General features: G+C 40.2%; 53 protein-coding genes (1 of these 53 only partly in view). 42 read left to right on the forward strand and 11 right to left on the reverse strand.

Annotated features, from left to right (window positions below):
- Nucleotides 1-262 precede the first annotated feature (262 nt).
- Together H4J54_RS13995 and H4J54_RS14000 are read left to right on the forward strand one after the other, a co-directional pair.
- A complete protein-coding gene (locus H4J54_RS13995) occupies nt 263-1480 on the forward strand; it encodes an efflux RND transporter periplasmic adaptor subunit (protein WP_182191605.1) in 1218 nt (405 codons plus the stop codon).
- Nucleotides 1481-1482: 2 nt separating this feature from the next.
- Nucleotides 1483-4686, forward strand: coding sequence for an efflux RND transporter permease subunit (locus tag H4J54_RS14000; protein ID WP_182191606.1), 3204 nt, complete (start codon nt 1483-1485; stop codon nt 4684-4686).
- Between the two features lie 141 nt (nt 4687-4827).
- Here H4J54_RS14000 and H4J54_RS14005 read toward each other — a convergent pair whose 3' ends face one another.
- Entirely contained in the window at nt 4828-5667 is an 840-nt protein-coding gene (locus H4J54_RS14005; RefSeq protein WP_182191607.1) for an isopenicillin N synthase family oxygenase, read from the reverse strand.
- Nucleotides 5668-5839: 172 nt separating this feature from the next.
- On the opposite strand from H4J54_RS14005, the gene H4J54_RS14010 reads away from it, so the two are divergent.
- The 8 genes from H4J54_RS14010 (at nt 5840) to H4J54_RS14040 (ending at nt 14997) form a co-directional block, all read left to right on the forward strand.
- Complete coding sequence (locus H4J54_RS14010; RefSeq protein ID WP_182191608.1) at nt 5840-6127, forward strand: hypothetical protein; 288 nt, start codon at nt 5840-5842, stop codon at nt 6125-6127.
- Between the two features lie 119 nt (nt 6128-6246).
- The gene (locus H4J54_RS14015) at nt 6247-8817 is read left to right on the forward strand and encodes an EAL domain-containing protein (protein WP_259367074.1); all 2571 of its coding nucleotides are present in this window, start codon (nt 6247-6249) and stop codon (nt 8815-8817) included.
- A gap of 227 nt (nt 8818-9044) precedes the next feature.
- Complete coding sequence (locus H4J54_RS14020; RefSeq protein ID WP_182191609.1) at nt 9045-9524, forward strand: winged helix-turn-helix transcriptional regulator; 480 nt, start codon at nt 9045-9047, stop codon at nt 9522-9524.
- 264 nt (nt 9525-9788) lie between these two features.
- Entirely contained in the window at nt 9789-11483 is a 1695-nt protein-coding gene (locus tag H4J54_RS14025) for a M28 family metallopeptidase (protein WP_182191610.1), read from the forward strand.
- A 151-nt stretch (nt 11484-11634) separates the two neighbouring features.
- Complete coding sequence (locus tag H4J54_RS19530; protein ID WP_259367075.1) at nt 11635-11736, forward strand: HDOD domain-containing protein; 102 nt, start codon at nt 11635-11637, stop codon at nt 11734-11736.
- A gap of 153 nt (nt 11737-11889) precedes the next feature.
- Nucleotides 11890-12129, forward strand: coding sequence for an HDOD domain-containing protein (locus H4J54_RS19535; RefSeq protein ID WP_310650129.1), 240 nt, complete (start codon nt 11890-11892; stop codon nt 12127-12129).
- A 438-nt stretch (nt 12130-12567) separates the two neighbouring features.
- The gene (locus tag H4J54_RS14035; protein WP_182191611.1) at nt 12568-13992 is read left to right on the forward strand and encodes a sodium-dependent transporter; all 1425 of its coding nucleotides are present in this window, start codon (nt 12568-12570) and stop codon (nt 13990-13992) included.
- Between the two features lie 111 nt (nt 13993-14103).
- Entirely contained in the window at nt 14104-14997 is an 894-nt protein-coding gene (locus H4J54_RS14040) for a class I SAM-dependent methyltransferase (protein WP_182191612.1), read from the forward strand.
- 103 nt (nt 14998-15100) lie between these two features.
- Here the strand turns inward: H4J54_RS14040 and H4J54_RS14045 are convergent, their stop codons facing one another.
- Nucleotides 15101-15715, reverse strand: coding sequence for a LysE family translocator (locus H4J54_RS14045; RefSeq protein ID WP_182191613.1), 615 nt, complete (start codon nt 15713-15715; stop codon nt 15101-15103).
- Between the two features lie 40 nt (nt 15716-15755).
- A complete protein-coding gene (locus H4J54_RS14050; RefSeq protein ID WP_182191614.1) occupies nt 15756-16634 on the reverse strand; it encodes a DNA ligase in 879 nt (292 codons plus the stop codon).
- Between the two features lie 219 nt (nt 16635-16853).
- Between H4J54_RS14050 and H4J54_RS14055 the strand changes: the two genes are divergently transcribed.
- Together H4J54_RS14055 and H4J54_RS14060 are read left to right on the forward strand one after the other, a co-directional pair.
- Entirely contained in the window at nt 16854-17393 is a 540-nt protein-coding gene (locus tag H4J54_RS14055; protein ID WP_182191615.1) for a hypothetical protein, read from the forward strand.
- A gap of 181 nt (nt 17394-17574) precedes the next feature.
- Entirely contained in the window at nt 17575-17829 is a 255-nt protein-coding gene (locus H4J54_RS14060) for a PGPGW domain-containing protein (protein WP_182191616.1), read from the forward strand.
- A 106-nt stretch (nt 17830-17935) separates the two neighbouring features.
- On the opposite strand, the gene H4J54_RS14065 is transcribed toward H4J54_RS14060, so the two are convergent.
- Together H4J54_RS14065 and H4J54_RS14070 are read right to left on the reverse strand one after the other, a co-directional pair.
- Complete coding sequence (locus H4J54_RS14065; protein WP_182191617.1) at nt 17936-18652, reverse strand: DUF3581 family protein; 717 nt, start codon at nt 18650-18652, stop codon at nt 17936-17938.
- Nucleotides 18653-18768: 116 nt separating this feature from the next.
- Entirely contained in the window at nt 18769-19035 is a 267-nt protein-coding gene (locus tag H4J54_RS14070) for a GIY-YIG nuclease family protein (RefSeq protein WP_182191618.1), read from the reverse strand.
- Nucleotides 19036-19207: 172 nt separating this feature from the next.
- Here H4J54_RS14070 and H4J54_RS14075 point away from each other — a divergent pair, with 172 nt between their 5' ends.
- The 5 genes from H4J54_RS14075 to H4J54_RS14095 all read left to right on the forward strand — a co-directional run bounded on the left by H4J54_RS14075 (nt 19208) and on the right by H4J54_RS14095 (nt 24203).
- Nucleotides 19208-20008 (forward strand): DUF2797 domain-containing protein, encoded by an 801-nt coding sequence (locus tag H4J54_RS14075; protein ID WP_404851911.1) that lies wholly within the window; start codon nt 19208-19210, stop codon nt 20006-20008.
- A 113-nt stretch (nt 20009-20121) separates the two neighbouring features.
- On the forward strand, nt 20122-20970 hold the full coding sequence (locus H4J54_RS14080) for an HDOD domain-containing protein (RefSeq protein WP_182191620.1): 849 nt from the start codon (nt 20122-20124) through the stop codon (nt 20968-20970).
- Nucleotides 20971-21457: 487 nt separating this feature from the next.
- Nucleotides 21458-21796 carry a P-II family nitrogen regulator gene (locus H4J54_RS14085; protein WP_182191621.1) on the forward strand — a complete coding sequence of 113 codons (339 nt, stop codon included), beginning with the start codon at nt 21458-21460 and terminating at the stop codon, nt 21794-21796.
- A gap of 10 nt (nt 21797-21806) precedes the next feature.
- A complete protein-coding gene (locus H4J54_RS14090; RefSeq protein ID WP_182183949.1) occupies nt 21807-23072 on the forward strand; it encodes an ammonium transporter in 1266 nt (421 codons plus the stop codon).
- A 207-nt stretch (nt 23073-23279) separates the two neighbouring features.
- The gene (locus tag H4J54_RS14095; RefSeq protein ID WP_182191622.1) at nt 23280-24203 is read left to right on the forward strand and encodes a Dyp-type peroxidase; all 924 of its coding nucleotides are present in this window, start codon (nt 23280-23282) and stop codon (nt 24201-24203) included.
- Nucleotides 24204-24320: 117 nt separating this feature from the next.
- Here H4J54_RS14095 and argR read toward each other — a convergent pair whose 3' ends face one another.
- On the reverse strand, nt 24321-24794 hold the full coding sequence (gene argR / locus H4J54_RS14100; RefSeq protein ID WP_182191623.1) for a transcriptional regulator ArgR: 474 nt from the start codon (nt 24792-24794) through the stop codon (nt 24321-24323).
- 587 nt (nt 24795-25381) lie between these two features.
- On the opposite strand from argR, the gene mdh reads away from it, so the two are divergent.
- From mdh to lpxC, 21 genes are all read left to right on the forward strand, one after another.
- Entirely contained in the window at nt 25382-26317 is a 936-nt protein-coding gene (gene mdh / locus H4J54_RS14105; protein ID WP_182136607.1) for a malate dehydrogenase, read from the forward strand.
- Between the two features lie 338 nt (nt 26318-26655).
- Nucleotides 26656-27135 (forward strand): YcxB family protein, encoded by a 480-nt coding sequence (locus tag H4J54_RS14110; RefSeq protein WP_182191624.1) that lies wholly within the window; start codon nt 26656-26658, stop codon nt 27133-27135.
- A gap of 205 nt (nt 27136-27340) precedes the next feature.
- Nucleotides 27341-28342, forward strand: coding sequence for an extracellular solute-binding protein (locus H4J54_RS14115; protein WP_310650139.1), 1002 nt, complete (start codon nt 27341-27343; stop codon nt 28340-28342).
- A gap of 24 nt (nt 28343-28366) precedes the next feature.
- Nucleotides 28367-29995, forward strand: coding sequence for an iron ABC transporter permease (locus H4J54_RS14120; protein ID WP_310650130.1), 1629 nt, complete (start codon nt 28367-28369; stop codon nt 29993-29995).
- On the forward strand, nt 29992-31092 hold the full coding sequence (locus H4J54_RS14125; protein WP_182191626.1) for an ABC transporter ATP-binding protein: 1101 nt from the start codon (nt 29992-29994) through the stop codon (nt 31090-31092). Before H4J54_RS14120 ends, H4J54_RS14125 begins: the two co-directional genes overlap by 4 nt.
- Nucleotides 31093-31397: 305 nt before the next feature.
- On the forward strand, nt 31398-31856 hold the full coding sequence (mraZ, locus tag H4J54_RS14130; protein WP_182191627.1) for a division/cell wall cluster transcriptional repressor MraZ: 459 nt from the start codon (nt 31398-31400) through the stop codon (nt 31854-31856).
- Nucleotides 31857-31907: 51 nt separating this feature from the next.
- Complete coding sequence (gene rsmH, locus H4J54_RS14135) at nt 31908-32849, forward strand: 16S rRNA (cytosine(1402)-N(4))-methyltransferase RsmH (RefSeq protein ID WP_182191628.1); 942 nt, start codon at nt 31908-31910, stop codon at nt 32847-32849.
- Between the two features lie 15 nt (nt 32850-32864).
- Entirely contained in the window at nt 32865-33179 is a 315-nt protein-coding gene (gene ftsL, locus H4J54_RS14140) for a cell division protein FtsL (protein WP_182191629.1), read from the forward strand.
- A gap of 15 nt (nt 33180-33194) precedes the next feature.
- A complete protein-coding gene (locus tag H4J54_RS14145; RefSeq protein WP_182191630.1) occupies nt 33195-34958 on the forward strand; it encodes a penicillin-binding transpeptidase domain-containing protein in 1764 nt (587 codons plus the stop codon).
- Nucleotides 34951-36564 carry a UDP-N-acetylmuramoyl-L-alanyl-D-glutamate--2,6-diaminopimelate ligase gene (locus H4J54_RS14150; RefSeq protein WP_182191631.1) on the forward strand — a complete coding sequence of 538 codons (1614 nt, stop codon included), beginning with the start codon at nt 34951-34953 and terminating at the stop codon, nt 36562-36564. Before H4J54_RS14145 ends, H4J54_RS14150 begins: the two co-directional genes overlap by 8 nt.
- Entirely contained in the window at nt 36561-37961 is a 1401-nt protein-coding gene (murF, locus tag H4J54_RS14155) for a UDP-N-acetylmuramoyl-tripeptide--D-alanyl-D-alanine ligase (RefSeq protein WP_182136599.1), read from the forward strand. The genes H4J54_RS14150 and murF overlap by 4 nt, the downstream gene beginning before the upstream one ends.
- Nucleotides 37961-39043 (forward strand): phospho-N-acetylmuramoyl-pentapeptide-transferase, encoded by a 1083-nt coding sequence (gene mraY / locus H4J54_RS14160; RefSeq protein WP_182191632.1) that lies wholly within the window; start codon nt 37961-37963, stop codon nt 39041-39043. The genes murF and mraY overlap by 1 nt, the downstream gene beginning before the upstream one ends.
- A 10-nt stretch (nt 39044-39053) precedes the next feature.
- Complete coding sequence (murD, locus tag H4J54_RS14165; protein ID WP_310650132.1) at nt 39054-40448, forward strand: UDP-N-acetylmuramoyl-L-alanine--D-glutamate ligase; 1395 nt, start codon at nt 39054-39056, stop codon at nt 40446-40448.
- Nucleotides 40448-41710 (forward strand): cell division protein FtsW, encoded by a 1263-nt coding sequence (ftsW, locus tag H4J54_RS14170; protein WP_182191633.1) that lies wholly within the window; start codon nt 40448-40450, stop codon nt 41708-41710. Before murD ends, ftsW begins: the two co-directional genes overlap by 1 nt.
- Nucleotides 41703-42809, forward strand: coding sequence for an undecaprenyldiphospho-muramoylpentapeptide beta-N-acetylglucosaminyltransferase (murG, locus tag H4J54_RS14175; RefSeq protein WP_182191634.1), 1107 nt, complete (start codon nt 41703-41705; stop codon nt 42807-42809). Before ftsW ends, murG begins: the two co-directional genes overlap by 8 nt.
- A gap of 74 nt (nt 42810-42883) precedes the next feature.
- Nucleotides 42884-44290, forward strand: a complete 1407-nt coding sequence (gene murC / locus H4J54_RS14180; RefSeq protein WP_259367087.1) for a UDP-N-acetylmuramate--L-alanine ligase — start codon at nt 42884-42886, stop codon at nt 44288-44290.
- Nucleotides 44290-45225, forward strand: a complete 936-nt coding sequence (locus tag H4J54_RS14185; protein ID WP_259367088.1) for a D-alanine--D-alanine ligase — start codon at nt 44290-44292, stop codon at nt 45223-45225. Before murC ends, H4J54_RS14185 begins: the two co-directional genes overlap by 1 nt.
- 15 nt (nt 45226-45240) lie before the next feature.
- The gene (locus H4J54_RS14190; RefSeq protein ID WP_259367076.1) at nt 45241-46008 is read left to right on the forward strand and encodes a cell division protein FtsQ/DivIB; all 768 of its coding nucleotides are present in this window, start codon (nt 45241-45243) and stop codon (nt 46006-46008) included.
- Between the two features lie 5 nt (nt 46009-46013).
- Nucleotides 46014-47249, forward strand: coding sequence for a cell division protein FtsA (gene ftsA / locus H4J54_RS14195; protein ID WP_182191637.1), 1236 nt, complete (start codon nt 46014-46016; stop codon nt 47247-47249).
- Nucleotides 47250-47361: 112 nt separating this feature from the next.
- Nucleotides 47362-48525: a cell division protein FtsZ gene (ftsZ, locus tag H4J54_RS14200; RefSeq protein ID WP_182191721.1), complete on the forward strand. Its 1164-nt coding sequence runs from the start codon at nt 47362-47364 to the stop codon at nt 48523-48525.
- A gap of 136 nt (nt 48526-48661) precedes the next feature.
- Entirely contained in the window at nt 48662-49579 is a 918-nt protein-coding gene (gene lpxC / locus H4J54_RS14205) for a UDP-3-O-acyl-N-acetylglucosamine deacetylase (protein WP_182136592.1), read from the forward strand.
- A gap of 376 nt (nt 49580-49955) precedes the next feature.
- Here the strand turns inward: lpxC and H4J54_RS14210 are convergent, their stop codons facing one another.
- Nucleotides 49956-50417 carry a DUF721 domain-containing protein gene (locus H4J54_RS14210; protein ID WP_182191638.1) on the reverse strand — a complete coding sequence of 154 codons (462 nt, stop codon included), beginning with the start codon at nt 50415-50417 and terminating at the stop codon, nt 49956-49958.
- Between the two features lie 76 nt (nt 50418-50493).
- Between H4J54_RS14210 and H4J54_RS14215 the strand changes: the two genes are divergently transcribed.
- The 4 genes from H4J54_RS14215 (at nt 50494) to H4J54_RS14230 (ending at nt 55331) form a co-directional block, all read left to right on the forward strand.
- On the forward strand, nt 50494-51342 hold the full coding sequence (locus H4J54_RS14215) for a M23 family metallopeptidase (RefSeq protein WP_259367077.1): 849 nt from the start codon (nt 50494-50496) through the stop codon (nt 51340-51342).
- 139 nt (nt 51343-51481) lie between these two features.
- A complete protein-coding gene (gene secA / locus H4J54_RS14220) occupies nt 51482-54160 on the forward strand; it encodes a preprotein translocase subunit SecA (RefSeq protein WP_182191640.1) in 2679 nt (892 codons plus the stop codon).
- 494 nt (nt 54161-54654) lie between these two features.
- Complete coding sequence (gene mutT / locus H4J54_RS14225) at nt 54655-55050, forward strand: 8-oxo-dGTP diphosphatase MutT (protein WP_182191641.1); 396 nt, start codon at nt 54655-54657, stop codon at nt 55048-55050.
- Between the two features lie 131 nt (nt 55051-55181).
- Nucleotides 55182-55331 (forward strand): hypothetical protein, encoded by a 150-nt coding sequence (locus tag H4J54_RS14230; protein WP_182191642.1) that lies wholly within the window; start codon nt 55182-55184, stop codon nt 55329-55331.
- Between the two features lie 212 nt (nt 55332-55543).
- Here the strand turns inward: H4J54_RS14230 and yacG are convergent, their stop codons facing one another.
- The 4 genes from yacG to H4J54_RS14250 all read right to left on the reverse strand — a co-directional run.
- A complete protein-coding gene (gene yacG, locus H4J54_RS14235; RefSeq protein ID WP_182191643.1) occupies nt 55544-55780 on the reverse strand; it encodes a DNA gyrase inhibitor YacG in 237 nt (78 codons plus the stop codon).
- A gap of 155 nt (nt 55781-55935) precedes the next feature.
- Nucleotides 55936-56685 carry a cell division protein ZapD gene (gene zapD, locus H4J54_RS14240; RefSeq protein WP_182191644.1) on the reverse strand — a complete coding sequence of 250 codons (750 nt, stop codon included), beginning with the start codon at nt 56683-56685 and terminating at the stop codon, nt 55936-55938.
- A 100-nt stretch (nt 56686-56785) separates the two neighbouring features.
- Nucleotides 56786-57415 (reverse strand): dephospho-CoA kinase, encoded by a 630-nt coding sequence (gene coaE, locus H4J54_RS14245; RefSeq protein ID WP_182191645.1) that lies wholly within the window; start codon nt 57413-57415, stop codon nt 56786-56788.
- A gap of 93 nt (nt 57416-57508) precedes the next feature.
- A protein-coding gene (locus H4J54_RS14250; protein ID WP_404851909.1) for a prepilin peptidase crosses the window boundary here: on the reverse strand, nt 57509-57671 show its 3' portion. The gene runs 719 nt beyond the window's last position; 163 of the gene's 882 nt are visible here — the last part of the coding sequence; the start codon falls outside the window, past its right edge — the gene reads right to left on this strand; the stop codon is at nt 57509-57511.

The following is a 57671-nucleotide window of genomic DNA, read 5'->3' on the forward strand; positions in this document are numbered from 1 at the left end:
AGTTTAATTAATAGTGAAAAAAACCAACATGTTATTAAAATTACTATTAATTTAAGGCTTTATTTGTTTTTTTATAATAAGAATATATTTTAACTATCTGTTATTTATAGTTATTTTATTATAATTTGGACTAATTTCAAAAGTGGCGCGAAAGTTGTAACAAGCATTTACAACTTTGTTAGTTTTGTAGCCAGTAATTTCTGTATCCTATTGGCAACTAAATTAAAAATTACAACTATGTAGACTTTACGAGGACGAAATCGTGACACGGAAAAAACAAATAATTATACCTATTGTCATTTTAATCGCTGGTTTTTTGATTTTCTTTTTATTTTCAAGTATGAAAAAACCACCAGAAGAAAAAGCCATTGTTGATAATACCCCTATCGTTGCTGTTGAAGCGATTTCACTTGCACCCATGACCTTACTCGTAGATTCCTACGGTGTGGTTAAACCAAAATATGAAACTGAATTAGTCGCTCAAGTTAGCGGGGAAGTTGTTGAATTATCAGAAAAATTTGTTCGTGGTGGTTTTGTTCAGCAAGGTCAGCTATTGGCCCGTATAGATCCGAGTGATTATCAAGCGGCACTCATTGAAGCCCAAGCAACCATGGCATCAGCACAGGCATCCTTAGAACAGGAACGTGCACAAGGGCAAGTTGCTAAGCAAGAATGGCAACGTATTACCGATGCAGCGCCTACGGCGTTGAGTTTACGTAAACCACAATTAGCCCAAGAAGTAGCACGAGTAAAATCCGCACAAGCGTTTATTCTGCGCGCTAAACGTAATTTAGAACGTACCGAAATTAGAGCACCGTATGATGCGATGATCGACAGCCGTAATGTCGGTTTAGGTTCGTTTGTTGGCACCGGTAGTATGATAGGTAAATTACTCGGTACTGCCATTGCTGAGGTACGTTTACCCGTTGCCGATAATCAATTAGAGTTTTTAATTGCACAAGGTAAAGACGCCAGTGTTAATTTAACCGGCATATTTGCTGGCCGCGAGACCTTATGGGCAGCGAAAATTGTCCGTAGTGAAGGTGTTATTGATAGCAAAAGTCGCATGAGTTATTTAGTGGCTGAAATTTTTGACCCTTATGCTTTAGGGGATAACAATCAAAAAACGCCGTTACGCTTTGGTGCTTATGTTAAGGCAAACATTGTCGGTGAAGCCATAGCACAAGCGGCCAGTGTGCCGCGTTATTTAGTTGAAAATAGTCGCGTTGCGCTGTTGGACAGTGAATCTAAATTACATTACTCAACCGTAAAAATTGTTCGCCAAGATGGTCAAAATGTTATTATTTCTGATGGTTTAGCTGATGGAGATCAATTAATTGTCTCAGCGCTTGACTATCCAGTTGACGGGATGAAACTGGCGTTAATTACTGACCAAGCTGACAAGCTTAATGATCAGCCAGTAGAGGCTATTGCCAGTGAGTCGCAAGTTGCATTAAATGACAGTGATCCAGGGGAATAACCATGAGCGCTATTAAGCCTAAAAAACCTGCTGAAATTGACCACAGTATTGACACACATAGCGGTATTATAGCTTGGTTTGCTCGTAATAGTGTCGCCGCCAACTTATTGATGATTTTTATTTTAGTGGGTGGTTTACTCACCATTCAAACCATCAATAAACAAATGTTTCCACAAGTTAAGATCAATTGGATTTCTTACACGGCGCCATACCCTGGAGCCGCACCACAAGAAGTCGAAGAAGGCATAACCATTAAAATCGAAGAGGCATTGGATACGGTTCAAGGTCTTAAGCGTGTTATTACTTATTCAAATCGTAACTTCTCTAACGGTTGGTTTGAAGTTGAGTTAGATTATGATCCTCAAGTTGTGTTAGAGGAAGTTAAATCAGCAATAGACTCAATCTCTAGCTTCCCTGATGGCATGGAGCGAATAAAAGTCGAGCGGGAAAAATTTCGTCAAGAAGTGATGTACTTGAGTTTATATGGCGATCTAACCAACGGTGAATTAAAAGAGCTTGGCCGTAAAGTTCATAATGAAATTCAGCAACTACCTGCGGTTAATATCTCTGATTTATTTAGTGGTTTAGATTATGAAATCTCTATTGAAGTCAGTAAAGATAAGTTGCGAGAGTACGGCTTAAGTTTTAATGATATCGCCAATGCGGTGCGCAGTTATTCTCGTAATATGTCGGCGGGACAAATCCGTGCAGAAAATGGCTATATTAACCTAAGGGTAGAAAATCAAGCTTATCGAGGCTATGAGTTCGAACAAATTCCGGTGGTAACTTTAGCCGATGGCACGCGTATTTTGTTAGGTGAAATTGCCACTGTTATTGATGGTTTTGAAGAAGGTCTACAATATTCTAAGTTCAACGGTGAAAACTCAGTCACCTTATTTATTGGTGCCGCTGATAACCAAAGCATCACAGATATTGCTAGTGTGGTGAAAAAATACGTTGAAGAAAAGTCAGCAATATTACCTGCAGGGGTCAAGTTAGAAACTTGGGTTGACATGACCTACTACCTCGAAGGTCGCTTAAACATGATGGTAGACAACATGAAAAGTGGTGCTGTGTTGGTATTTTTAATGTTGGCACTATTTTTACGCGTGCGCTTGGCTTTTTGGGTCATGATGGGCTTACCGGTTTGTTTCCTCGGTACTTTATTTGTCATGCCACTTGAGTTTGTTAATGTCACCATCAACGTTATTAGTTTGTTCGCCTTCATTTTAGTACTAGGCATTGTGGTTGATGACGCGATTGTTATGGGGGAGAGTGCCCATGAAGAAATTGAAGAGCATGGCCATAGTACCGACAATGTTATTCGTGGTGTCAAGCGTGTTGCCATGCCGGCCACCTTTGGTGTTTTAACTACGATTGCGGTATTTTTGCCCTTTCTTTTTGGCGAAGGGCCGTCTTCAGCGTTTGGTAAAGCTATTGGCTCTGTGGTTATTTTGTGCTTAATTTTTTCTTTGATTGAATCTAAACTTATTTTGCCTGCGCACTTAGTTAAAATGAAAATGAAAGCATTTAGCCCTAAAAATCCGATTGATAGATTACGCGCCTGGATTGATAGCAAGTTAAAAAGCTTTATTGAGCATGTTTATAGCCCAGCTTTAGCGATATTTATTCAATATCGTTATGGGGTATTAATGTTTTTTATTAGCTTAATGCTCATCAGTGGTGGTTTGTTTAGTGGCGGTTTTGTGCGTTTTGTTGGCCAGCCTAAAATTCCACATGATTTTCCGCGTGTTACTGTCGAAATGAATGTTGATGCTTCTGAACAAGCGACCTTAGATACCTTGCTAAATATTCAAGGGGTTATTAACCGTATTGATCAAGAAATCACCGAGCAATACGGTAATTCAATGATCTCTGATATGCAGGTCGATTTGCGCAGCAGAACCAGTGGCCAGTTAATGGTGAAGTTAGTGACACCTGAATTACGGCCGATGGATACCTTTGAACTGGCTGATTTATGGCGTAAAGCTATTCCAAATTATCCCGGCGTTAAATCATTCACTATAGGTGACAACTTATTTGGTGGCGGCCGAGATGATGGTGATATTGCCTTTCGATTAGAAAGTCAAAATGATGCAGAATTACTCGCAGCAGCAAAAGAATTAAAAACTAAGCTTAACTCGCTTAAAGGCATTGGTGATGTTAATGACAGCCGCCAAACTAGCGCTAAAGAGGTGCAATTTGAATTAAAGCCGTTAGCCTATAGCTTGAATTTAACCTTAGCAGACATTGCCTCACAAGTGAGTTATAGCTTTTATGGTTTAGAAGCGCAGCGCATTTTACGTGACAGTGAAGAAGTGAAAGTTATGGTGCGATACCCGCTTGAGCAACGCAGCTCTGTGGGTCATGTTGATGATGTAATGATACAAGCGCCCAATGGTGCGGAATTACCTTTATCTGAACTGGCAGTTATTAGCTTACAAGATGGTGTGACACGTATTCGCCGTGAAAATGGTAATCGTACCATTAACGTTTGGGCCAGTGTTGATGCGGATCAGGTCGAACCGTTTAAAGTGGCTAATGATATTCAAGATAATTTCATGCCAGAATTATTAAGAAAATACCCACAAGTTAACAGTGAAGTCACCGGCAGTATTCAAGAAGAAATGGATAGTGCTGATGATCAATTACGCGATTTTGTCATCTCAGCCATGATTATATTTTCATTGCTAGCGATACCATTAAAATCATATTCGCAAGCGCTGATGATTATGGTGGTTATTCCATTTGGTGTGATTGGTGCAGTACTTGGGCACTTTATTTTGGGTATGGACTTAAGTGCTTTATCTGTAATGGGAATACTAGCGGCTGCCGGGGTGGTGGTGAATGACTCGCTCGTGATGGTTGATTATGTTAATAATGCTAGAAAACGTGGTGAACGCTTAAAAGATGCGGTGATGCATGCGGGTAGTAAACGCTTTAGAGCCATCATGTTAACGTCAATTACTACCTTTATTGGTTTAGTGCCAATTATCTTCTTTGAAGTGAGTGCACAAGCACAAATTGTCATTCCAATGGCGGTGTCTCTAGCTTTTGGCGTGCTATTTGCCACCATAGTCACCTTGGTACTTATCCCTTGCCTCTACCTTATTGTTGAAGATATTAAAGCATTATTTAAGCGCAATAAAAAAGTGCCTTCAGCTCAGGCACCGGTGTTAGATAGTATAAGCAGTGAAAGCTTGTAGGGAGAATGTTTTAATCGTTAAAACTTAAAACTTAAAACTTAAAACTTAAAACTTAAAACTTAAAACTAAAGAAGCCATCACAATGTGATGGCTTCTTATTAAGTTAAGCTATTTAATCTATCAGGTTGACGTGGTCAGGTATTACTTTACGCCAAGCTCTTTTAATCTTTCTAATAAGTAACTCGCATGCGTGTGCTTTTCTGACAAGACCACTTCATTACGCGGATGTAAAAATAGTGGTAAAGAAATGCGTGATTTAGCGGCATTTTCCCCTGTTGGATTTATCACTCTATGACTGGTTGATGGGAAATAGCCTTGCGATGCTTCTTGCAGCATATCACCTATGTTAACAATTAAATGACCAAAGTCAGCGGGCACATCTAGCCATTCACCATCTTGTGCTTTTACTTGTAAACCAGGCTCGTTGGCTGCGGGTAAAATAGTCAGTAGGTTGATATCTTCGTGTGCTGCGGCACGGATAGCACCGGGTTCTTCTGTGCCGTTTAATGGCGGATAATGTAGAATGCGTAACAAGGTGTTTGGCGTATCTTTGATCATATGCGACAGCGGCTCAGAATAGTGTTTAGTGACCTCTGGTGGGCTATGTTTTTCTACCCAATCAAGTAACTCACTCGCTAGATCTGAAGCCATTTTATAATAATTAAGAATATCAGTTTTCAGTTGTGCTGGAATGCGTCCCCAAGGGTAGACATGATAATATTCTTTAATATCTTTTTTGTTGTGGCCTTTGGCGGTTTCTGATATTTCAGGGGCAAAATAACCGTCTTGCTTTTCAGCATCAAAGGCAAAGCCTTTTTTCTCTTCTTGTGAGAAAAACACAGACCAATCTTGATATATTTTATCGACTAAAGCTTGTTGAATTGGATGGTTAGTTAACACACCAAAACCTGTGTTTCGTAAACTTTCAACAAATTTTTCTGCGGCATCACTTGCCTGATAATCAATAACTTGTACTTGCATAATATTTCCCTAATGCTTAATCTTTATCTTAGGTATTATACCTATTGAAATAATTTTCGCTAACTGATCCATGTATGAGTACAAGAAGCATTATACATTATAGTCTTCATAACCATCTCATCATCAGTTATTATCAGTTATTAATTAATTTTGTAAATAAAAGAGAAGTAAGATGATAAAAAACCTGGCTGTGATAGTTTCCTCAGTGGTATTTTTTTCAGCATGTAGTAGTAATAATAGTGCTTGTGAAGATGTAACCTTAGCCGCAGAGCAAGTGCAGCAATGTCAGTCATTGCATAAACAAATTATTAACACTAAAAATAAACCTTTGATACGCACAGAATTGGAACGCAGATACCAACAAGATTGTATTGATATTCGCTACTATCGAGACGACAAACAAGCTGGAGTTTGTGGCAATAAAGCAGAAGTTGTTCAGTCTCAAAAAATTAGCCAGTAAAGTAAGTTTTTAGCTATATGTATTGCCTGTTTTTTGATACTTTAAATGGTATGTAAAAAATTTGGGGATATATAATCGGCCTCATAATAAAAATTTAACTGTGTAGTATGGTGTAAAAGTTGACAAATTCATTATATTTATTAGATCCATTAGCCAATTCAGATGCAGGTTCGGCAAAAGAATCTCTTACATTACTGAACGAGTATCAAAAGCTTCAAGACCGCTATACCACCTTATTGACACTAAACCAATTATCAATTGATTGTGTTGACCTGAGTGAATTTTTTAAACAAGTGCATCACGCGATTGCTACTGTGATGAGTGCCAATAACTTTTACATCGTGCTATATGAACAAACATTATCGACCTTAGAGATTGTTTATCATATTGATGAGAAAGACAAAATGGCTCTGGGTGTTTACCCCATGGATGACTTTAAAGGTTCAATGACAAATTATGTTATTGAACAGGGAAAAGCTTTATTGGCGACACCAGAAGTTATTGTACAACTAGCGCAAGAGAAAAAAATTAAGTCTATCGGAGCCACAGGCATCGATTGGCTTGGTGTTCCTTTGATACATGATGGTGTTGTCATCGGGCTTATGGCCGTGCAAAGTTACTCTGCAGCAACGCGTTATCAAGAGCCTGAACGAGATTTACTGGAATTTGCCGCTCAACATATTGTCACCGCATTAGCGCGCTTACAGGATCGAGAGCGATTACAAGCCGCCGTTGATGCACGTACACAAGAATTAATGGCACAAATTCGCGATCGAGAGAAAGCGGAGTTACTGCAAGAGTCGTTATACCGAATTTCAGAACTCACCAATGATCCCGATTTAGATATTGATACTTTTTACAACATGGTGCACAACATTGTTGGACAGTTAATCAATGCAGAAAATTTTTATATTGCTAATTATAATCAGGTAGATAATGAACTGTTTTTTGCTTATCTGCTCGACCAAGGGTGTAATAACACCGACCAAAATTATCCACCCAGAAAACTGTCAAACCACTTTACTGAATTAGTCTTACGAAGCGGTGAAACTGTCTTGCTCGATCAACAAGCTATGTTAGCGTTACATCAAGAAGGTAAAACCATTAAGCCGGATGTTAATGTTGTATCATGGCTTGGCGTACCATTAGTTCATTCGGGTGAAATACTCGGTGCTATGGTTTTACAAAGTTACCAGCAGGCCATATGCTTTACTGAACAAGATGCTGAGTTATTGCGATTTGTTTCACGGCATGTAGCCTCAGCGATGAATCGTCGTAAAATTACTGATAATGAGCGCAAAGCGCATGAACTGTTAGAGCAGCAAGTAAAATTGCGCACTGCCGATTTAGAAGATGAAATTAAACAGCGTAAAGCAGCCGAAAAACAACTGCAGTATACTGCCTCACACGATATTCTCACTGGTTTACCTAATCGAGCCGTATTTATTGAGCTATTAAATAAGGCTATTGCCTTTAATAAACGGCGACCAAAATTTAAATTTGCTGTATTTTTCCTAGATTTAGACCGCTTTAAAATGGTCAACGACAATTTAGGTCATCACGCGGGTGACCTTTTATTGCAAGAAATTGCTCGAGCGTTAATTGACGTGGTCAGAGGCCATGATACTGTTGCGCGCTTAGGTGGTGATGAATTTGTTATTTTAATAGAAAATATTGAGAGTACTGCTGGAACATATGAAATTGCCGATCGAATAACAGCCTTGTTATCTTCACCATTTATCATTGAAAATCAGACCATATTTATAGGCACCAGCATAGGGGTGTTATTTAATGACGAACGCTACACTAGCGCTGATGCTATGCTCAGAGATGCTGATATAGCCATGTATCACGCAAAAAATAACGGCAAAGGGCGCTTTGAGGTCTTTGACTCAAGTATGCATACAAAAATGCAAAACGCCGTGGCACTGGAAAATGATATTCGAGAGGGCATTGATAACCAAGAATTTATACCTTACTTTCAACCTATAGTACAACTGGTTGACGGTGAGGTCGTGGGCTTTGAGGCTTTGGCGCGCTGGCAGAGTGATAAGCGTGGCTTTGTGTTACCAGATGATTTTATAGCACTAGCAGAAGAAACCAATTTAGTGATGGCGATTGATTTACAAATTCTAGAAAAATCATGCCAACAGCTCAAACTGTGGCAGCAGAGTTTAGGCTCAGATCAACTTTATGTCAGTTGTAACTTATATTGTAATCATTTTTTCAGTTTACATTTACCGCAAGATATTCAGGCTATTATCGATAGAACCGGTGTGCAGCCACATCAAATTCGTGTCGAATTGACCGAGCGAGCTTTATTAGACAATAGTGATGTTGTGCTCGACAATATGCGGTTATTGAACAAGATGGGTGTGAAGATTTTGCTTGACGATTTTGGCACTGGCTATTCGAGTTTAAGCTATTTACATCGTTTTCCAATGGATGTGATCAAGATTGATCGTTCTTTTATTAATAGTGTGCAGGAAAGAAGTAATCATCAAGCGATTATTAAAACCATTATTGATTTAGCCGCCAATTTAAATATGGAGACGGTGGGTGAAGGTATTGAACATGAATCGGATGCGCAATTATTAAGAGCAATGGGCTGTGTTTATGGTCAAGGTTATTACTATTTTAAACCGTTACCAGCCGAAGAAATAACTCGCCTTTTGTTCAGTGAAAGCTAAACCCTAGCATTTAGTACTGGAAGAAAAATGCGGAAAAAAGCCACTAACAATTAGCTTATATGTGGTTTTTTTAGATCTAACCTTAGCCACCATAATTATTTTATCATTATAGTGGCTATTTTTGATCTGCCTTTAAATGAACTAAAATTTGAATGTGTTGGCGTTTTTTAGCTGTTTGCGGTAATTTATGCTGTAAATAAAGTGATTAACCATAAAAATGACTGAAAATGACAAGTAGTAAACCTAAAACCTTAGACCGTATCGATTTAACTATTTTAGATGCTTTACAAAAAAATGGTCGAATTTCAAATAGTACCCTGGCACAACAGGTCAATTTAAGTGCTAGCCCGTGCTTAGAGCGGGTAAAACGTCTTGAACAAGAAGGCTATATCGAGCGCTATGGTGCTTTTTTAAATGCCAGTAAGTTAAAGTATGGCATGACAGCTTTTATTCAAGTGACTCTTGATCGTACCACTGCGGATATATTTAATAAATTCCGTGCACAGGTTATTGAAATTAAAGAAGTTGCTGAATGTCATATGGTGGTTGGTGGCTTTGATTATTTATTAAAATTACGTTTTGAAAATATGGAAGCCTATCGGATACTATTAGGTAATATTGTTGAGTTGCCAGGAGTCTCTCAAACCCATACTTATGTGGTTATGGAGCATGTAAAACGCTACTCAGGCGTGCCTATTTTCGACTAGCAAGCACAAGCACGCAAAGTTATATTAACACTGTTTGGTTTAGCCAGAGTTTGCTTTTGTAATATGGAACTAGTTTTCTTACATGACAGTCGATAGCGTGTCTTGAGATGTTTTTTAGCCAATTTTAGCCAACTTTAGTGAGGTATACTGCTAAATAGGCCAAAATATAAATGTAATTACAAAATAATAAAACCAAATGACTGCATTAATTGCCCAATTAGCAAGTAATTTACGTGTCTAGTTGGTAGAGGTTAATGAAAGACCATGAATATATGCCCATCAAAGATAATCAAAAAATCAAGCCTAATTGCCCTTGCTGTCATCGCTTTATTTGCCTGTAATAAGCCAACCCCTGCGCCTTTGCAAATTAACCTAAAAGACTTATCTAGTGAGGTTAATGCTGACAATATCAAAGCCCATATAGAATTTTTGGCTGATGACACCTTACAGGGTAGAGATACCGGTAGTAATGGCTACCAAATTGCGGCCAACTATGTGAAATCTTATTTTAAGCAACTGGGTTTGACCCCAAAAGGGAGCAATATAAGCAATGAGTCTCTCGGTTTTGAACAGCAAGTCCGATTTCGTAAAAGTTATCTTATTGACGGCTCTGCCCAAGTAACTATTCATGGCTTAGCGGGCGACATTGAACTGGATTTTTTGACAGACTTTTTAATGTCAGGCTCAAGCTTACAAAATGAAACGGCGATTACCGCCCCAACCGTGTTTGTTGGTTATGGGGTTATATCTGCAGAGTTTGGTTATAACGATTATGAGCACCTTGATGTTAATGGCAAAATTGTTGTTGCTTTAACTGGCCGACCTGATGATTTACCCTCTGAAGAAGGTGCACATATCGGCTCAAATGCCGAGAAGAGTCGACATGCTGCAGAACATGGTGCTATTGGTTTTATTACGATACACAGTCCCAAACGTGAAAAAGTACGCAGTTTTGAAAAATCGGCGCAATATGCAAAAGCGCCGAGTGTCAGCTGGCTTACTCAAGATAATATGCCGTTTGGTAAACAAGAAAAAATTATCACCGGAGCTTATATAGCTCAAGAGGCCGCCGAGGCTTTATTTGTAGGCGCAGCAAGCACCCTAGCTGATATTTATGCTGCCGATACTCATAATAAGGCCATTAAAGGTTTTGCTTTGCCTTATCCAGTTACCTTGAAAAACCGCTCACGTCATGAACAGATCACTAGCCCTAATATTATCGCTGCCGTTGCAGGTAGCGATGAAAAATTAAAAAACGAATATGTTGTATTTAGTGCCCACCTTGATCACATTGGCATAAGCGCTGATAGTGACAATGAAGACATTATCAATAATGGCGCCTTAGACAATGCTTCGGGTGTGGCGATATTACTTGAAACCGCACGTTTATTAGCACAAATGCCCATCAAGCCAAAACGTTCAGTATTGTTTGTTGTCGTGACCGGCGAAGAAAAAGGTTTGCTAGGTTCGAGTTATTTTGCCAATAATCCCACCCTACCTGTGTCGCAATTAGTCGCCAATGTGAATTTGGATATGCCGTTAATCTTATATCCCTTTGCGGATGTTATCGCTTTTGGCTCTACTCATTCAACGATGGGGAAAATTGTTGCGACAGCAGCCAAGAAAATCGATATAGAACTGAGTGAAGACCCAATGCCAGAACAGGCGCTTTTTACCCGTAGCGATCATTACAGCTTTGTTAAGGTTGGCATTCCATCGGTATTTTTAATGACAGGCTTTAAATCAACAGATGCCAATATTGATGGGGGTGCGGTATTTGGTGATTTCTTGAAAAATCATTACCACCAACACAGTGACGAAATTACCTTACCCATAAATTACCAAGCAGCGGCTAACTTTGCATTGGTTAATATGATGATAGGTTTGGAAATTGCTAACCAAGTGGCGCGACCAGAGTGGCATAGTGGTGATTTTTTTGGTTCAACATTTGGGCAATAAATAAACTAACAAGGCTTTAATTAGGGCGATTAAATTCAGTCGAGAAATGCTTAAATAAGGCAATTAAGCATTAATGAATATTCTTGAATATGCCCAACAAGCCAATGGTTCTTTTGCCTTACCTGACACGTATTTTTAAATAAAAGCGTTAATGGAAGATGAGAGTTCAACGCTAGAAGGTTTCGCCAATGTTATCCGTGTGGATCCCTCAATGACATCGCGCTTATTACCAATGTCTAATAGTGCAATTTAGAGCTTACTGGGTGAGATCAGTGCCATTTCACCCGCCATGACTATCATGGGTACGCAAGCCATTTATAACCTGATGTTAGTCGACGTTAAGCACTTTTCAAATCAATCGATCGATTTAAAGCGCTTTTGACATCTCAGGGTGTTTTGTGATTTAGTGACAAAAAACTTAGTAATTACCGCCGGAATTCGAGACATAGAATCGCTATTTTTTGCGGACGTATTACAAAATTTTGGCGAGCTTATTGTTGCCAAAATTTCGTTAGCGTTAGTAAAGCAATGTGAAGCTTATAATGCTGAGCTATTACCGTGGCAATCACAGCAACAGGTATTGCGTTTTAGCTACGCTGAAGTTTCTGTTGAGTTACTTAAAATTTGGCAGTTACCAGAAAAATAATTTGACCTATCCGCCACTATAATAATGCCCATAACATTCAACTCAATAATGATGTCAAGGTGTTGTATTTAGCATCAAGATTGGCATTAGTCGCGTATCCTCTTGAAATTTTTAGTTACGAGGATAATATTGATGCAACACTATGTTAGAGCTTGAAAATATCAACAGATGATTTAGAAACTGCAGCAAATTTTGCGACAATAGAAACAGATAATATCTTCAATATTATGAACGCAAATTTTTATGGTTAATGCGGCTTAACAGGTGCAACAAATATTATACAGGCTACTCGATAAATGCTGCGGTGAAAAACAAGACTTTATTAAAAAAGCCTGCTAGCATCAATCAGTTAATAGAAGCTAACTCAATAAAAAAAACGGGCGCTGTGAAGTAAAAAATTATAATTATTAGCCCTAAAAAATACAACGAAGGATATTTATGAGTACAGAAAGAGAGCATTTTAGTTCCCGCTTAGGGTTCATTTTAGCCGCTGCGGGTTCCGCAGTTGGTATTGGTAATTTGGTTGGCTTTCCAGTGAACGCGGCCAAAAACGGTGGTGGTGCATTTTTATTAATGTACGCTGTTTTTGTTTTACTTATTTGCTTACCTGTGATGGTGGCTGAAATGGCCGTTGGCCGCAAAACGGCGAAAGAACCGGTTGGGGCTTACAAAGCTTTGAGTGGCGGTAGCAAAGCTTGGGGGGCGGCAGGTTTTCTTGGCGTGTTAACGCCCTTTATGATTGCTGTATTTTATATGGTGATAACGGTATGGATTTTTGGCTATATGGCGCTAACGCTAACCGGTAATTTAGATTATTTAGCCAGTAATAACGGTTTTAGTGAGTTTGTTAATAGCCCCTACTTATTTTTGGGTATGATTGTCGTGGCAGCCATTATTAACTTTATTCTTGTTGCGGGTGTTAAAGATGGCATTGAGCGCGCCTCAAAAATATTGATGCCAACTTTGTTTATTATGCTACTGCTTATGGTGGGCTATGTCCTAACACTAGAGAATGCGCTTTTAGGTGTTGAGTTCTTTTTAATTCCGGATGTTGCTAAAATTACCCCAGCGGTTATCAATGGCGCTTTATCACAAGCATTTTTCTCCTTGTCTCTAGGTATGGGAATATTGATCACTTATGGCTCTTATATTGACCGTAAAACCGATATTGTTGGCTCAGCAAAACTTGTTGCTCTGACCGATACTGCGGTGGCATTCACCGCTGGCTTAATGATTTTACCCGCAGTATTTTCATTTAATCCCAACGTTAATCCCGCTGAATTAAGTGATAGTTCAGTGTCATTAATCTTTACCTTTTTACCTAAAATATTTTTAGCCTTACAAAGCTCAATTGGCTACATCGGCGCGAGTGCTGTCGCGCTATTTTTCTTCACTTTAGTATTCTTTGCGGCCATCACCTCACTAGTGTCAATTTTAGAAGTACCGGTTTCTTATTTAGTAACAGAGAAAAAACACAGTCGTAAGAAAGCATTGTCAATATTATTGATGAGTGCTGGGCTACTCACTGTTTTTGCTACCTTGTCGTTTGGTATGGTGTCATTTTTTACCGAGTTTACCTCATATGCCGGCGGCGTTCGGTCATTTTTTGATGTGGTATATGATGTTTTCTACGAGACTATTTTGCCCTTGAATGGCTTTTTATTATGTGTATTTGTTAGCTATCGTTGGAAGAAACTTAATTTATCTGAAGAGCTAGCGATAGGTAATGCAAACTATATAGGGTCTTGGGCCGAAAAGTATATTAACTTCTCTTTAGGTACTTTTATCCCTGTTATTGTTTTTGCTATCTTTATTAATACCGTGCTGCAAAAATTCTTTGGCTATAGCATTTTTGGCTTTTAACCATTTGGTAAGCCAGCATAATTTAAGACGAATAAAACAGGTTAAATAAGACTTAAGGCCGGATAATTTGTTATTATCCGGCCTTATTTTTTCTAGCTAGAGCTTCTTATAATGATTGAATTTATCTCCGCATCTGATTTTAGTGAAAGCCAGCGATTATTTCATGGCCGTGGCCATGCATACCCGGCATTGTCACATGTCAATGTTGATTGGTTTGAACCCGTGATTTTGATCAGTTTATATCAAGAAGTTGAAGCTAATTGGCTAGCAGAACAAGTAGCGAACTTGCAGACCTTGACCGATAAGTGTCAATCAATTCAAGTGCAATACCGCTGCCGTAAATTTGCCCCATGTGAGTTGCTTTGGGGGCAGGAAATCACGCACTTGTGTGCTCTAGAGTATGGTTTGAAATACTATATTAGTTTAGGTAAAGCGCAAAATTCGGGTTTGTTTTTGGATATGCGTAATGGCCGAGACTGGGTTCAAAAGCATAGTGAAAATAAGCAGGTATTAAATTTATTCTCTTATACTTGCGCTTTTTCTGTTGCGGCATTGGCTGGTAACGCCAGTAAAGTGGTGAACGTTGACATGAGTAAAAGTTCATTAACTAAAGGTCGAGAAAACCACAGATTAAACCAACAAGATCTCAGTAAAGTTATTTTTGAAGGTGTGGACATCTTTAAGTCTTATGGACGCCTGAAAAGGTATGGACCGTATCAGTTATTAGTTTGCGATCCGCCATCTTTTCAAAAAGGTAGTGTTGATATTGTCAGAGACTATAAGAAAATTATTCGTCGCTTGCCTGAGCTAATGTCAGACAATGGTGATGTCTTGTTGTGCTTAAACTCCCCTGATCTTAATGTTGATTTTTTAATGGCTGAAGTTGCCAGAGAATGCCCTGAGTGCGTTTTTCAATATCAACTGAATACACCAGCAGTATTTAAAGAAGCGCATCAAGGTAAAGGGTTGAAATGTTTGTATTTCATATATAAACCGAGCGTATAAATTTCAATTTTTGCCTGTCTATTTTGCTTGTCCGGTTTAGGGGTCAAGCAAACATTATTATCATTTATCTCAGATAGTGAACATTTGTCCACTTTAGGTCGTCTTAATTTAGCACCACGCGTGCGGCCAATAAAATCAAAAAGCTACCGGTAACCTTATCTACCAGATGGCTATTGGCTTTTAATTTTTCTAAAATAGGTCCGCGTGACATCATAAAAGCAATAATGACATACCACAGCATATCAATAATGCCGACAGTGGCGGTCATCACAGCTTTTTGCTGCCAACCTGCATTAGGATCAACAAACTGACTAAATAGAGCTAGAAAAAAAATCGCTAATTTAGGGTTCAAAAAAGCAATCAAAAAACCATCTCGCCAACCATTAATGGTTGGATCTAGTGTTTTACCTTGTTGGACAAACTGAATGTTTTTTTGTTTACTCATTAGCGCTTTAATACCCAAGTACATAAGAAAAGCCGCACCAGCGTATTTTATGGCTGAAAACAACATGGGTGATTGCACAATAAGCAGGCCGATACCTGTTGCGGTTATTGCCGCATATAACGCCACACCTAAGCCGTGACTAATGGCGGTGGCATAGCCTTGGCCTGCACCACCATTTAAAGTATTTTTAATCACTACGGCCAAGCTTGGGCCTGGTGAAAGAGCACCAAGAATACAAATAACCACTAGTGATAGCCATAAATGAAACTCCATAATTTAATGCGCCTTAAATTGGTTAAGTTGATTTCTGGGACTAATGTTGATTTTTAATGCGAAGAAAGCTGGCAAATTTTGGCACACCCCGTTGTGTTTTACCAATGTATTTATAAGTTATTATACTGCCAATTTTTGGTGGTTGCTGGCGCTGCTGATCGGAAAAACCTGTGCCTATTTTAAACGTAATACCTTCGGGGGTTTTTACTTTAACAGCGCCCAGTAAACCTTGGTATTTTCCTTTACCTAGGGTATGCGCAATAACTAGCGCTTCAGCGTCTTGATATATTTTTAGTTTTAATAGGCTCTTGCTACGGCCACTTTGATAATTTGCTGATGCTAGGTGCAGCATTAAGCCCTCGCCATTATGATCAACGGTGTGATCCAACAGATCATACAAGGCCACATTACTGGCGAGTTTTTTTTGCTTAATCATCGCTAGGTAAGGAGAGCTATTGCTGGCTATCAATTGCTTCATGGTCACAATACGCTGAGTAAAATTAGCGCTGTGATTGGGTAAGTCGAAAAGCATTAATTTAAGTTTTTTCCAGCATTTTCCATCTGAGTGTTTACGTCGAACACAGGCGCTGATTTGGGCAAATTGTCCTCGGCCGCTCCAAAGTTCACCCCCCATAGCTATGTTAGGCCAATGTTCAATAAACCAACTCGGTGGTGACAAGACATTGCCATTGCGGGTTAATAGTTGTTGTCCAGTCCAGTATCCGTGTACACCATCTAACTTCTCGCTTACCCAGTAATCTTCAATAACCGCGCTCTGCTGATATTTAGTAGCAAGCTGTAGCTGAGGCTTTTGTGGATTTTTTATTGGTAGCTTTGCTTGCTGGGCAAGTGCGCAGGGCAATACGAAGATTAAAAGGTTAAAGCAGAAAATTTTTTGATATGTCTTTGCTTGAAACATCCTTGTTCCTTTTCAGTCTCTGAGCCCAAATGATCAAAAAAAATATTTTGGGAAGCTTTAAAGATAGTATAGAAGCATTTCAGCATCTTGGGCTATTCGTTTGCTTACTTACTTAAAAAATACTTAAACAATACGTTAGGAAAACAATTATTTAAGGTCGAAATTTCTTCAATGTTGACTACACTTTTGCATAAAATATAATTTAATGGATGATAGTCGATGAAACGGATAATGCTTTCTAGCCTAATATTGATGTTTTTATGCGCTTCATTTTCGGTGACAGCTGGGAAAAAACACTGCCAAGGCTATCGCCAAAAACTCGATCATATTCAAGCGCAACAACGCCAAGCCAATACACATAAACGCAGTCATAGTTTGTCGAGCAAAGAAGCTAAAGCACGCGATAGATGGTGGCGATGTGAAACCGGTAAACTTAAAGCTAAGTCCAAATCCAAATCCAAATCCAAATCCAAGCAAGAGAAAAAATCAAAGCAAAAGGTCACGAGTAAGAAAACAAAAAATAAAACTCGTAGCCAATCCGCTGCCCTTAAGCTATACAAAAATAGTAAAGCCTTAGTGCCTTTTGCTAGCAAGAATCCTCTAGTGATGCGTTCAAAGTATCAAGGTGAAATGTTACGGGCTTGGTTGGTATTTTATCAACCAGCGAAAAAGTGTGCTCGACCAAAATCTATACAAGATTTTGCTAAATGTGTTGAAGACAAGCGTAGCCAACAAACTGAATTTGAAAAAAGCTATTAAGCTGGTGTTTGTAATATTCACTAATTGATTGTCTTTTACACCAGTTGAGCATCATGACTTCAAGGTGTTTTTAATTTAGTTAATTGATAACTAATGATAATTTTTTTGGAACGGCTTTTGCTTTTAACTTGTTAAATAGGCTTGTTAAATAGACAAGTTAACAGTAAAGAGGGCGTAAAGTATGCAAAAAAATAGACTGTTAAAAATAAAGCGCATCGCAAGCATTATGCTAGGTTTTTTATGCTTATTGCTCGGTATGGTCTTTATCTTACTGCCTGGCCCTGCGGTGATTTTTATACCGCTGGGTTTAGCTATGTTAAGTTTGGAATACCCGTGGGCAAAAATAGCATTAAAAAAAAGCCAAGGCTATTTTCGTCAAGCGGCAGTAAAAACAGATCAAGGTTTGTCTTGGTTGGGGAGAAAATTAGGTCGTTAACAGCAGGTGAAATGTGATAGCAACCGCTTGCATAGTGCTTAGTTTAAGGTCTAATGGTAGTGAGTCATTAGCTTTAATCTCAATGACTCACTTTTATTATATAGCGTTAACTTTTCTGGGCGATATACTGGGCTTTAGTATTATTATATTGCGTGACAATATTATCAACGGTCTCTTGGCAGTAGTCTCGCAAGCCACTTAAGAGCATGAACTTTTTACCGTGGCCGATGATTTTTCCTTGTGAAACTAAATCAAATGATAAACAGGCTTTACCGCGTCTGCCTTCTATCGCTAAAGTGGTTGAAGATAAACGTAAGGTGATATCTTGAAAATCAAGCTTATCAAGTTTAATAGACATACTTTCATACATAACCATAGGGCGAGTTGGGTTGATCATCACCTTATTTTTTTGCATTAAGTCGACCAGAATATGTGGAAAAGTATGTCCTGAAAATTCAACATAAGCGCGCGTTAACGCTTCAATCGACTTGCTGTTTTTTGTGTAATTACCGGCAACCGATATATTCAAATATTCTTTTTGCTTATCGTCAATAATACGCGCGGTGCTGCTAATTTCTGTTGGAATATTTAGTATAGTTGCGTCTGTGACCATACCAGAAAATCTAAAGCTCATTTCTTGGTGTAATCCTGCGCGCTCTAATATTAATGAAAACAGTAAGTCACCTGGAACACAAAAACGTTTAGCGTTTATGTCATGTAGAGGATTAAAGTCGTCAGCAACTTGTTTAGCAAAATCACTCGCCTGTTGACGTGTGAAACTAATTTTATCATCCGAAATTCGGCAATAATTCTCTAAAAACATGGAGTTTTGTCATCACTTTAAGCTATTGAAATCGGTGCTATTCTATCAGTATGCTTAGTTAAAATCGAAGCTTATTAACATTTAACTGACAAAGCAGACCAGTAAAAAAAGGGCCTTTAAGCTAACAGCTGCAGCGAATAGCTATCAACGAGTTGTTCTTTATTATGCTTGCTAAGTTGCTTAAGTTGATACTCGCGACGACTTGCTTGCTGTCGATTTGGTTGAGATTCAGCGTAAGCTAGAGTTACCGGACGGCGAGCTCGGGTATATTTTGCCGCTTTTTTGTTACATTCGTTGTGCTCAAGTACCCGTCGTTCAAGTGAGGTGGTAATACCCGCATAAAGGCTATTGTCGGCACAACGAAGAAAATAAACGTACCACATAGTAATAAAGTCTGATCAGAGAACTAATAATTCATTTTCGCAATTTTTTTGTTGAGATTCGAGATAAAAATGAATTAATACTGGCCGCTAGTTGGCGATTTTTATACTATTGGTGCCTGAAAAAATAATAGGTTGAGATATGTTGCAAACAGAAACAGGTGCTTTACGCAAAATGCGTGCGGATTTAGCGGCAGATGGTACGGTAAATTACCGTATGGTGCTTGGTGAGCAAGAAGTTGAGTTAAATCCACTGATAGGCAAGCACCTAACGCTGAATTTTAGTGGTCATATAGATTGTCAGCATTGTGGCAGAAAAGTCAAAAAAAGTTATGCTCAGGGTTATTGTTTTCCTTGTATGCAAAAACTTGCGCAATGTGACATGTGTATCATGAAACCAGAAACTTGCCACTTTGAACAAGGCACTTGTCGAGAGCCAGAATGGGGCGAAAGTAATTGTATGATCCCGCATTATGTCTATCTCGCCAATACCTCAGGTTTAAAGGTCGGCATTACCCGTCATACACAAATTCCAACGCGCTGGATTGACCAGGGTGCTACTCAAGCATTACCTATCTTTAAAGTCAGCACACGCTTACAATCAGGGCTAGTAGAAATTGCTTTAGCTGAATTTATTGCGGATAAAACCAATTGGCGGGCGATGCTTAAAGGCAGTGCAGAAGCGATAGATTTAAAAGTTATTGCTGAAGAACTCAAGCCTAAAATCGCCGAGAAACTGGCAAGTGTTAGCTTAAAATATGGTGCTGATGCCGTGACTGAGTTGGATGAAGATGTGGTTAACTTGCATTTCCCCGTTAAGCAATATTTAACAAAAATATCATCCTTTAATTTTGATAAAACAGCCGAAGTTAAAGGTGTTTTACTCGGGATAAAAGGGCAATACTTGATTTTTGAAACGGGTGTGATTAATTTACGTAAATTTACTTCATATCATGTTAGTTTGCAGGTAAGTTAATTATTGTCAGGATAATCAATTTACTTAGGCTAGACTATAATTGTGACTATTACGGGTCAGTTTAATTATACCGCTACGTGAGTTATAGCAATAAAAGAGATGTTAGGATCATTATGAAGAATGTGAACGATTATGCACAAGCAGCCGGTGAAATATTTGTACTTTCAGACTCTTTTGTCCGCATTAAAGAATTGATTGATGATGAACAGTCAACGATTGACGATATTGCCGATGTTATTCTTGTGGACCCGGCATTAGTGGCCACCATTTTAAAACTTGCCAATAGCTCATTTTTTAATTATCCAAGAAAAATTGATACAATCTCTAAAGCCTTACTCGTACTGGGAATCACTGAAGTTTATAATTTAGTGATAGCTTTTTTTACTAACCGCACGTTTAAAACGCTGAATGTTGAACAGGACTATTTAGATGACTTTTGGTGTAAAAGTGTTGATTGTGCGCTCATTGTCAAATACATCGGCAGCAAACTTAATATCCCCAATGCTGAACGCTTGTTTATTATCGGGTTACTACATAACTTGGGTGAGCTTGTTGTTCAGCAAATATCTCCAGAAAAAATATTAGCGGCTAACAATTTTTCTTCACCCCAGCTCCCTTGGGAAAAGCAACATGATGAACTTGGTTTTACTTACGGTGAATGCAGTGCTGAACTTTTAAAGCAATGGCAATTACCGTATTGCATGATCGAACCTCTTCGTAATCAAGACAATAGTGATTTCTCTTACAGCACAGATGAAACTAAACTCTTATATCTAGCAAAGCGCATTATGTTGAGCCAGTTTGATTGCAGTTCGTATCCTATTGAGTTGTTATTAAGCGAAGAGGCCTTGCAGCAATTACCGATAGATGAAAACACGATACAAGAGGCAATCAATTTTTGTGACTTTGAGCGTTTAAGTATGTTGGCCATTATAAATCCAGGCGCTGCAATGATTTTTTAATTGTTATGCCATTTCATTGTTTATAAGAGATTAACCACAACTTATATTGATACCTTGCATGCATCAATATAAGTCTCAAGACAAGTCTTTAGTCATTAAGTAAGCGCTAGCGCCGACATTTATTTAATGGCCTTTGGTTTGAAAAAAACCTCAACGCCTCCCTGAATATTAGATTTTAATACCTCACTGAAAACCTCACCCGTTAGCTTAATGCCATTAGGTCGTTAGTTTTTACATTCATGTCTGATATATCAGTTGGTAGACAAAGCTAGCTATTAAGCCTTACTCACTTAGCGCTTTTTTCATTGTCTGGGGCTAATTTCTCTTGCTGAAAATATTGCACCAGTAGCTGACAAATAAATTTCATACGCACTATCCTGGTGCGGCAGTATTAACCTAAAAAATCTTATCTATCTGTTTTTATAAGGTATTTTAGTTGGCATGAAGATTGATAAGTATTAGTTAATGATAATTAGGGAATAACAACATGAAACTAGTAAGTGCAATTATAAAACCATTCAAGCTTGATGGCGTTAGAGAGGCCATTTCTGAAATAGGTATTGAAGGCCTAACGGTCATTGAAGTAAAAGGCTTTGGTCGCCAGAAAGGGCATACCGAATTATATCGGGGAGCTGAATATCAAGTAGATTTTCTCCCGAAAGTCAAACTTGAAATTGCGGTCAATGATGATGTTGTGCAACGGTTAGTTGATGCTATCGCAGAAGCAGCACATACAGGTAAAATTGGTGATGGCAAAATATTTGTTTATGACCTTGAGCATGCCGTGCGAATTCGTACTGGTGAACAAGACGTAGAAGCGATATAGGAGCAAAATCATGGAACAAAATATTTTTCAACTTCAGTACGCAATGGATACCTTTTATTTCCTCATTTGTGGCGCCTTGGTAATGTGGATGGCGGCAGGCTTTTCAATGTTAGAAGCCGGTTTAGTTCGAGCCAAAAACACCACAGAAATTTTGACTAAGAATGTCGCACTCTATGCGATTTCGTGCATGATGTACTTATTTGTTGGTTACGACATTATGTATGGCGGCGGCATGTTCTTATCAGGCATTGAAACGGTTGATCCCGCCAAGGTATTAGAAGACTTTTCAGCACGAGAAGATGGTTTTACCGGTGCAGCAATATATTCCGCGGCATCTGATTTCTTTTTCCAAGTAGTTTTTGTTGCCACTGCCATGTCAATTGTCTCTGGTGCAGTAGCTGAGCGCATGAAACTATGGGCCTTTTTAGCCTTTGCGGTCGTGTTAACGGGCGTTATATACCCAATGGAAGGAAGCTGGACTTGGGGGGGGAATGCTGTTTTTGGTTTATATACCCTATCTGAACTGGGTTTTTCTGATTTTGCTGGCTCAGGTATCGTACATATGGCAGGTGCAGCAGCGGCATTAGCGGGTGTTTTATTGTTAGGAGCACGTAAAGGTAAATACGGTAAAAATGGCCAAATAAATGCAATACCAGGCTCAAACCTGCCAATGGCAACATTAGGAACATTTATTTTATGGATGGGTTGGTTTGGCTTTAACGGGGGTTCAGTATTGAAGCTTGGCGATATTGCGAGTTCACACTCAGTCGCTATGGTGTTTCTCAATACCAATGCAGCTGCAGCGGCAGGTGCAATATCGGCGTTAGTTTTAGCTAAATTGCTCTTTAAAAAAGCAGATTTAACTATGGCGTTAAATGGTGCCTTGGCAGGGCTAGTGGTGATTACGGCTGAGCCATCAACACCGACACCTATTCAGGCAACCTTGTTTGGCGCTATTGCAGGTATTGTGGTGGTGTTATCCATCATCAGCTTAGATAAGATAAAAATTGATGATCCGGTGGGTGCTATCTCAGTACACGGCGTGGTTGGTTTACTGGGCTTATTATTAGTGCCGTTAACCAATAGTGCATCAAGCTTTAGCGGGCAATTAATTGGTGCTGCAACCATTTTTGTTTGGGTGTTTTCTACTAGTTTTGTGGTCTGGTTTGTGCTGAAAAAAGTTATCGGTATCAGAGTCAGCGAAGACGAAGAATATGAAGGTTGTGATCAATCTGATTGTGGTATGGAAGCCTATCCAGAGTTTACTCGTGGCTAAGTAACTTAAGTTAATTAAGCCCTTGAAAAATAATAAAAGCCTGTGTATTAACTTACACAGGTTTTTATTATTTTTATTGCTCAACACTCAGCTTAATTATTTATAACAGAGCAAGGGTTGGAAATATTTATCAAACTTCTACTACCATTAGCCATAAAGTGTGTAAGATTAAGTTATTAACCGATATGTTTATGAGTGGATTGTTAGATGGCAAGAGAGCAGTTTGGTGTTTGTGCAGAGCCCAGCCTTCACGGATATTATTTATTATTTAATGCATTAGATGATAAGAATTTATTTTTACGTAAAGCACTGTCGCGCTTACCCGCCTTATTGGATAAATATGCTGATCGTTTTTCAGAAGCCAATTTAGCTGGCGTTATTGCGATTGGCACAAACTTTTGGGATGAACTTTACCCGCAAGGACGGCCTAAGCATTTACGCCAATTTCCAGAAATGGCGATGGAAGACCGCACCGCGCCAGTAAATAACTATGATCTTTATATCGAAATCCGTGGTGACCGAGCTGACGTAAATCATATTGTTGCGACAAAAGTTTGTCAATTATTAGCGGATAGTGTCGAATTAGTTGAGCAAGTTCGAGCGTTTCGCTTTTTAGATGGTCGAGATTTAACTGGCTTTGTTGATGGCACTGAAAATCCACAAGGCCATCACCGTCGTCGTGTTGCGCTGATCACTGACGCACAAGATGCCGAATTTTCTGCCGGTAGTTACCTGCATATTCAGCGTTATCGCCATAACTTAAATTTGTGGAACTCATTGGAAGTTAAAGAACAAGAAGACGTTTTCTCACGTACTAAAGTGAACAATGATGAGTATTCAGAAGAAAATAAAGCGCCATCTTCGCATATTAAGCGGGTTAATTTAAAAGACAGTGCCGGCAATAACCTTGAAATATTACGCCAAAGTATGCCGTATGGTGATATGAAGCTCCAAGGCTTGTTCTTCGTTGCTTATTGTCACTCGCCTGAGCCTTTTGAATTGATGCTAAAAAGTATGGTTGCTGGTGATGCTCATGGCCATAGTGACCATCTGCTCAAGTATACACAAGCGGAAACAGGAGCCGCATTTTTTGTACCTAGCTTAAATTTTTTGGCACAGCTTGGTCACTAACGCTGGTGATTTTAGTGCCAACGCTATATGGTTTGGCAGATAAATATAGCGTTGAGCGACACCTAATTAAACCCAAGAATTAAACCTAATAAGTAAACCCAATCCTGAATTAAAGACTTAAGTTAAATTTTTCAAAAATAAAGCTTCAAGCTTAGCAATGGTTTGTTTAATTGCTTTAACGTCAGTCGGGGCAATAAAAATAGTATCATCACCAGCAATAGTACCGAGTACACCATCACTTTTACTTAAACTGTCGAGCAAGCGCGCGATTAATTGCGCCGCACCTGGACTCGTTCGAATAATCACCATAACTTCATTGTGTTCAATATCGAGTACTAATTGTTTGAGTGGGCTTTTAGCCGTAGGCATACCCAATTCTGCCGGCAAGCAATAAACCATTTCTTGCCGGGCATTACGCGTTCGTACCGCACCAAACTTGCTTAGCATACGCGATACTTTTGACTGACTAATATTTTCAAAGCCCTGAGATTTTAAGGCTTCGGCAATATCAGCTTGTGAACTAAATTGTTCTTGCTTTAATAAATCTTTGAACGCTTGTACTAAAGCTTCTTGTTTTTGTTGTCCGCTCATATAGGTCCATTACTTGATAGAAATTAGGGTCGATTAATATTGATATATAATACTTACTTAAGACCTAAGTATTATTTCATAATTTTTATTATACGTTATCCTTATAAGTCAATACAGATTAATAATACTCAGTCTACCAGCTCTATGAGGCTGACTAAGTTAAGTTGAGCAGAAAAAAATTTAACCGTATAGGATTATACCTATCTTGCTCAGTTATTGAGCATGTAAGGTTAGAGGCACAGGTTTACAGTTCAAGATTAAAACTGTGGGTGTGTGGGATCTTTATTAACATCAATAATACCGAACATAAGTCTTATAAACTGGCCCTTTGGCTATTTAGTTGTAAAATTATCACCTTGAAAAAAACCTAATATACCGCTGAATGAATACACTAGGTAAGGCGACTCAGAGCGTGAATTCAAGCATAATTATCTATAAAATATTTTGCTTGTGCTAAATTCATTCAGAGGCGATAAATTGTACAATAAATTAATCTGTTTGGTAAAATCATTGTTTTTTGGCCATTTTTACTATATCTTTTGGCCGACAAATTATTACGTAATTACTCAAATTTCTGGAGACATCGAATGAAAGTTGCTGTGCTAGGCGCTGCTGGTGGTATTGGCCAAGCGTTATCTTTACTATTAAAAACTCAATTACCTGCAGGTTCTGAGTTATCTTTATATGACGTTGCACCCGTTGTTCCAGGTGTTGCCGTTGACTTATCACACATCCCAACAGCAGTAAAAGTTGCTGGTTTTGGTGCTGATGATTTAGCCGGTGCCCTTACTGGAGCTGACATTGTTATTATTCCAGCCGGTATGCCACGTAAACCGGGTATGGACCGTGCAGATTTATTTGCTGTTAATGCCGGTATTATTAAAACCTTAGCAGAAGGCATTGTTGCAAACTGCCCTAAAGCGTTAGTCGGTATTATTACTAATCCAGTAAACGGTACTGTGCCAATTGTTGCTGAAGTTTTCAAAAAAGCCGGTACTTACGATAAAAACCGCGTTTTTGGTGTTACAACGCTTGACGTTATTCGCTCTGAAGCTTTCATTGCTGAATTAAAAGGCTTGAACGTAAGTGAAGTTAAAATCCCAGTAATTGGTGGCCATTCAGGTACCACAATTTTACCACTACTTTCACAAGTTCAAGGTGTGACTTTCTCTGATGAAGAAGTTGCGGCTTTAACACCTCGCATTCAAAATGCCGGTACTGAAGTCGTCAATGCTAAAGCCGGTGGTGGTTCTGCTACACTATCAATGGGCGCTGCTGCTGCTCGTTTTTGCTTATCTTTAGTTAAAGGTTTACAAGGTGAAGATGTTGTTGATTACGCTTACGTAGACGTTGAAGGCGGCGATGCGGCATATTTTGCTCACCCAATACGTTTAGGTGTTAATGGTATTGCTGAAATATTACCTTACGGCGAGCTAAGTGCATTTGAACAAAAAGCAAAAGATGACATGCTTGCAACATTAAAAGCTGATATCAAAGAAGGTGTTGATTATATCAACGGCTAATTTGTTATAATTTTGGCTTTAAAAACCGCGTTTAACGCGGTTTTTTGTTGCCTAAATTTTGTTGATGCCGCTGTTATGCTAACAAAGTTATGTTGACAAAGCGGATGATAAATCAAAAGCTTTAGTCTCGACTTTCTTAATCACCCTTTAAGCTGATTTGCTAGCCTAACTTCGACACTGGCTCCTGAAGTGGAACGGGGATAAACTCCAGATTAGCAATAAAGTGAACCGGCTTGGTTTATTTTGCCTGCGCACAACAAAATCACAAAGTTAATGGCACTAGTATAATGCCAAAATATTGGTAAAATGCGGATAACTTCATTAAACATAACGGCACTATGACTCAGTCCTTTAGCTATCAAACAACATTTATATTAGACAAATCTCATTTTAGTGAATGCTATGATGAATCGGTACCAGCGCCAACTTTCGCTGCGCTATATCGTAAAGGCGCATTTTTGCTACTGATAGGCGCAGTGTTGGTGATGTTCTCCGAACTTAATCCGTATGCCGCTTGGTTTATTTTCTCTTTAGGCTTGTTAGAGATTGTCAGCAGTCGCTATAAAAAAGCCTGGTGGGTTGCACGTCAGATGTTAAGTAAAGTGGCGAAAGCTGAGGTGAGCTTAAAAATCAATGCAGACAGTGTGCATATATCGTCATTTTATAACGACAACAAGATGAAGTTTAGTGATATAGAGCAAATAACCCCCACAGATCATGGTTGGTTAATTAGTCATAATTCATTTAGACACTATATTTCTAATCGTTGCCTCAATGCATCAGCTCAGGATTTTTTACAGGCTAAAATGAGCCAATAGCCAATAGTTAAGCGGGCATGCTGATGAGTTTTCCTGAACAACTTTTTATCTTTCTGGTTGAGTAAAGTTTTAGTAAAAATCGCATGAAAGTTGAATGAGAATAATTCTCAAAAACCTTGACAGTGATCAGTATCTTCATTAGTCTGACGGAAAATACAAATTCATCAATTTTATGATTATTTAGGCGGGCTTCACGTTGAATAAAATCTTATTTTCTCCTTTGGTATTAGTTGCACTTTTAGCGGCAAGTTTTAATGTGTCAGCAACTGACGAGGTTAATGTTTACTCTTACCGCCAACCGTTTCTGGTTGAACCTTTATTTAATGAATTCACTAAAGCAAGTGGTATTAAGGTTAATGTAGTTTTTGCCAAAAAAGGTATGGCCGAACGCCTATCGCGTGAAGGTGAATACAGTCCGGCAGATATCTTATTAACCACAGATATTAGCCGTTTAATTGAATTAAAAGATAATGGCTTATTACAATCGACTCAATCTGCTGAATTAAGTGCGGCAATTCCTGCGCAATTTAAAGCGGCTGACAATACTTGGTATGCCTTAACTACACGGGTACGAAATATTTACTCAGCAAAAAGATTAGGTAAAATTGACTTCAATTATGAAGATCTTGCTGATGAAAAATACCAAGGTCGAATTTGTACACGCAGTGGTAAGCATCCTTACAATGTTGCTTTAGTGGCATCTATGATTGCAGAACACGGTGAAGCAGATACGCTGACTTGGTTACAAAAAGTTAAAGCCAATTTAGCGCGTAAACCACAAGGCAGTGATCGCGCACAAGTGCAAGCCATTCACCAAAACTTATGTGACATCTCGTTAGGTAATAGTTATTACTTTGGTAATATGCTCAAAGATGAAAAACAAAAGCTTTGGGCTGAGGCGGTTTATATTAATTTCCCGAATCAAAGTAATCGTGGTGCCCATATTAATATTTCCGGAATGGCGATGGCAAAATACGCGCCAAATAAAGCCAATGCATTAGCATTAATGAATTTTTTAGTGTCAGCGCCGGCGCAAAAAATGTATGCGGAAACCAACATGGAATATCCTGTACGCCCAGGCGTAAAACCGTCTAAATTAGTCGCTTCTTGGGGACAGTTCAAAGCCGACAGTTTACCGCTAGAAACTATTGCTAAACACCGTAAAGCCGCTTTGATTTTGCTGGATAAAGCAAAGTTTGATTTATAGCGCTTATCATTAAGTTCTCGCCTCGTGCTCACCGGTAATAAAAACACCAGTTGGAAATTCTTCAGCTGGTTTTTTGCTTTAGCCTTAATGTCGCCCATTGTGGTGATGTTATTGGGCAGCATTAATGCGTCCAGCGATCTTTTTAGCCATTTATGGGCCACGGTATTACCTGAATATATCCGTAATACCCTGGTACTTGGGGTATTGGTGGCCTTGTTATCATTTTGCTTTGGTGTGCCAGCAGCCGCTCTTATTAGCCAAACTAATATTGTTATGGGCAAGCAGTTAAGATGGTTGCTGATGTTACCGCTCGCAATGCCAGCGTATTTAGTCGCTTATCTATATACCGATTTATTTGATTATGCTGGCCCTGTGCAACGGTTATTGCGTGCGTGGTTTGATTGGCAATCACCCAATGATTATTACTTTTTTGATATTAGAACCCTAGGTGGTGCAGCCGTTGTTATTGCCTTGGTTATGTTTCCTTATGTTTACATGTTGACACGCACCGCTTTTGAGCAACAAGACCGTAACCTGTTAAGAGCAAGTCGGTTATTGGGTTGCACCGAGCGACAAAGTTTTTTTCAGATGACTTTACCTTTAGCTCGTCCGGCTATTGCCGTGTCATTAGCGTTAGTCACCATGGAAACATTAGCCGACTTTGCCACTGTGCAATATTTTGCTGTCAGTACGTTAACCACAGCTATTTATGATACTTGGCTTGGCTACAATGATTTTGCCGCCGCTAACGCATTAGCCAGCGTCTTGATGTTATTTATTTTATTTATTGTCGTCGCAGAGCAACGCGCTAGAGCGGGGCAGCGACATCAATCAAGCCGGCCAAATACCCAACACCAGCGTAAGCAGCTTAGTCTTGCTCAGCAAATCATTGGCAGTATATTTTGTTGGTTTTTAGTCTTTGCGGGTTTTTTATTGCCGGTTATTTTATTGCTAGTAATGGTGATAGATTATGCCGATTACCAACAGCTTGTGGCATTAATTGCTACCGGTAAAAACAGTATTGAAATTGCGACTTATACCGCTACTATCGCCACGTTCATTGCCTTAGTACTGGCTTTATTTCAACGTTTACATCAAAGCCGTTTTCGGATGTTGCCAGTGCAAATTTCTGGTTTTGGTTATGCTATTCCAGGTACTGTGCTTGCGATGGCCATGCTCGCCACTTTTGGCCCATTAGATCATGCTATTAACGACGTGGCTAAAGCGTTAGGTTTTACCGCCCCTGGGTTGATATTGTCAGGCACGGTTTTTGCTATTGTTTTTGCTTATATCGTCAGGTTTTCAGCTATTGCCAACGGTACTATTAGTGCGGGTATAGACCAAATCCCAAAATCACTTGATTTAGCACCAGCGAGCTTAGGTGTAACCACCTTTTCAGCTATTTTTCGTGTTCATCTGCCGTTATTAAAGTCATCTATTTTGGTGGCTTGGTTGTTAGTTTTTGTTGAAGCCATGAAAGAGTTACCTGCGGTACTCTTATTGCGACCCTTTAACTTTGAAACCTTGAGTACGCAGATATATCAGCTTATCTCAGATGAACGTCTAGAGCAGGGCGCGTTAGGCGCTATCTTAATTGTCTTGTTTGGTTTATTGCCGATTATTATTCTCAACCGCCAGAAGGACAGCAAGTGAAACCACTGATTAATATTGAAAATTTAGTCGTTGAATTACAAGAAAAAGTGATTTTAACGCAAGTTGATTTATCATTGGCTAAAGGTGAAATATTAGGACTGGTTGGCCCTAGTGGTTGTGGCAAAACTACCTTACTAAACACCTTAGCTGGTTTTGTCGCACAAAGTGCGGGCACTATTGAAATTAACGCCAGCAATAATCAGCAAATAAAAATCAGTACTGCTGATATGTTGCCGGCAGAACAGCGTAATATCGGGATGATATTTCAAGACTATGCTTTGTTCCCTCACCTTAGCGTTAATGAAAATATTTGCTTTGGCCTGAAAAAATTAACAAAAACAGAGCAAGCAAAACGCTGTAAAGAGTTACTGACTTTACTTGAATTAACTGAGTTTGGACAAGGTTACCCGCATCAATTATCTGGTGGGCAGCAGCAAAGAGTCGCTATCGCCCGTGCTTTAGCTCCACAACCTAGCTTATTATTACTTGATGAACCTTTTTCAAATATTGATGCTAGGTTACGTAATGAATTAATGATTGAAATCAGGCAGTTATTAAAGCGTTTGGGTATGACCGCTATTTTTGTTACTCATAATAAAGATGAAGTGTTCACCTTTGCGGATAAAATTGCCGTTATGCATCAAGGTAAGGTGCTACAAATTGGCTCTCCTGCTAAGGTTTGCCAGCAGCCTAATAGTTGGCAAGTAGCTGACTTTTTACAACTGGGTAGTTGGCTGCCGGTAGCATTACTGACGGATTATAATCACGCGCCAGTAACCAGCTTAATTGGTCAATTAGCGCCTAGTGCCATCGTTAATGCACCAGTAGATAATAAGCCTGACTCGACACTTAATTATCAATTATTGGTTAAACCCAATAATATCGAGTTATGCGAACAACTGGGCAGTAATGTCATCGTTGAACATATCGGCGTAACCGAACAAGGCTATCACTATTTACTCAGTAGTATTGAGCAAGATAGCGCACTAGTCTTCTCACAATTGAGCTTTTATAGCCCAGAACTATTTGCCTTAGGTGATAAACTAGCGATAAAGTTAAAGGGCGAAAACTTTAATTTATATACCCGCGCCACTTGAATAGGCAGATTTTTCCAGTTGAAAAGAGTGGGTTTATTGTCACTAATTGTTGACACTAAAATGACTTTTTTAGTGTCAAAAAATTAATTTCCAATCTACATTGGGCGTCAGAACCACAAAAGTGCACAATTTCATTCACTTCCCTTAAAGCCTTTATTTACAGGCATTCAGCGCTATGGATTTACAAAAAACTTTACTTGACATAAGTTTGCATTACTCACTAAACTGTAACAATGTGGTAAAAAGTGGGAATTAGTGGATCACAGGTGATCCCAAAACAATTAAAGTGGATAATAAAGTGGATTATGTTCAGAGGCACTAGTGCAATAACACTCGACAGCAAAAATAGGATCACTATACCTACTCGGTATCGCGAAGAGCTATTTGCTGATTGCCAAGGAAAAATGGTCTGCACTGTAGATATTCAACATCCGTGTTTATTGTTATATCCACTACCCGAATGGGAAGAAATAGAATTAAAGCTTTGTGAATTGTCGAGTATGAATCCACAAGAGCGTTTATTACAACAAGTGTTATTAGGTAATGCCTCAGATTGCGAAATCGATAAAAGTGGCCGTTTATTAATTCATGGTCCACTGCGCCAACATGCAGGCTTGAAAAAAAACTTGATGTTGGTAGGTCAGTTGAGAAAGTTTGAAATCTGGAATGATAGCGCTTGGCAAAACCAAATGCAGCAAGGCATTGCACAACTTCAGTCAGGTGAAATAGAGCTCACTGACCGATTACTTGATTTATCTTTATGATAAATCTTTCAATGAAAATAATGATAACTAGATGGCGTTGATAAATTTATAATGCAACATGATAATGCACATATTTCAGTTTTACTGGCCGAGTCAATCTCTGGATTAGCGATAAAACCAGAGGGTACTTATATCGACTGTACCTTCGGTCGTGGCGGACATTCAGGTTTAATTCTTGATAATTTGGGTCCTAACGGACGCTTAATCGCGATTGACAGAGATCTAACCGCGATAGAAGCGGCAAAAAAATATGCCGCCGATAAGCGTTTTATTATCGAACATCACGGGTTTGCTGATTTACAGATGATTGCTGATAAGCATCAGTTAACTGAAAAAATAGACGGCATTTTACTTGATCTTGGCGTGTCCTCCCCGCAACTTGATGAAGCAGAACGTGGTTTTAGTTTTATGAAAGACGGCCCACTCGATATGCGAATGGATACCACACGTGGCCAAACAGCTGCTGAGTGGATAGCAGTGGCCGACGTTGAAGATATTACTTGGGTGTTAAGAACTTTTGGTGAAGAAAAACATGCTTGGCGAATTGCGAATGCCATTGTTGACGAGCGCGAAGAAACTGCGCTGACACGTACTGGACAATTAGCGCAGTTAATTAAGAAAACAGCACCACAAAGAGAAATGAAAAAGCATCCGGCAACACGTAGTTTTCAAGCGATTCGCATTTATATTAATAGTGAGTTAGAGCAAATTGAAAAAGTATTGTCTGCGTCTTTGTCGGTATTGGCCACCGATGGTCGTTTGGTTGTGATTAGTTTTCACTCGCTCGAAGATCGGTTAGTGAAACAGTTTATGAAAAAGCATTCGCAAGGCAGAAAAGTGCCACGGGGTCTACCCATTAGCGAAGAAGAATTGAATAAGGGTAAAAACTTGAGCTTAATTGGTCGCAGGTTAAAGCCCAGTAAAGATGAAGTGGAAGAGAATGTTCGCTCTCGCAGCTCAGTATTAAGGGTTGCACAGAGACTGGCGCGCTAATCATGGTGCGTTAATATGGCAACTAAAAAAGAGGTATTATTTTTTGATATCTGGCATGACATGCAACGCCATTTAGCCATTTATGGCGTTTTATTATTGGTGTTGATATCAGCGTTTTCAGTTATTTATTTTACCCACTTAAATCGACAAACAACCAGTAACATTGAAGTTTTATTAACCGAGCGTGACGCCTTAGAAATTGAATGGCGCAACTTAATATTAGAACAAAACAGCTTAGCCGAACACAGCGCGATAGAAAGCAGTGCAGCAAAGCAACTTAATATGACAAGGCCAGATGCAAGCTCGGAAGTTATTATTAAATTACCATGATTTATTACCACGGGTATGGCAATGAAAAAACCAGCACAACTTAATCCAAACACGGTAGCATGGCGTTTTTACGTTGTGCTAGCTGCTGTTGTGCTTATTTATGCTGGCTTGATGGCCCGTACAGCGTACATTCAAGTGTTTGAACCTGACATGTTGCAAAAGCAGGGCGATAATCGCTCATTGCGTACCAATACTAAAACGGTGCAACGGGGCTCGATTGTTGACCGTAATGGTCATGAACTTGCCATCAGTGTACCAGTAGAAACGATTTGGGCTGATCCTAAAATTATTGTTGATACTAATGCCTTGTCTATGACAAAACATTGGCAGGCTTTGGCTGATGTCTTGGGCCAAGACGTTAGTGAATTAAAAGCAAGGGTAACTGAAAACCCAAGTAAACGTTTTGTTTATATTGAACGTAAAGTTGCCCCCGCTATGGCCGTTTACATTGAAGAATTGAAAATTCCTGGCATTCATTTGCGCAAAGAATCTAAACGCTTTTATCCGGCGGGTGAAATAAGTGCTCATCTTGTTGGCTTCACCAATGTGGATAATAAAGGCATTGAAGGGGTTGAGCGCGTTTATGATCAACTGCTGACGGGCGAAAATGGCGAGAAACAATATCGTAAAGACGCCAAAGGTCGAAAAATAGAAATATTATCGGTCACAGCGGCCACGCCACCAGAAAAAATCACCCTAAGTATAGATCAACGTATTCAAGCACTCGCTTATCGTGAATTAAAGGGCGCAGTGAAGGCTTTTAAAGCTACCTCAGGTTCGGCAGTGGTCACCAATGTCAATACGGGTGAAGTTTTAGCGCTAGTTAACAGCCCGTCATATAACCCAAATAATCGCTCTGGTGTTGCGACTCATCGTTTTCGTAACCGTGCTATTACCGATATCTATGAGCCGGGTTCAACCATGAAGCCACTAACGGTACTAACCGCCTTGGAATTTGGCAGTATAAAAAAAGATAGCATTATTGATACTTATCCCGGTTGGATGCGCTTAGGTGGCAGTCGTGTCTCTGATGCACGTTACCTTGGCAAAATTACCCTGTCAGAATTATTAGTACACTCTTCTAATATGGGCACCACTAAGTTGGCGTTATCTGTACCAAAAAATTACCTTATCGATAAATTTTTTGACGCGGGCTTTTCTGAAGACACAGGTACTGGCCTGGTCGGTGAAAGTTCGGGCATGATGCACGATAGGCCGCGTTGGTCAAAATTTGAGTTAGCTACTTTGTCTTGGGGCCACGGCGTAGCCATTACCCCTATTCAGTTGGCGCGTTTTTACACCACATTAGCCAATGGCGGTATTAAAATGCCCTTAACGATTTTAAAGCAAGATGCAGCATCGGTAGCGAAGCAAAAACATGAACGTATTTTCTCAGCTGAAAATAGTCAAAATGTTGTCGAGTTGTTGGAAAATGTGGTTAATCAACACTATACCGTTGCAAAAGTTGATGGTTATCGTGTTGGCGGTAAAAGTGGCACAGCGATTAAAGCATTTGCCGGTGGTTATGGTGATGATTATGTTGGCTTGTTTGCCGGTATAGCACCGATATCAGATCCCGAAATTGCCGTGGTAGTGGTGATTAATGATCCAGGCGGTGATTTATATCACGGCGGTGAAGTGGCTGCGCCAGTTTTTTCACGAATTATGAAGGGCACACTACGACTACTTAATGTGCCGCCTGATGACAACACTCGAGTATCGTCGGTGCAAGCCGAGCAAAAAGCGAAAAATTCACCTAAGGAGCGTGACCATGTCTGATCACGCTTTAACGGTTTCAAATCAAGCCATAAACCTTGCTGCTAAAAACTTTGCTGCTATCGAAGCAGTATTAAGCTTGGGTGCAATATCGCTAACAGCAAATGATTTAACCCAACTTAAAGCGCTTTTCAATCAGCAAGCTAGTGCTACTAAGGCTAACTTAGTCAACGATACACGAGCACTGCTTGCCGGTGATGTATTCTGTGCGGTTATTGGCAGCTTGCGCGATGGTCGCGAATATATGGCTCAGGCGCTGGCCGGCAATTGTGCGATGATATTGCAAGAAACTACCGAGTCATCAGAACATGGTCAACTCACTTGGTGTCAACAGGCATCAGGTAATGCGATACCCGTGTTAAGTTACTTTCAACTTAACCATGAGTTATTCGAGCTAGCAAAAGCGTTTTATAACGCGCCCCAGCAATATTTAAATGTCATTGGTATTACCGGCACTAATGGTAAAACCAGTACCAGCCAAATTATTGCCAACTTATTAGATTCTTGTCAGAAAAATTGTGCGGTTATCGGCACTAATGGTGCTGGCAAGCTTGCGCACTTAACAAGCATTGAAAACACGACGCCGAGTGCGACAGAGTTGCATCAACTACTGGCGTTATTTGCTGAAGAAAAAATTACCCATGTAGCAATGGAAGTATCATCACACGCCCTAGCGCAAAAACGCGTCAGTGCAAATCTATTTAACACCGCAGTTTTTACTAATTTAAGCCGTGATCATTTAGATTACCATCACACCATGACTGAATATGCGGCGGCTAAGCGAGCAATATTTACCTGTGATGATCAGCAAATGGCAGTGATTAATGGTGATGACCCCCAAGCGCAAAGTTGGTTAGCCCATTGGCCAAGATTACAGCCTGTTGTGGTTTATGGTCGAGGCGAAAATATCGCTAACTTTCCGCGCTTTACCCAAGCACTTAATGTTGAGCACCACACTAAGGGTGTCAGTTTCACGCTCAACACTGAGCAAGGCCAAGCTGAAATTCGAAGTCAGTTGTTAGGTGATTTTAATGTTGAAAATCTATTAGCGGCGATTGCCGTATTGATGGTCGAAAATATAGCACTAACCACTATTACTAGCGCGATTAGCCAACTAGTGCCGATTATGGGCCGTATGGAAGCCTTTTCGTCTGCGGGTAAACCAACCACTGTGGTTGATTATGCTCATAGCCCCGACGCATTATCTAGTGCGTTAGATGCCTGTCGCTTACACTGTCATGGCAAGTTATGGCTAGTGTTTGGCTGTGGTGGTGACCGTGATGTGGGTAAGCGGGCATTAATGGCGAAGGTGGCAGAAAGTAAAGCCGATCACATTATCATTACCAACGACAATCCACGCAGCGAAAACCCTGAGGCTATTGCCGCTGATATTATTGCTGGCTTAGGCAAAACTGCTCACTTTGAAAAAATATTAGACAGAAAAACCGCGGTATTAATGGCATTAAAACAAGCCGATGCTGATGATGTCATTCTTTGTGCTGGTAAAGGCCATGAAGACTACATTATTTTTGGCAATGAAAAACGTCATTATGATGAGCGCGCCATTGTCAAAGCATTCTACTCACTAGAAAAAGAGCTAACGTTATGATCTCTTTATCCTTAACTGAGTTATCGCAAGCTGTTAATGGCCAATTAATCGGTGAAAACCTCACCATTAATGCCATTAGTACCGACAGTCGAGCATTAAAGGCCGGTGATGTTTTCTTAGCCTTGCACGGACCAAATTTTGATGGTCACAAATTTTTAACTCAAGCCAGCGAACTTGGCTGTAGCGCTGTTATTGTTGAGCAAGCTCAAGACAAGCTTAATATTGCGCAAATCGTGGTGAAAGACAGCCATCAAGCACTAGGCGACATTGCGGCTTATGTTAAAGCAAAAGTGGCGCCAAAAACCGTGGCGATCACCGGCAGTAGCGGTAAAACCACGGTAAAAGAAATGGTGGCGGCGATTTTAAATCGTTTAGGCAATGTTTTAGCCACAAAAGGAAATTTTAATAACGATATCGGTGTGCCGTTGACGTTATTACGACTAGAGCAAAAACATGACTTTGCGGTGGTCGAATTAGGCGCTAATCATATTGGCGAAATTGCTTATACTGCTGCGCTAGTCAAGCCAGATGTTGCCATGATTAATAATATCGCCGCGGCTCATTTAGAGGGCTTTGGCGATTTATGTGGAGTCGCCCGAGCGAAAGGTGAAATTTTTTCTGGCTTAAACGCCGGTGGTGTTGCGATTTATAACCAAAACACCCCGTGGGCGGATAAGTGGCAATGGCGTTTAACTGACAAGCAAGTACGGCGTTTTTCCTGTCAAGGCAGTGCAGATTGTTATAGTCATCAAGAAGTCTTAGATGATAACGGCTGTGCGAGTTTTCAGTTAATAACGCCAATCGGTAATACTTATATTGAACTCACTGTGCCAGGCCACCATAACGTCTGCAATGCAGTTGCGGCTGCAACGATAGCGTTAGAGTTTGGTGCCAGTTTAGATGATATTCGCTTGGGTTTAGCCGCTATGGCTGCGGTGAAAGGGCGTTTGAATCTACATCAACTGAGTAGTAAAATTAAGCTAATCGACGATAGTTACAACGCCAATGTTGAATCAATCAATGCCGCGTCAGATTTATTGGCGAGCTACTCAGGGCGCCGGATACTCATTCTCGGTGATATGGGGGAATTAGGTGGTGAAGCTCGTCGCTACCATCAAGAAGTCGGTGAGCATGCAAAAAGTAAAGAGATTGATGATTTGTTGACCTTAGGTGTATTAAGTCAAAATGCCACTGATGCTTTTTATCGAGGGCGCAATACACAGGCACAACATTTTAGTAGCAAAGAAAAACTCATGTCACGTTTACAACAGTTACTTCAAGATGAAGAACAGCAAGTGACATTATTAGTTAAAGGTTCGCGCAGTGCTCATATGGAATACGTAGTGGCTGATATTATTAAATGGCATAACAGTCAGACTATGCAGGAGCAGGCATAATGTTACTTTGGTTAGGTGAGTATCTCACCCCGTATTATTCATTCTTTAATGTTTTTTCTTATTTAACCTTTAGAGCGATCATCTCAACGCTTACCGCCTTGATTATCTCGTTATATTTTGGTCCTAAATTGATCCATGCTCTGCAAAATATGCAGATTGGCCAAACGATTCGTGACGATGGTCCAGAAAGTCATTTAGTAAAATCGGGTACGCCAACCATGGGCGGGCTCCTGATCTTAGCGTCAATTGTGGTCAGCGTTTTATTGTGGGCTGACTTAACCAATACCTATGTTTGGGTGGTGTTGTTTGTTTTGCTCAGCTTTGGCTTGATTGGTTTTGTTGATGATTACCGTAAAGTTATTCGCAAAGACTCTAATGGGTTAATTGCCCGTTGGAAGTATTTTTGGCAAACCCTAGTCGGCTTAGCAACCGCTATATTTTTATACCAGTTTGCTCAAGGCCCTGAAGAAACCACGTTATTAATTCCCTTCGTTAAAGATGTGTTGCCTCAGTTAGGCTTGCTCTATATCGGCTTAGTCTATTTCGTGATTGTCGGTACCAGTAATGCCGTTAACTTAACTGACGGTCTTGATGGTCTAGCTATTGTGCCAACTATTATGGTGGCAGGTGCGTTTGCGATATTTGCTTATATGACAGGTAATGCCAATTTCTCTGAGTATTTAAATATTCCACACATTGCCTTAGCGAGTGAACTTGTAGTGGTTTGTACCGCTATTGTTGGTGCTGGTTTAGGTTTTTTATGGTTTAACACTTACCCTGCGCAAGTTTTTATGGGGGATGTTGGTTCACTTGCTTTAGGTGCTGCACTAGGTGTTATTGCTGTGTTAGTTAGGCAAGAGTTAGTGCTATTTATTATGGGCGGCGTTTTTGTGATAGAAACGCTTTCGGTTATTTTGCAGGTAGGCTCATACAAATTGCGTGGGCAACGAATTTTTCGTATGGCACCCATTCATCATCATTATGAGTTAAAAGGTTGGCCCGAGCCAAGAGTGATTGTGCGCTTTTGGATAATTTCTTTAGTTTTAGTCTTGGTTGGATTAGCAACCTTGAAATTAAGGTAAAAATAGACGCGTGAATAGACAATTGCAACAGTCGGTAACGACGCAATTAGCCAATAAGCGAATCGTGATCTTAGGTATTGGGATCACGGGCTTGTCGTGCGCGCGCTTTTTACATCGCCATCAAATTTCTTTTGCTGTGAACGACAGTCGGGCAATGCCGATTTCTCCGGGTGATTTTAAACAGCAATTTGCTGATAATACCTTAGTGCTTGGCCATTGGGAGCAAGCATTGATAGCCCAAGCCGATATTTTAATTGTCAGCCCAGGCATTAATATGGCTGAGCCTGCTATTCGTCATGCCATAGCTAAAAGTTGTGATGTTATTGGTGATATTGAATTGTTTTGCCGATTAAGTGATACGCCGATATTAGCGGTTACTGGCTCCAATGGTAAATCTACCGTTGTTTCAATGTTAAATTACCTTGGTAATGCCTTAGGTTACCGCGTGCAGTTAGGTGGCAATATTGGTTTACCTGTACTGGATCAAATAGATCAAGAAGTTGCCGATTTTATTGTGTTAGAGCTATCAAGTTTTCAGCTTGAAACAATAAAAAGTATGAAGGCACTCGCCGCCACCGTATTGAACTTAAGTGACGATCATCTAGATCGTCACAAAACCCTTGAAAACTATGGCGCAATCAAACAAAGCATTTATCAACACTGTACCTATGCGCTTTATAATCGTGATGACAAGGCTACTCTGCCTAAAGCCTGTTATGGCGATAGTCAGCGGTTAAGTTTTGGTAGCGACCCCGCACAAAAGGGTGATTTTGGTCTTGCAGAGCATCAGGGTATTAGCCACTTAATGTTAGGTGACCAGCCATTATGTTCTTTAGCTGAATTGCCATTACAAGGTATTCATAATGCGTTAAATTATTTAGCCGTATTGGCGTTAGGAAAATGTGCCGGTTGGGATTTAAAAGCCATGTTGGCGAGTTTAATGACCTTTAAAGGCCTAGCACATCGTTGTGAAGTAATTGAAACAAACGATGGTATTCGTTGGATTAATGACTCAAAAGCCACCAATGTTGGCGCAACACTGGCCGCCATTGAAGGATTAGCGCCTACCTTACCTGCGAATAAACTGATTTTAATTGCCGGCGGTGATGGTAAAGGTGCTGATTTTTCTCCATTATCTCAAGCGTTAACTCAACAGGTAGATTACTTGATCACGATCGGCAAAGATGGACCTGCTATTGCCGCGTTAAGATTACCCAGCCAAGGCGATAAAACCTCGCATGTTGATTCACTAGCCGCGGCAGTAAGACTGGCCAGAACACAGGCAAAGACTGGCGATATGGTTTTACTATCCCCCGCCTGTGCCAGTTTAGATATGTTTGCTAACTATGTCGAACGGGGCGTGGTATTTATCACCTCAGTATTAACGCATCAGGAGCAAAGGTAATGTCGCTATCCTTTGCTCATTTATCACAATGGGCCATACCGTCATGGTTGCAAGCCGAGGAAAAAACGGTAGAGACCTTTGACCGTAGTTACATAGTGCTTGCGTTTAGTATGTATATCATAGGGTTAATTATGGTAGCAAGTTCATCAATGCCTATTGCTGAACGTTTATTTGACAACCCGTTTCATTTTATTATTCGTCATATGATTTATATCATACTCAGTCTGGGTGTTGCCGGCTTTGCCTTGCAAATACCTATGTATTGTTGGCATCAATACAGCAGTAAGCTGCTGTTAATCGCTGTTATTTTACTTGTGGTTGTTTTAGTTATAGGTCGAAATGTTAATGGTGCTACCCGTTGGATTAGCGTCGGATTGATCACGGTACAAGCGGCAGAGCCGGCTAAACTTTTTTTCTTTTGTTATTTGTCTGCTTACTTAGTTAGGCGCCGCAATGAGGTAATGGAAAATATTAAAGGCTTTGCCAAACCTTTAATGGTTTTTGGTTTATTAAGTGCTTTGTTATTAATGCAGCCTGATTTAGGCACCATTATTGTGATGTTTGTCACCACGTTTGGTTTGTTGTTTCTAGCCGGTGCAAAATTATGGCAGTTTATTGCTATATCAGGTGTGGGTATGACTTTATTGACCATGTTAGCGTATTTCTCGCCTTATCGTTGGGCACGGGTAACCGGCTTTCTTGACCCATGGAAAGACCCTTTTGGTAGTGGTTATCAGTTAACTCAATCACTGATGGCTTATGGTCGCGGTGAAACATTTGGTCAAGGCTTAGGTAATAGCGTACAAAAATTAGAGTATTTGCCAGAGGCACATACTGATTTTGTTATGGCTGTACTGGCAGAAGAGTTTGGTTTTGTCGGTATTAGTGTTATTTTACTGTTAAGTATGACCTTGGTTTTTAAAGCTTTATTACTAGGTCGAAAAGCGGTTAATCAAAAAAAGTATTTTGAAGGTTTTTTTGCCTATGCCATCGGTATCTGGTTTTGCTTTCAAGCAGCGGTTAATATCGGTGCCAGTGCCGGTGTAGTACCAACCAAAGGCTTAACAATGCCGCTGATCAGTTATGGTGGTAGTTCAATGATGATTATGACCCTTGCTGTAGTGATTTTGATTCGCATTGACCACGAAATTCGCTTGCAAAGTATTCAAGCCACTAGTCGCACGACGGGTGATCATAAAGACACCAAAAAGAAACCCAGAAAAGTGCATCAAACAAAAATTATTGAGAGCGAAAATGACTGAACAGACAAGTCATGAAGTAAAGCGCCCAACACTGCTAGTGATGGCAGGTGGAACCGGTGGTCATATATTTCCAGGTATTGCGGTTGCGCAAGCCTTAGTAAAACAAGGCTGGAACATCCATTGGCTTGGCACCGCTGAGCGTATGGAGGCAGAATTGGTGCCAAAAAATGGTTTTCCCATTTCATTTATCAACATGGCTGGCGTGCGCAATAAAAGCTGGCAAACGTGGTTGAAAACACCGTTTAAAATTTTGCAATCTGTCCTGCAGTCAATTCAAATACTGCGCAAGGTTAAGCCTGATGCGGTGCTGGGTATGGGCGGCTATGCCAGTGCACCGGGTGGTGTGGCAGCATGGTTATTAGGTATTCCTTTGGTATTACATGAACAAAATGCGGTTGCGGGCATGAGTAATCGCTTTCTGTCGTATCTAGCCACCCGAACATTAAGCGCTTTTCCGGGCGCATTTAGCAATCGAGTCACCTCAAAGGTGGTTGGCAACCCATTGCGTAGCGATATTATTGCCATTGAAAACGTGATACCTGAAAAACCTGCAACGAGCAAAAAAGTATTAGTGGTTGGTGGCAGTTTAGGTGCGAAAATACTCAATGATGTTGTGCCACAAGCGATGAAGCAAATTAAAGTGCAAAGTATTGATGTTTGGCATCAAACCGGTGGTGGCAATGAAGAGTCAGTATTAAAAAGTTATCAAAATTACGGTTTACCAGAAGAGAAGGTTAAGGTAACAGAGTTTATTGATGATATGGCAGCAGCTTATAAATGGGCTGATGTAGTTATTTGCCGAGCGGGGGCACTCACTGTGTCCGAATTAGCGATGGCAGCAAAGCCCGCTATATTTGTGCCTTTGCCGCATGCGGTTGATGATCATCAAACCAAGAATGCTATGTATCTGGTTAACTGTGGCGCGGCAAAGTTAATTGCCCAAAAAGAATTTAACGGCACAACACTAGGACAAATGCTTAATAGTTTGTTTATATCCGATAAAGTGCTGCAGCAGATGTCTAGAGCTGCACACAACGCTGCCCATGCTGATGCCACTAACCTGGTGGCCACAGCTTGTATTGAGGTGGCAAAAACATGAGTAAAGCAATGACAACAGCAAGCAACAGCCAGACAAAATTAGGCAATACAGCATCAAGTAATGCCAGTAACAGGATGCCAGAAATGCGTCGGGTCAAAACCATCCACTTTGTGGGTATTGGTGGTGCGGGTATGGGCGGTATCGCTGAAGTTTTGCTAAATGAAGGCTATCAAATTACCGGATCTGACATTGGTGAAAACCAAGTTGTTAAGCGCCTAACATCCTTGGGTGCAAAAATTACTTTAGGTCATCATCAAGATAACGTAAAGGATGCGAGTGTTATTGTAGTGTCAACAGCGATTAATGCTGAAAATCCAGAGCTGCTTGCTGCATATCAACAACGTATTCCTGTGGTGCGTCGCGCTGAAATGTTGGCAGAGCTGATGCGTTTTCGCCACGGTATTGCCATTGCGGGAACCCATGGTAAAACCACCACCACGAGTTTAATTGCCAGTATTTTTGCTCAAGCAAATTTAGACCCCACTTTTGTGATTGGTGGCTTACTTAATAGCGCGGGCACCAATGCGCGTTTAGGCAGTAGCCGTTATTTGATCGCAGAAGCTGATGAAAGCGATGCGTCTTTCTTACATCTACAACCTATGGTTGCTGTGATCACCAATATCGACGAAGACCATATGGAGACTTATCAAGGTGATTTTGAGAAACTTAAAGACACCTATATCGAGTTTCTCCACAACTTACCTTTTTATGGGTTAGCCGTGGTGTGTTTAGATAATCCAGCGGTGCGAGAAATATTACCGCGCATTAGTCGCCAGGTTATTACCTATGGTTTTTGTCAAGATGCCGATGTAAGAGCCACGCAATATCAACAATCAGCTGGCGTTAGTTCATTTGTTGTTGAGCGCAAAGACTACGCGCCCTTGGCCATTAGCGTTAATTTGCCAGGTGAGCACAATGTTTTAAACGCCTTAGCAGGTGTGGCCGTTGCCATTGATGAAGGTGTTGCCGATAACGCTATCCAGCAAGCTTTACTAAACTTTGCTGGTATTGGTCGACGCTTTGAACAATTGCCAACTTTACGCACTGAGCAAGGCGAAATGATGTTCATCGATGATTATGGCCATCACCCAACAGAAGTTAAAGCCACAATAGCGGCCATGCGAAATGGCTGGCCTGAAAAACGACTGGTGATGGTATTTCAACCCCATCGCTATTCGCGTACTCGTGATCTTTATGAAGACTTTGTCGAAGTGTTATCTGAGGTAGATTGTTTATTTTTACTGGATGTTTATGGTGCAGGTGAAACGCCCATTGCCAACGCCGACAGTAAAAGTTTAGCGCGCAGTATTCGTCAACGCGGCCAAATTGAACCGATTTATGTCAGCGACAGTGACAAATTAGCTGAATTATTGGCAGCACAGTTACGTGACAACGACATAGTGATAACTCAAGGTGCTGGAAATATCGGTACTATTGCCGGTAAGTTAGCGACAGATAAAAAATTAACGGTGGCATTATGATGAAGCCTTTAATAGAACAAAAGTTAGCCGTCTTATATGGTGGTACATCAGCAGAAAGAGCGGTATCGTTAAATTCAGGTAAAGCGGTGGCAAAAGGCTTAACCCAAGCCGGTTTTAATGTGCAATTAATTGATACTCAAAATTATTGCTTAAGTGATTTAGCAACTCTAGATATTGACCGTGTTTTTATTGCCTTACATGGTCGTGGTGGCGAAGACGGCTGTGTGCAAGGTGCGCTGCAATATATGAATATACCTTACACCGGTTCTGATGTGCTCGGCTCGGCACTATCCATGGATAAAATTCGTAGCAAGCAAGTATTTCAAGCGATGAACTTACCTACGCCGGCCTTTGCCATTGTCAGTAAGTCTGACTATCAAACGGGTGACGCGGCAAAAATATCACAGCTGTTAGGCGCTGTTGTTATGGTTAAACCTGCCAATGAAGGCTCAAGTATTGGCATGTCAAAGGCAAATAATAGCGAAGAATTGCATCAAGCACTGATGGCCGCGTTTAACTACGACCAACAAGTATTAGTAGAAGCTTGGGTGCAAGGCCCTGAGTATACCGTCGCCATTCTGGGCCAAACACCTTTGCCAGTGATTCATATGGAAACGCCGCACGACTTTTATGACTACGATGCGAAATATAAATCAACTAGTACGCAATATCATTGTCCGTGTTCATTATCAGCAGATGATGAGGCAGAGGTGCAAAATATTGCCTTGAGAGCTTTTAATGCAACCGGTGCAAAAGGTTGGGGCCGTGTAGATATTATGCGCAATGGCCAAAATCAATGGCAGATATTGGAAGTTAACACAGTACCTGGTATGACAGAAACGTCATTAGTACCCAAAGCCGCTAAAGTTCACGGCTTAAGCTTTAGTGAATTAGTGACAGAAATCGTCGCTATAAGCGCACAAGAGGCTTTATAAAATATGGCTGCGGCAATGGATAAACAACTGCCTTTAAAGGAAGAATTAGCAAACTTACACTGGTCATTTTGGCTAGGCGTTGCGTTTTTTGTTGCTGTTATTGTCGCTATATTATCGTTCGGTATCTTTCTGAACAAAAATTTAAGTTCAGAAGAGTCAGCGCCGGTTACCTCAATTGCGATTGCTGGTGAAATGCCATATACCACGCGTTTAGATATTGAACGTGCGATAGAACAAGTTAATTTAGGCAATTTTTTCAACTTAGATGTCAACGACGTTCAGCAAAAAGTGGCTAAGTTGCCATGGGTTTATTCCGTTTCAGTACGGAAAAAATGGCCTGATGAATTGAAAATTTATGTTGTTGACCAAAAACCTATTGCCCACTGGAATGGTGATTTTCTCCTTAACGCTAATGGCAATGCGTTTCAGGCTGATGTGCAGCGTCTAGTCAAACAGTTACCGGCATTTTTTGGTCCAGAAGGCAGTGAACAAATAGCCTTAGACAACTTTAGAAACTTGAACAAGCTATTAGACTTTAGCCAATTAGCTATTGATGAATTAGTACTAACTGAGCGTTTTGCTTGGCAGTTAATCTTAAATGATGGTGTCACCATTAATTTAGGACGTGATAATCGTGTAGAACGCATACAGCGTTTTATGGACATTTATCCGGAAATTAAATTGAATAAAAAGCAGGATCAACAAGTCGATTATGTTGATCTTAGATACGATACTGGTCTAGCCGTTGGTTGGAAAGCCGCGAATAATAAAGAAAGAGTTTAGCCTTAATGCCAAAAATAACTGAAAGAAATTTAGTGGTTGGATTAGATATTGGAACGTCAAAAATTTCAGTAGCCGTTGGTGAAATCACGCTTGACAACCAGCTGAGTATTGTTGGTGTTGGTAATCAACCGGCACGTGGTATGGATAAAGGTGGCGTTAATGATTTAAACCTAGTTATTCAGTCAATTCAACGGGCTATTAATGAAGCAGAATTGATGGCTGACTGCCATATTACGTCGGTATATTTGGGTATTTCTGGTAAGCATATTAGTTGTCAAAATGAGAACGGTATGGTGCCTATTAACGACAAAGAAGTTATGCAAGATGACGTTGATAACGTTATTCATACCGCCCGTTCAGTACCTATTTCTGCAGAACGTCGGATGTTACATGTTTTGCCACAAGAATATAGCATTGACTGTCAAGACGGCATTAAAAGTCCGATTGGTATGTCAGGTGTACGCATGGAAGCGAAAGTGCATATCGTGACTTGTGCCAATGATATGGCAAAAAATATTGTTAAATGTGTTGAACGTTGCGATTTAAAAGCTGATCAACTGATTTTTTCGGCGCTGGCTTCTAGCTATGCAATATTAACGGATGATGAAAAAGAGCTGGGTATTTGTATTGTTGACATGGGCGCCGGCACCATGGATATCGCGGTTTTTACCGGCGGAGCTTTACGCCATACTGCAGTAATTCCAGTAGCGGGCAATCAAGTGACTAGCGACATTGCAAAAATTTTCCGCACGCCAATAAGCCACGCGGAAGACATTAAAGTTCAGTATGCTTGCGCATTACGCCAAATGGTGAGTATGGAAGAAAATATTGAAGTCCCTAGTGTGGGTGGACGCCCTGCGCGGTCTATGTCACGTCATACATTAGCAGAAGTGGTTGAGCCTAGGTATCAGGAATTATTTGAACTGATCCAAGAAGAATTACGTGAATGTGGTTTAGAAGATCAAATTGCTGCCGGTTACGTGTTAACGGGTGGTACAGCCAAAATGGAAGGTGTGGTTGAATTTGCAGAAGAAGTGTTTCAAATGCCAGTACGCGTTGCAAGGCCTTTTGATGTCTGTGGATTGAAAGAGTATGTCAACGACCCCACATATTCAACGGTGGTTGGCTTATTGCATTATGGTATGCAGGCTCATCAGCAACAAAATAAAAAGCAAAAGAAAAGTGAATCAGTCAAGAGCATTGGCTCGAAAGTACTTGCTTGGTTTAAAGGTGAATTTTAATTAGCTGCTTTTGCGGCTAGTTAGATCAGTGCCAATCATTTCATGGCATGGGTCTTAGAAAGTAAAAAGAGTTTTGGTGGAACAAAACGTAACAAAAATTGGAGATAATAAAATGTTTGAATTAATGGAAGATCATAACGAAGAAGCAATCATCAAAGTCATCGGCGTTGGTGGTGGTGGTGGCAATGCGGTAGAACATATGGTGTTACAAACCATAGAAGGTGTTGAATTCATTACCGCAAATACCGATTCACAAGCACTACGCAATTCGGGCGCTCATGTGACTTTGCAGCTAGGCCATAATGTTACCAAAGGTCTAGGCGCTGGCGCTAACCCTGAAATTGGTCGTCTTAGTGCAGAAGAAGACAGAGAAACCATCAAAGAAGCACTTAAAGGTGCAGATATGGTGTTTATCGCCGCAGGTATGGGCGGAGGTACAGGAACAGGCGCCGCGCCAGTGGTTGCTGAAATAGCGAAAGAAATGGGTATTTTGACCGTTGCGGTAGTGACTAAGCCATTTCCATTTGAAGGTAAAAAACGGATGAATTATGCCGATCAAGGCATTGAGTTTTTATCAAAAAGTGTTGATTCACTGATCACTATTCCTAATGAGAAATTATTAAAAGTATTAGGGCCTGGTACCAGTTTGTTAGATGCTTTTAAAGCAGCCAATGATGTTTTATTAGGCGCGGTTCAAGGTATTGCTGAACTTATTACTCGTCCGGGACTCATAAACGTTGATTTTGCCGATGTTAGAACCGTGATGTCTGAAATGGGCACGGCGATGATGGGCTCAGGTACAGCATCAGGTCCGGATCGTGCAGAAGAGGCAGCAGAAGCTGCAATTTCAAGTCCATTACTTGAAGACGTTGATTTGGCAGGAGCTCGTGGCATATTGGTTAATATTACAGCCGGTATGGATATTAGCATTGATGAGTTTGAAACTGTTGGTAATGCCGTTAAAGCCTTTTCTTCTGAAAACGCTACGGTTGTTGTTGGTGCAGTTATTGACCCGGAAATGACAGATGAACTACGAGTCACTGTTGTTGCCACGGGTATTGGTGCTGATCGCAAGCCTGATATTACGCTAGTCAATCCAACACCGATAGCAGAGCCACAAGTGGTTGGTGGTGATTATACACCAAGCGCCCAGCCAGAGTTATCGTCAAACCCGGTCACTATGCCAGAAGCAAATGCTCAAGCGCAAAGAGTGACAGCAACAGAGCTTGATGATTATTTAGATATTCCAGCATTTTTACGCAAACAAGCAGATTAATACTTGTTAGTGAAGCTAATTGAATAATGCTAAAAATTTGGAATTTTGATTTTGTTAGGCTTTTTTGATATATTACGTCTCCGCATATTCAGTGGCGGCTAATTGATACAAAAATATAGGCTTAAGAAGGCTATTTATGATTAAACAGCGTACGTTAAAAGAAAGTGTCTCTGCTATTGGTGTAGGGCTACATAAAGGTGAAAAGGTGCAGATTACTCTCCGTCCTGCACCCGCTAACACCGGTATTATTTTTCGCCGAGTTGATTTAGATCCCGTTGTCGATATCCCCGCGACACCGGAAGCTGTGGGTGAAACTACCTTATGTACGTGTTTAGTGAATGAGCAAGGTGTTCAGATTTCCACCGTCGAACACTTGCTTTCTGCTGTTGCAGGTTTAGGTATTGACAACCTTATTGTTGAGGTTGACTCATCTGAAATTCCAATTATGGATGGCAGTGCTTTACCGTTTGTTTACTTAATTCAGTCGGTTGGCATTGAAACGTTAAATGTTGCTAAACGTTTTTTACGTATTACAAAAGCAATACGTGTTGAAGAAGGTGATAAATGGGCAGAACTAAAGCCTTATGAAGGCTTTAGAGTCAATTTTGCGATTGAATTTGAACACCCTGTGATTGTAAATACTTGTCAATCTATGAGTATGGACCTTTCAAGCTGTTCATTTATCAAAGAAATTAGCCGTGCGCGTACTTTTGGTTTTATGAAAGACATTGAGTTTTTACGCTCTCATAATTTAGCTCTGGGTGGCAGCTTAGAAAATGCTATCGTGTTAGACGAATACCGTATGCTTAATAAAGATGACCTGCGCTATGACGACGAATTTGTAAAACATAAAATTCTTGATGCCATTGGCGACTTGTATATGGGTGGTGTGAGTATTTTAGGTGAATTAAATGCCTTTAAATCTGGCCATGCTCTCAATAATATGTTGTTACGCGAAGTATTTAAACAAGTTGATTGTTTTGAATGGGTTACGTACGAAGATACGATTGAATCTCCTATTGAATTTCAAGAGATTAATGCGGCTGCTTTTTAATAGCGCCGCTTAATCGCAAAGTCACATAAATTAAACCAGTCAATGTACTGGTTTTTTTATGTTCAGACGGTTCATAGCCATCTAGGTTAATTGTTAACTGTGAGTCTGGCAGACTAAAGTTCGACCTAGAAAACACTAGCTCAAGGCTACAATATCACCTGCAGGCGCCAAAACAGTGGGGGTATCGTTCGTAGTTTCAACCTAAGTTGCACTTTAATCCCTCAGTTGATGTCTTAACGGTGGCAGCTGAACAGCCAATGTTACTGGATATGGGACAAAGAAATATAACCTTTATTGCTTTTATCAGTGTTATTACTGCAACAAACTATGGCTAGAATACATTCCTAAAAGTGATGGCTAAGTTGCCTATATCAAACTATTTATTAGCGTGGGCAGCCAACTTTTCGAGTTTTTTACGTAAACTCTCGGGCGCAGTTGCCGCTATTTTTAATAAATCTGCGGCAGTAGCGGCTGAAATTTTTGAATTAATAGCGTTGGGGATAACCGTTTTTTCGGGCACTTTATGTCGAAAAGGTGTGATCTTTATTTCTATTTGATTAAACTCATTGTTAGTCACTTGGGTGAGTTCGCGGCAAATATTCATTCTTTCAAATTGTAAACGTTGGCTCCAAACAGCAGATTTTACCTCAATAATAATGGCATTGGCTTTAAAATTGGCTATTTTGAAGACATCGGCTGGTAGGTCGGGGCAAATTTGGCGTACAATGTCCGACAATACGGTTAAAGAGTTGGTTTTTGCGGCTATTTGTGCCAAAGTGCCGGACGTTGAATTAAACAGCGCTGACATGTCTGTGGGGATTCTAGATTTTCGTGCCATAAGTCAGCTCTGAACAAACGATAAATGAAATATGAGTTTAACATTACTATACCGCGGAAAGAACGTTAGATTTTCAATGAAGCTAAATAAGCTGCATTGGTTATCTGCTCTCGTTGCCTTTGCCTTGGTTTCTGGACTCATTGTACATTTAATTGCTTCAGCAGATGATGCGCCACAAAATCCGGCCTATCTCCTGTCAACTTTACCCACTATTGATAACCCTAAAGTCAACAGCCAAGTAACCGCAGTGACCATGAAATTGGCCGAATTACAAAGCCAAGTGTTAAGGTTAAATGCTTTAGGCGATCGCTTAGCAGAAGCAGCTAGCATTCCAGACAATGAGTTTAATTTTCAACAAGCGCCGCCTAGCGGTGGTCCAATGTATCAGGCTGATGATGTTAAGCAAAAAAGTTTAGCCGAATTGAGCCAAGGTATAGACACATTGGCAGAAACACTCGAACATGAAGAAAAACAATTAAAAATGCTTGAATCTGTTAGTTTTGGGCACCATATAGAGAATACTCGGTATTTATCTGGTCGACCAATTATTAAGGGCTGGTTGTCATCGTATTTCGGACTACGTAAAGACCCTTTTAATGGTAAACCTGCCATGCATAAAGGTGTTGATTTCGCGGGCAGTGAAAATGATGACATTATTGCCACGGCATCAGGTGTGGTAAGTTGGGCGAGTTCTCGTTACGGTTATGGTAATTTAATTGAGATTAATCATGGTGATGGTTTAAAAACTCGCTACGGTCATAATAAAACCATAGCAGTATCTGTTGGTGATGTAGTTAACAAAGGTCAAGTTATTGCGAAAATGGGCAGTACAGGACGCTCGACAGGGCCGCATGTACACTACGAGATTTTACGTAATAACCGACAAATAGATCCAAAAAAATATGTTTATCGCAAAGCAAAATAAAGCAAAATAATAACTTTTGCTCTAATTTCAGTTGTTTAAAATAGAACTGGCATTACAATACTAAGCAAGTTTATGTGATCGGCTCAACCGATCATTTTATTTTCAGTTGAAGATATTCTTCTCAATATGGTTTAACACGATGTTTGTAAATATAATGACAAAACTGTTTGGTAGTCGAAATGATCGATTGCTTAAACAAATGCAGAAAGAAGTAAGTAAGATTAATGCCCTAGAGCCGGTTTTTGAAGCACTCAGTGATGAAGAACTAAAAGCAAAAACACCTGAGTTTAAAGAACGTATTGCACAAGGCGAAGAGCTTGACGCTCTGCTTCCTGAAGCTTTTGCGGTAGTACGCGAAGCGAGTAAACGGGTATTTGGTATGCGTCATTTTGACGTGCAAATGATCGGTGGCATGGTACTCAATTCTGGTAAAATAGCGGAAATGCGTACTGGTGAGGGTAAAACACTTACCGCCACCTTACCGTCTTATTTAAATGCACTAACCGGTAAAGGTGTGCATGTAATTACGGTCAATGACTATCTTGCTAAGCGAGATGGTGATTGGAATCGGGAATTATTTGAATTTTTAGGCATGACGGTTGGTTGTAATGTCGCGGGTATGGCACCAGAAGATAAGCAAGCCGCTTATAATTCGGATGTTACTTACGGTACTAACAACGAATTCGGCTTTGATTATTTGCGTGATAACATGGCTTTTTCGCCAGAAGAGCGGGCACAAAAGCCGTTAAATTTTGCGGTTATCGATGAAGTTGACTCAATATTAATTGATGAAGCACGTACACCGCTCATTATTTCTGGCCAAGCAGAAGATAGCTCAGCGCTTTATCGAAATATCAACCTTGTTGTACCCACACTAGTACAACAGGAGGAAGAAGATAAAGAAGGTGAAGAAAGCACTGGTGACTTCACTATCGATGAAAAAGCCAAGCAAATTTATTTAACTGAGCTTGGTCAAGTTCGTATCGAAGAAATCATGCTCGAAAAAGGCTTGATGCAGCAAGGAGACTCACTTTTCTCAGCGGCAAACATTACCTTATTACATCATGTAATGGCCGCGTTACGTGCACATAAACTATTTCAAAAAGACGTAGATTACATTGTAAAAGACGGCGAAATTGTTATTGTTGACGAGCATACTGGGCGTACTATGGAAGGCCGTCGTTGGTCAGAAGGTTTACATCAAGCCGTTGAAGCAAAAGAAGGTGTAGATATTCAAAATGAAAATCAAACACTGGCGTCAATTACCTTCCAAAACTTTTTCCGCATCTATAATAAACTGTCAGGAATGACAGGTACTGCCGACACTGAAGCGTTTGAGTTTAATCATATTTATGCTTTAGAAACCGTAGTGATCCCAACAAACCAGCCAATGGTACGTAAAGATTTACCTGATTTAATTTACTTAACAGGTGAAGAAAAGTTTGAAGCCATTTTAGAAGATATTAAAGATTGTGTTAAGCGTGGTCAGCCAGTATTGGTGGGCACCATTAGTATTGAAACCTCAGAATTTCTATCTTCATTCTTAAAGAAAGAAAAAATTAAGCACAAAGTACTTAACGCTAAATTTCATCAACAAGAAGCTGAAATTGTTGCCGATGCTGGTAAAATTTCCGCCGTGACTATTGCCACTAACATGGCGGGTCGTGGTACCGATATAGTACTGGGTGGTAACTTAACCACTACGCTTGAAAAGCTAAATAATCCCAGTGAAGATAAAATTGCTGAAGTTAAAGCGGCTTGGCAAGTAGAGCATGACAAAGTATTAGCCGCCGGTGGTTTGCACATTGTAGCGACAGAACGTCATGAGTCTCGTCGTATTGATAACCAATTGCGTGGTCGTTCGGGTCGCCAAGGTGATGCGGGTTCAACACGTTTTTACCTGTCAATGGAAGATAGTTTGATGCGAATTTTTGCTTCAGAGCGTATCGGCAACATGATGCGTAAACTTGGCATGGAGCACGGCGAAGCTATTGAACATCCTTGGGTAACTAAGAGCATTGAAAACGCGCAGCGTAAAGTTGAAGGCCGTAACTTTGACATTCGTAAGCAATTACTTGAATTTGATGATGTTTCAAATGATCAACGTAAAGTTATTTACGAACAACGTAATGAGTTAATGGATGAAGCCGATATTGCTGACGTGATTACCGCGATCCGCACCGACGTGGTTAATGGCCTAATTGGCCAACATATTCCACCACAATCGTTAGAAGAAATGTGGGATATTACTGGCTTAGAGGAGCGCTTTAAAGGTGAACTTACGCTTGAACTCCCTATTGCAAAATGGCTAGAAGAAGACAGTAATTTGCATGAAGATACTTTACGTGAAAAAATATTAGGTGCAGTTGACGCAAGTTATGCGGCCAAAGAAGAGATGGTGGGTGCTGAGGTTTTACGTCAATTTGAAAAAGCTGTTATGTTACAAAGCTTAGACTCTCATTGGAAAGAGCACCTAGCGGCGATGGATCATTTACGTCAAGGCATTCATTTACGTGGTTACGCGCAAAAGAACCCGAAACAAGAATTTAAACGTGAGTCGTTTGAACTGTTTGCTGAGTTGCTTGAAAACTTAAAATACGACGTTATTGGTATCTTAAGTAAGGTGCAAATTAGAGCAGAATCTGATGTTGAAGCCGTTGAAGAGCAACATAGAAAAGCCGATGAATTGCCAAAAGATTTTAAGCATGCATCAGCTTCAGCGCCAGAACAAGCAACCTTGCCACGTGTGGGTCGAAATGAACCTTGCCCATGTAACTCAGGTAAGAAATATAAGCAGTGCCACGGTAAATTAACCTAAACACTGAACAAGTAAATTGTTGATGAATGCCAGTCACTTGACTGGCATTTTTATTTTCAGGATGCAGGGTATGTCAGGATCACATGGCCGATCCTAGCCATCCATGGCTCCACGGCATTAGTCTATCCTTGCACGTCAGGTAGAAAGAGTGACTACGTGCAGATATCCTATTTTTTGCGGTATAGTGGTTTTGTGTGCTAATGCAGTTGAAATAGCCTGTAGTTTAATGGACTAAAGTGCAGCAGATAGGATCTGCGGGTGGTAATCTAGAGTTAGGCCGTTTTTTTGTAGCTCGGACTTCAGTCCGTCAAGGGTTAAGCTGGCGTTTAACCTGATGTACCAGCAAGCATCTGCAGCGGGTATAATTTTTTATATTCGTTTGATTAATTAAATGAGCTAATTTTTTACCTCAACCATTAAAAATGCGCAGATAATAAATTAACCTGGTATTAGATAAGTATTAGATAGTATTTGATAGGTATTTAGGATAAATAATGACAAAAATTGTGCATGTTGCGGTCGGTGTGATCAAGCAAGACCAGAAGTTTTTTCTCACTAAACGATTAGCTGATAGTCATCAGGGGGGTAAGTGGGAATTTCCTGGTGGCAAAGTTGAAGAAAATGAAACTGTCCATCAAGCGCTGCACCGAGAGCTAAAAGAAGAAGTTGCCATAGAAACCCTGACGTGTACACCATTAATGCAAATCAGCCATGATTACGGCGATAAGAAAGTGTTATTAGAGGTATTTGTTGTTGATAACTTTACCGGCCAAGCAAAAGCTTTAGAAGGGCAGCAGTCAGGTTGGTTTACCTTGGTAGAGTTCGCTGCTTTAAACTTTCCGGCGGCTAATCAAGCCATTATTGAAAAGCTGCTAAAAAATTATCAATAATATTTTGTCGCTGATCCACGGTAAAAATAGCGCTAGTATTAACAGCGCTTATGTTAAGTAGGCCATATATACCCAAACCACTTGAAGATGCCGTTTCAGAGTTAAGCTAGGAAATCAGCTCAAGGCGTAGTATGAAGATAATGGTTATTCCCTTATCAAGTGCTGCAACGCTGGGCTGTTTTTCTAGCTTAACTCCCTATGGGCAAGGCGATAAAGGGTCATCTACGGCGTTATTTATTTCGACAATGGAACAACCATTCTCTTCAATCAATGCCTTGTAGCTAACCCTTTATCAACTTGCTGAAATCTGCATATTCAAGTGGCTTGGGTATATACTAAGGTGATTAATGAGCTGTGCATTTTTCATGGGTAAAATGAAAAAATACAGCGTGATAGAATTTATAAGGTGAATAACGCCTTATTAAATTTTATGCCTGGTATCTATCCATTTTTCCATATGAAAAAATTGACCACTTAATTAATCAAATGGCTATTACTCAGGCTCAACAAAGAATTTATTATGTTGTAAAAATTCGGCTTCTAAAGCATCGAGCATCTCTTCATCTAACTCAACAGCACCTTGCACGGGTTGGCTAATTTTATGATTCTCGTCAGCCCAATCACCAATATCAATTAACTGGCAACGTTTACAACAAAATGGACGGTATTGACTTTCTTCTTGCCAAATCACTTCTTTTTTACAAGTGGGACAAGCTACTTTTAGTGTCATAAGAATTACTATTAACTTAAAATTGTTATGTCATTATAAGAGAATTTTGCTTAAGCGGCTAGGGGAAGCGATAAGCTTTCAGTTTTAAGCTGTCAGTTAGCAGCCAACAACTATGTCTATACTGATAGCTTAAAACTAACAACTATTAACTATGTTTATTTACACCGAGCCAGCTGGAAGTGGGTTGTTTGCTTGGAGTATTTACGGCCGCTTTCATTGCAGGGCATCATAAAGCGTATTGAGTAGCGAAAACGGTTACCACTAATGGTGGGATAAAAAGGTAGATGATCCGCAATCTTGATACGTAACAAGATTAAGCCTTCGCCATTGTCTTGGTAAAAGCCACTATCTGTTGTTATTTCTTTGAACTGCGTGCGTTGACGAACAAACTTTAGCACCAGTGATAAAGCGGCACTAATTTGTGCCAGTAGCGACAGCCAATGCCGGCATTGTGCTTCAACTTCAGCGCTTGGTTGGCTTAACCAAAACTGTAATTGTGGTAGATCAAAGAGCGAACTGCCGCCCTGAATCGCAAAACGCTGCTTTAACGCCACCAAAAATTTATCATCTTTGAATTGCAGCCACTTAGGGCTAGGGCCTTTTAATTGCTTGGAGAGGGCAAGCGTTTGTTTTAAGTTATCTTCGAGGGCTGCGCTATTAATCTCTGGAATTTTTGACCAAACCACTAAATTTTGTTCTAGTTTTTCTAAGTCTTTAATCAAGTCACCACGTATATCATTACGATCAACGGTATCTAGAATGGCAAATAAAGCATTAAAAAACACACTGTAACTAGTGGCCATATTGTATTGTAAGCAATCTGAAGCCTGGAAAAATAATTGCTCAAGTTTTAAATAATTACGAATACGCTCATTGAGCGGATGTTCATACAGTATAGCGGTCATTAATTAGAAACTTTTTTTGAAAATTAGCGAGTAATGCCTTTATAGTACGCACAGCTTGGTAAAATGGCGAATTATTTTATCAAAAACACTAGCCAAAGGCTTACTTATCAGGGCTAGGGTGGAAAGTACTGGCAGATAATAACTGATATTTTTGATCTAAAATTATCACCTGTTGACGAATGTTTTCTAGACTTTTATGCTGATTATTGATGATGTCATCAGCAAAACTTAGGCGTTGTTCACTCGGCATTTGGCTCGCTATAATACGCTTGATTTCTGCCGCTGAACTTGGATCACGTGCTAGGGTGCGTTCAACTTGGCTTGCTTCGTCAACATTAACCACTAAAACACGGTTGACCATTTTATGTAAATTATTTTCTAGCAGTAAGGGCGCCACTAGTAGGCAATAGCTGCTTTTGGCCTGTGCTATTTGGTTGATTATTTCTGCTCGAATTAACGGGTGTAATAAATTATTTAACCAAGCTTTATCTTCAGGCTGACTAAAAATTCGGCTGCGCAATTTAGCTCTGTTAAGTTCACCATTATCAGTAATATAGTCAGTGCCGAAATGGGCTTTAATCGCTAATAGTGCTTTACTGCCAGGCTGTACAACAATACGGGCCGCAATGTCTGCATCGATAATGTCGATATTTAATTCGGCGAAAATATCACTAACTGTGGTTTTGCCACTGCCAATACCGCCGGTTAAGCCTACAATAAATTCAGACATAAATAATTCCGTTAAGTTCATGTTAAGTTTGAAGCTATCAGCTATCAGCTATCAGCTATAAGTTTGAAGCTGTCAGCTTTCTTTGAACGTTTTTTAAGTTAATGTATTTAAATACCACGACCAAATGCCATTACCCCAGAGTAGGGTTATCCAACCTGCAACCGCTAAATAGGGGCCAAAGGGAATCACTTGTTCTCGTTGGTGATTTTTAAATAGCATTAGGCTAATGCCAATAACAGCGCCAACGGCTGAGGCC

This window comes from Colwellia sp. MB3u-8 (assembly GCF_014076985.1).
Classification (GTDB): domain Bacteria; phylum Pseudomonadota; class Gammaproteobacteria; order Enterobacterales; family Alteromonadaceae; genus Cognaticolwellia.

Coding starts and splice junctions, on each gene's coding strand:
- murC (WP_259367087.1), top strand. CDS start 42,884: ATGCCAGAAATGCGTCGGGTCAAAACCATCCACTTTGTGGGTATTGGT.
- H4J54_RS14190 (WP_259367076.1), top strand. CDS start 45,241: ATGGATAAACAACTGCCTTTAAAGGAAGAATTAGCAAACTTACACTGG.
- H4J54_RS14055 (WP_182191615.1), top strand. CDS start 16,854: ATGAAACGGATAATGCTTTCTAGCCTAATATTGATGTTTTTATGCGCT.
- H4J54_RS14230 (WP_182191642.1), top strand. CDS start 55,182: ATGAAGATAATGGTTATTCCCTTATCAAGTGCTGCAACGCTGGGCTGT.
- mdh (WP_182136607.1), top strand. CDS start 25,382: ATGAAAGTTGCTGTGCTAGGCGCTGCTGGTGGTATTGGCCAAGCGTTA.
- zapD (WP_182191644.1), bottom strand. CDS start 56,685: ATGACCGCTATACTGTATGAACATCCGCTCAATGAGCGTATTCGTAAT.
- H4J54_RS14050 (WP_182191614.1), bottom strand. CDS start 16,634: ATGTTTCAAGCAAAGACATATCAAAAAATTTTCTGCTTTAACCTTTTA.
- H4J54_RS14060 (WP_182191616.1), top strand. CDS start 17,575: ATGCAAAAAAATAGACTGTTAAAAATAAAGCGCATCGCAAGCATTATG.
- H4J54_RS14025 (WP_182191610.1), top strand. CDS start 9,789: ATGAATATATGCCCATCAAAGATAATCAAAAAATCAAGCCTAATTGCC.
- H4J54_RS14065 (WP_182191617.1), bottom strand. CDS start 18,652: ATGTTTTTAGAGAATTATTGCCGAATTTCGGATGATAAAATTAGTTTC.
- lpxC (WP_182136592.1), top strand. CDS start 48,662: ATGATTAAACAGCGTACGTTAAAAGAAAGTGTCTCTGCTATTGGTGTA.
- ftsL (WP_182191629.1), top strand. CDS start 32,865: ATGGCAACTAAAAAAGAGGTATTATTTTTTGATATCTGGCATGACATG.
- H4J54_RS14020 (WP_182191609.1), top strand. CDS start 9,045: ATGACAAGTAGTAAACCTAAAACCTTAGACCGTATCGATTTAACTATT.
- H4J54_RS14185 (WP_259367088.1), top strand. CDS start 44,290: ATGAAGCCTTTAATAGAACAAAAGTTAGCCGTCTTATATGGTGGTACA.
- H4J54_RS14080 (WP_182191620.1), top strand. CDS start 20,122: ATGAAGAATGTGAACGATTATGCACAAGCAGCCGGTGAAATATTTGTA.
- murF (WP_182136599.1), top strand. CDS start 36,561: ATGATCTCTTTATCCTTAACTGAGTTATCGCAAGCTGTTAATGGCCAA.
- mutT (WP_182191641.1), top strand. CDS start 54,655: ATGACAAAAATTGTGCATGTTGCGGTCGGTGTGATCAAGCAAGACCAG.
- H4J54_RS19530 (WP_259367075.1), top strand. CDS start 11,635: ATGGAAGATGAGAGTTCAACGCTAGAAGGTTTCGCCAATGTTATCCGT.
- mraY (WP_182191632.1), top strand. CDS start 37,961: ATGTTACTTTGGTTAGGTGAGTATCTCACCCCGTATTATTCATTCTTT.
- H4J54_RS14090 (WP_182183949.1), top strand. CDS start 21,807: ATGGAACAAAATATTTTTCAACTTCAGTACGCAATGGATACCTTTTAT.
- H4J54_RS14095 (WP_182191622.1), top strand. CDS start 23,280: ATGGCAAGAGAGCAGTTTGGTGTTTGTGCAGAGCCCAGCCTTCACGGA.
- H4J54_RS14070 (WP_182191618.1), bottom strand. CDS start 19,035: ATGTGGTACGTTTATTTTCTTCGTTGTGCCGACAATAGCCTTTATGCG.
- H4J54_RS14110 (WP_182191624.1), top strand. CDS start 26,656: ATGACTCAGTCCTTTAGCTATCAAACAACATTTATATTAGACAAATCT.
- H4J54_RS14215 (WP_259367077.1), top strand. CDS start 50,494: ATGAAGCTAAATAAGCTGCATTGGTTATCTGCTCTCGTTGCCTTTGCC.
- yacG (WP_182191643.1), bottom strand. CDS start 55,780: ATGACACTAAAAGTAGCTTGTCCCACTTGTAAAAAAGAAGTGATTTGG.
- ftsZ (WP_182191721.1), top strand. CDS start 47,362: ATGTTTGAATTAATGGAAGATCATAACGAAGAAGCAATCATCAAAGTC.
- mraZ (WP_182191627.1), top strand. CDS start 31,398: ATGTTCAGAGGCACTAGTGCAATAACACTCGACAGCAAAAATAGGATC.
- ftsA (WP_182191637.1), top strand. CDS start 46,014: ATGCCAAAAATAACTGAAAGAAATTTAGTGGTTGGATTAGATATTGGA.
- H4J54_RS14010 (WP_182191608.1), top strand. CDS start 5,840: ATGATAAAAAACCTGGCTGTGATAGTTTCCTCAGTGGTATTTTTTTCA.
- H4J54_RS14145 (WP_182191630.1), top strand. CDS start 33,195: ATGGCAATGAAAAAACCAGCACAACTTAATCCAAACACGGTAGCATGG.
- H4J54_RS14000 (WP_182191606.1), top strand. CDS start 1,483: ATGAGCGCTATTAAGCCTAAAAAACCTGCTGAAATTGACCACAGTATT.
- H4J54_RS14035 (WP_182191611.1), top strand. CDS start 12,568: ATGAGTACAGAAAGAGAGCATTTTAGTTCCCGCTTAGGGTTCATTTTA.
- H4J54_RS14150 (WP_182191631.1), top strand. CDS start 34,951: ATGTCTGATCACGCTTTAACGGTTTCAAATCAAGCCATAAACCTTGCT.
- secA (WP_182191640.1), top strand. CDS start 51,482: ATGTTTGTAAATATAATGACAAAACTGTTTGGTAGTCGAAATGATCGA.
- H4J54_RS14085 (WP_182191621.1), top strand. CDS start 21,458: ATGAAACTAGTAAGTGCAATTATAAAACCATTCAAGCTTGATGGCGTT.
- H4J54_RS14005 (WP_182191607.1), bottom strand. CDS start 5,667: ATGCAAGTACAAGTTATTGATTATCAGGCAAGTGATGCCGCAGAAAAA.
- H4J54_RS14040 (WP_182191612.1), top strand. CDS start 14,104: ATGATTGAATTTATCTCCGCATCTGATTTTAGTGAAAGCCAGCGATTA.
- H4J54_RS14210 (WP_182191638.1), bottom strand. CDS start 50,417: ATGGCACGAAAATCTAGAATCCCCACAGACATGTCAGCGCTGTTTAAT.
- murG (WP_182191634.1), top strand. CDS start 41,703: ATGACTGAACAGACAAGTCATGAAGTAAAGCGCCCAACACTGCTAGTG.
- rsmH (WP_182191628.1), top strand. CDS start 31,908: ATGCAACATGATAATGCACATATTTCAGTTTTACTGGCCGAGTCAATC.
- H4J54_RS14045 (WP_182191613.1), bottom strand. CDS start 15,715: ATGGAGTTTCATTTATGGCTATCACTAGTGGTTATTTGTATTCTTGGT.
- coaE (WP_182191645.1), bottom strand. CDS start 57,415: ATGTCTGAATTTATTGTAGGCTTAACCGGCGGTATTGGCAGTGGCAAA.
- argR (WP_182191623.1), bottom strand. CDS start 24,794: ATGAGCGGACAACAAAAACAAGAAGCTTTAGTACAAGCGTTCAAAGAT.
- H4J54_RS14075 (WP_404851911.1), top strand. CDS start 19,208: ATGCGTGCGGATTTAGCGGCAGATGGTACGGTAAATTACCGTATGGTG.
- ftsW (WP_182191633.1), top strand. CDS start 40,448: ATGTCGCTATCCTTTGCTCATTTATCACAATGGGCCATACCGTCATGG.